We start from the raw sequence: 57671 nt of genomic DNA, 5'->3' as shown, positions 1-57671 counted from the left end.
CTAATTTTGCTTATAAATATGTTGAGTTTACTCAAAATATAGATCATGATAAAATTAGTAAAGCTATTCAAAGTGCTGATGAATTAGTTCTAAAAAAAGATTATAGTACAGCCATTAGTGCTTATCAACAAATTTTACGAGTTTATTTATTTAATAATTCTCGAGATAGTGTGGTAGATAAACTTTATAAAACTATTATATTGCAATTAGAAAATTCAAAAAATAAAACTCTTGTAGCTAATAATATTATACAAGATAAAACTCCTATAAATATTCCAAAAAATGTAAACGAAAAAATAAAAAAAGTATTAAACAATATGGAATTTATTACTCCTGAATATAAAATAATATATATGCGAAATCCAGATGGATATGTGTTAAATATTGTAGATGAAAATCATGTCTTAATTATTTTAACTGCAGGTAAACGAGTTTTTCAGAATCAGCAATTAAAAGTTTACAGGGTTTCTGGTCAAGATATTTTTAAAATGGATAAAGTTGGTTTTATAAATGTTTTAAAATTAGGTGGAGATATTATTCAAACATCTAATTTTAACTCTGATCTTAGAATAGGAGATTTAATATATATATAAATGTATTAAGAAGAAATAAATAATACCGATATATATTTATATTTTAAACTGAATTAGGAAGAATCTATGAAAAATATTTTATTATTGTATTTATTAATATTATCTCCTTATGTTTTTGCTCAAGATATTACAGCTCAAGAGATCAATGAACAAGATGTAGTTCTAGATGATGAATATGAGTATGATAGCGAGTATGATGGTGAATATGTATATACTGATAATCCTGATCAAACACTCCAATCAGCTTTAGATACAGCAACAACAAGAGTTGCTGAAGCTATTAAAGTTGCAAGTGATATGTTATCACAAGTGCAAGGAGCTATTACAAAAAAAGAAGAACTAACTAAAAATGGAATAATTTCTGGTGTCATTGTTATGCCGATGGCTTCTATAGAAGAAGAAAATTTTATTATTGAATTAAAAAATAAAATTGATACTGGGCAAAATATTGAAGATTCTGATATTAATGGAAATACACCAATGATGGTTGCTGCTAGTAAAGGTTATGCTAATGCTGTAAATTTTACTATTAGTAATGGAGCTGATGTTAATAATAGAGGTCGTTTAGGTCAAACAGCACTGATTAATGCTATCAGAAAAAAAGATTTATTAATTATTAGATTACTGTTGGATAATCAAGCAAATATTAACACTTTTGATGCTGATAAAAGAACAGCGTTAATGGTTGCTGGTGAAATAGGAGATTTAGGAATCTTCTCGTATTTAGTTGATAAAGGCGCTTTAGCTGCTTTAAGAGATATTCATGGTAAAACAGTATTAAATTATGTTATTGAAAATGGTCATATAAATATTGTTCAATACCTTATAGAAAATAAATTTGATATTAATTCTATAGATAAAAATGGTAGAACACCTATTATTCATGCTTTAAGAAATAATAATATTGATATTGCACTATTTCTTATTGAAAAGGGAGCAAATATATCATACAAAGATAGTGCATTAATGTCACCATTAATTTATGCATCACGCTTAGGTAGTACAAAACTAATTGATGCTCTCTTATTAAGAGGTGCTGAAATTAATGATAAAGATGATAATGGAAGAACACCACTTATGTATGCTGTTAACTCTAAAAATATAAATATTGTTAAAACGCTAATACAAAAAGGTGCAGATCTTAATACACAAGATAAAACTGGTTGGACAGCGTTAATGTTTGCTGCTAGTGAGGGACTTTTAGATATTGTTAAAGACCTTATTAAAGCTGGTGCTGGTTTAAATATTCAAAATATCTATGGGCAAACAGCTCTTATTCGTTCTATTATTTGGGGACAAGTAACTATAGCTAAATATTTAATAGGAAAAGGAGCATTGACTTCTATTACTGATAATTCTGAAAAAAATGCAGCAATGTGGGCTGGAGAAAGAGGTAATGAAGAGTTATTGAATTATCTTATTCAAGAAGCGAATCCTTCAGTAGTAAAATAATATTATTATAAATATAAAAAAAGAAGAAGTTTTAACTTCTTCTTTTTTTATATTTATAATAATATTATAGAAATAAAGATTCTATAGCATGAGCACCTTTAAATAAAGCTGCTTCATCAAAACAACGAGCAGTAAGTTGTAATCCTATTGGTAATTGTTGAGATTTTGATAATCCTATAGGGATAGAAATAGCCGGAGTTCCTACTAAATTTGCAGATATAGTGAAAATATCGTTAAGATACATAGATACAGGATCATGGATTTTTTCATTAATTTTGAAAGCAGGTGTAGGTGTTGTCGGCCCTAATAATAAATCAACACTATCAAAAGCTTTAGTGTATTCTTCTATTAATACACTACGTACTTGTTGTGCTTTTAAAAAAAATGAATCATAAGACTCTGAAGATAGAATAAATGTTCCTAGTATAATACGACGTTTTACTTCAGATCCAAAACCTTCTGTACGACTTTTAATATATGTTTCTGATAGTATATTAGCCATTTCTCTATTACCGTATCTAATACCATCAAAACGTTCAAGATTTGCTGAAGCTTCTGCTGGAGCAATAATATAATAAATTGCAGGTGCATGTTTTATATAAGGGATAGAAACTTCAGATAAAATAGCACCTTGTTTTTCTAATTCTTTAGCAGTTTGTAAAACTTGTTCTTTAATTTCATTATCTAAGGCATCTACAAAAAATTCTTTTGGTAAACCTATTTTTAATCCTTTGATGTCTTTAGAATTATTAATAATTTCAATTGGATTTTTTGAAGAAGTACTATCTTTTGGATCGTAACCTGCCATAGCTTGATATAGCATGGTAGCATCAGTAACACATTTAGCAATAGGGCCAATTTGATCTAAAGAAGAAGCAAATGCTGTTGCTCCATAACGAGATATACGACCATAAGTAGGTTTGAAACCAACACAACCACAAAATGCTGCTGGCTGACGTATAGAACCACCTGTATCTGTACCCAAAGTAATAGGAGCAAGATTACCTGCGATGGCTGCAGCTGAACCACCCGAAGAGCCACCAGGACTAAATTCTCTATTATGGGGATTTTTTACAGCACCATAATAAGAAGTTTCATTGGACGACCCCATAGCAAACTCATCCATATTTAATTTACCTAAATGAGGCATTCCTTCATTTCTAATTAATTTTTGGATAACAGTTGCATCGTAAGAAGATATATAACCTGTTAATATTTTAGACGCACAAGTCATAGGTATATCTTTTACATTAATTAAATCTTTGACACCTAAAGGTATTCCAGTCAATGAGGTATGAGTATGACTTTGAATTTTTTTATCAGCTTTTTTGGCACCTTCTAATGCAAGTTCTGGAGTAACAGTAATATATGCGTTTGTAGGAATAATATTTTTGTTATCTTGTTGAATATTATCTAAATATGCTTGCGTTAATTCTAGAGATGAAATTTCTTTTGATGATAACATAGTAGATAGTTCATAAATTTTTTTTGTAACAAGAGACATAGATTACTCCTTATTTTTGGATTGATAAAAATGTTATAATATATAATGATTATTAAAATTGTAAACGATAAATAGAAAAATTCATACGACTTTCTTTAAAGTTTTTCTGACTAAAAGAAGGAATGATAGGATATTGTTTAATATATACGGTATCATAAATCATCACGCCAATAGGAATTAAAATAATTGCTGAAATAATATAATTCCATTCACCTGAGGTAAAACCAAGATTATCTCGTCCGAGATCAGAATTATAATTATCTAAAGTAATATTTAAAATGTTAATAAAATTAATAATATTTTGCATAATAAACATTGTTATAGGAATAGATAAAAAAAACACAATATCAGCACGACGAAATGGGTTTTCTTGAGGATAAAGAGTAGAATAGTTATCGACAATATAACGTGTAGGTAATTCGTATTGTGGAATAGATGTATAAGATATATTTGTAACTTCTGCTGTAGAAATAGTTTGAGTATATCCTATATTACCTATTAAGAAGAAAAAATATATCAATAAAGTAATATATTGCATTAAGTATTATAAATTATTTATCAAAAAAAATCAAAATATTGTATACTTATAAATCAAATAAATTTAATAGAGTTAAAGATATCATATGATTTATTGACATAATAAAAAAAATGTTGTATAATTATTATTATATGCTCGAATGGCGGAACTGGTAGACGCAGTAGACTCAAAATCTACCGCCTTTGGTGTGTGGGTTCAAGTCCCACTTCGAGTAATGAGTAGAATCTCAAAAAAAAAGCAAATATAGATATATATCTATATTTGCTTTTTTTTTATAATTATTCTAGTATTTCATCTTTATTTTTAATTCTAATAAAAAAGACACCTCTATAACAGAGGTGTCTTTTTTTATTTGTTTATGATACAAATTGATTTAGTTTTAGTTTAGTAAGAATGAGATTTGACAGTATCAAGTACTTCGCCTTCATTATTTCCACCTAAACTTTGAGTGAAAAATACATAATGTTTTACTCTACGAGCAACTTTTGAATCGTATTTCGCATTACCTTCAACCCAAGATTTACCAGCTTCAAAGCCGCCGTTCATAATATTAATAGTCCAACCATAACCTGGCTCACCTAGGCCTGGAGCTTCTGTTAATTTAGCAACACCTGCAATATATCTACCATCGTTTCTATTAAGAATCATAGTATCTTGTTGAGATGGTTTTGCACCTTGAGGTGTTAACCAGAATGAAACAGATGTTAAGAATGCTAAAGTACCACCAGAAATTCTTTGTCCTTTAATCCAACCAGTAGGTATAACCCCACCTGTCATGATTAAATTAGGATTTTCTAAAAGAACTTTAGAAGTACCAAAGAACATAGCTGACATTAGTCCGTAGTTATAGTTCCATGATAATTGGAAAGCACCTCTACCATGATAAGATTGTCCAGCTACTGGTGGGAACACTTTATTGTTATTATCTTGATAATGACTAGATGTAGAACCAGCATAAGCTACTTCTTCATTAAAATAAAGAGACCATGCTAATAAACCAGGTAATTCTGTTGTGATATAATCTGGAAAAGTAGCTCCTGGAAACTTACTTTTGTCAAATGGTGTTCCAGGTGCTGAAGACCAAGAACCACTAGTTTCATGAGATGCATGAGCTAAGAATCCTGCAATTCCTCTAGCTTTGTCATTGTTAGATCCTTCTGCACCAAATGCAGCAAAATCTACAGTTTTTAATTTATGAGGTCTGTTAAGTAACCATTCATTACCAGAAGCAAAATAATCACCACTTTGAGAAATTAAACGTACTTTTCTAGTTGGTTTGTGAAGAACATAATTTCTTTCAAAAGATGTTTCTTTTAAAGTACTAGCGTCTAATGCAACTTGTATTAAATATGCATAATCTCCAACAATATTTAAAGCATCAATAAAATTGTCAAAAGAATAATAATCATCAGAATTTAATCCAGTATTATTTTTCCATTCTTCAGAACCAATTCTTCTTGGAAAAAGAAGATTCCATCGTTCAGCATTAATTTTTGATGTAAACATTGCAACAGCAGTTTTACCATCAGAAGCGAAGATATCAGATGAATTAAGAGAATTTTTATTAAATGCCTCTTGTAATTCTCTAGGTAATTCTTCCCATGACCATTCTTGAATATAACCATTTTGTTGAACAAATTCATAACCAGGATTTGTTGTAACAGGAGGAGTTACTTCAGGATCAGTAGGATCAGTAGGAGGAGTAGGATCTGGAGTAGGATCTGGTTTTACAGTAGGAGGTGTTGCTCCACCGTTTTCTAAGATTTCTACAAATCTTCCTTCTGAAATTTCTTCCCATGGAGAATCCCAAGCATTTGCATAAGGTGTTGTAGGAGTATGATTTTGATTCCACCATTTAGAACGGAAAAATCTAACAGGAGATCCACTAATAATAGCAAGATCATTTTCTAAATAAATAGCTTTATCAGACCATACAAATGAATTTAAAGTTTCATTAGTAGGAGGTGTTGTTACAGGAGGAGTTACTTCAGGATCAGTAGGAGGTGTTACAGGAGGGGTCACTTCAGGATCAGTAGGAGGTGTTACAGCACCTTGCTGTTGCTTTAAAATTTCTAAAGCTTGTTTTTCAGTTAATGATACCCAAGGTCCCCAATTAAGAGTTCCATCAGCACTTGTATAATTATTTTTATACAAATCAAGATCAGGATTGTTATCCTGATTCCACCACATAGATTGATAATATTCACCATTTTTTGAAACTAAATCATTACCATGGTATGTTTTACCTTCAGTCCATGAATTAATATCACCAAGAGATGGTTCTGTTTGACCAACACTTCTAACACCAAGTCTTCTTTGTTGGTCTTTAAAGTCTCCAAAAGATGACTTTGCCCATGCACCCATAGGATTCTTAGCATCAGATTGACTATCTTTTGGAGATATACCTTTAGCTGCAGTAGTAGATTTAAAAACAGATCTACCTTGTGCAACATAACTACCTGCTTGATACAATGTATTTGCATCCCATGTTTTAATATCTGTACTAGTGCTACCTTTTTCAGCAACAGTACATGCTATTAAACTGGAAGCAACTACAAGAGCCACCCCTAGTTTTGCCCAATTTTTGTGGTTTGTTTTTTTCATACAAAACCTCCATGAATTTTTACATAATATTAAATATATTTTTTTGCTAAATGATTTTTATATAAATTGATATAATATCTATAAAAGTATATTAATACGAATATACTTTTATAAATGATAACTTAGACTAGGATTATTTAATACTGTATCATCTAGAGGTCCATAAGTTTGGTATTCATCTAATGTTTTGTCATAAGAGACAGCTATCATTTGTAATTTATTGGAACTTTTTTTCACAAGAAAATATTCTGTATATAGCACACTTTCTCCTCTCCAAATTCCTGAACCACCAACTTTTAGACTTTCCCAAATTTTTTCTGTGGAAGTTGTTAGTTCATATATAGTATCAAAACCTTTATTTTTTATTTTAGTTGTAATATCTTGTGTTGTAAAAGTTGTATAATTAGGTTCTGTTAATTTAAAATTATTTACAATAACCAAATCACCTTCTAAAGAAATTTTATTTACAATTTCGTTATTATAACGGGAATAAGTAATAGGACCATCACCGGCAGTATTTTCATTTGGAAATATTCCGTTATAGGTTTGAACAGCAACTTTTATAAAACTATTAGCTGATAAAAGTAATTGAGTTTGTTTTTGAGCACCCTGATCTATTTCTGTTTTTTTCCATGAAGTAGTTGTACTACTTATAGAGTAATTAACTTGCTTAAAAGCATCGTTAAATCCTTCTTTGAAAGGATTTTTCTCCGAAGGTGGTAAGATAGAACAAGAGCTAGTTATTAGTAAAATACTAATAACTGTAATTTGAAAGATATATTTCATAATAATATCTCCTTTATAATTTATAAATAATAATAGCTATGTCTAATAATAATTCAGTAATAAATATAATTCTATATTATATATACTTAAAAGTCAATAGTTATTGTACAATAATATAATGATCATTTTTATTTAAATGTTAACAAATTATATATAAATTAATTTTAATAAATAAAATACTTAACAATACAATATGATTTTAAATTATAGATCTTTTTTAATTCTAGACTATACTAATTTTTATTAAAAAAATACCTACTAACAAATATATCTATATATTATTTCTCTGTGTTAACAAATGTTCTTTTTTATTAAAACAAAAATCATATAGTTACAGTAACCCTATAGATCAATAATATCTATAATTAGTATATAATACTTTTATAGTTTTGTAATATTATCCTCTATATTAGCAAAATTAGCAAAATACGAACCAAAATAAGATTAAATTACTCTAATTGATAAATTTTTTCTAATATTTTATACAATAGAGGACGATATTTCAATAATAATATTTATTATTATTGAAATATTACTAAAATTATGTTATAATCAATAATATTATCTTATTGGGGCAGTGGCTATGAAAAAATATTTATTACTAGTAATAGTACTATTAAATACTAATATATTATATGCTCAAAAAATAACTCAACGATGGGGTGTTTCTTCTGCATGGTTAGTTCAAAATGCACCTTTTAGAGAGTTTTCTTCTTTTCAATTAAATAGAATTTGGTATGCTCAAGGTATTGATACATGGGATATAGGAGAGGCTGCTTCAGGAATTGCAGTGGGTTTTTCTTATGATATTACGGCTAAAAATGGCTTGATGTTTCGTATGCAAGGAATTATAGAAAGTACAGGTTGGATTTCCGGTGTATTTGATATTGGTACAGGGATTAGAATTCCTATGTCTCTAAAAAATTCTTTTTTTAGCATAGAGGCTTATTTTTCGGTTAATCAAACAGGTGGAACATTACATAGAATTGGATTGGCTGAAAAAACTATTCCCGATTCTATCGATTTTTATATGGGTTTATTTGGATTCAAGACGAGAGTGGCTTTTGAATTTCCTATTGGTCAGAAATTTTTTATTACACCATATGTTTCTTATGCTGTATATCCATGGCAGAAATCTTCTACAAAAGCAGATCTTATTTTAAATGGATTTAGTAAAGGCTCTTTGATAGATTCTTTACAAATAGGTTTTGAATTTGGTTCTAAATTTTAAAATAATCATAGATATAAATTTATAAAAGATATATATAAGGAATTGATTTATGAAAAAAATTATATTATTTGTTTTAATTATTACAACAAGTTTTTGTTCTACTATTCCACAAACACCTTTTGATCTTATGTTATCTCAAAAATCTATCTTGTCTATGGAAGAAATGAACAAAGCGTATCCCTATTGGAATTTAAAATTTGATAGTTTTGTAGTATATGATGATAAACCTTATAATCCTGGTGATCCTGATTTACCTCCCAATCTTCTTCCTATACCTGATTTAGTATATATTCGAGCAAAAAAAATCGATGTCTTAGAAAAAAAACTAATGCTTCAAAAAATGGATCTTATTCGATTTGCAGTTAATACTCCTGAATTTGCTTCTAACCTTATGAAAGGTGTTTTCAAATCTGCTAGAAACGCAAGTGGTTCTTTTGGAACAATCAAAAAAGATGATGTTTATGATAATAAACGTATTCTTGAAATACTGCAGAAAAGGATTGCTCCTTTTTCTATTCATAAAAAGGTATTAAATTATAATGCTGCTGCTGTTGCTGTTGTAGGGCCTTCCGTTTATGTTTTGGATGATAATGATCCTGTAAATAAAAGACATTCTTGGGTCGCTTTTCCTAATAGAGAATATTGGGGAACAGGTGGGTATCTTAATCAACCACATTACATAGCTGGAGTTTTGTTTCATGAATTATTACATAATGCTGGATTTACTCATGGGACTACTGAACAAAAATATGATACAGTTTGTTCTGTGATGAGGGTTTTTAGAAATACTATTGGTACATCAGCATGGCAAAAAAAATATAAAAAACAATTACAATCTTTTAGATACTATGAATTGCATCATGCTGGTATGTTAGCTTTGGACACGTTTCCTGTTCCAAAATCTATTCGTTCTGATATTGAATATTATAGTGATGAAGAAGAGATTGTATGTATTATTAATCCAGATGGGACATATAAAATGGTGAAAATGAGGAATGGTCGTATTATATAAATTTGTAAGAAATATTACTAATATCAAATTATTTCTATAGTATATAATAAAAAAAAATAAACTTATTATAAAAAGCTTATAGATTTATTCTATGAGCTTTTTTATTTTATAGGTATATAGTTGTTTATTTTTCAAATAACTTCTGTTATACTATATGCAATGGGAAAATTTTTTCATATAAAATAGGAGGAATTATGAATATTCGAGAAGATTTAATAAAAGAATATAAGATTTTAAAATCTCATATTATTCAGACAGTTAAAGAAAGTGTTGCTTATCCAAGTATTTTGAATGAATCAGAAGATAATACCAATACTTCGCATCCTTTTGGTATTGAAATAGAAAAATGTTTGGACCATATGCTTGGTACTTGTAAACAGCTGGGATTTAAGACATTTAAAGACCCTAAAGGATATTATGGCTATGCAGAAATCGGTGAAGGTAAAGAATTAATGGGGATTTTAGGTCATTTAGATGTTGTTCCTGTAGATGATATTGAGAAATGGGATAGCGATCCTTTTACTTTGGTAGAGAAAGATGGTGATCTTATTGCTCGAGGTACTTCTGATGACAAAGGCCCTACCATTGTCGCATTATATGCCGCTAAAGCTCTGATGAATTTGGGTTATACTTTTAATAAAAGAATTCGTTTTATTTTTGGTACAGATGAGGAAAGTCTTTGGCGTTGTATTACTCGCTATTGTGAAATAGAAGAAATTCCTAGTATAGGATTTACACCTGATTCTAAATTCCCTGTTATTTATGCTGAAAAAGGACTTTGGCAAGTTGTACTAACTGGTAAGGGTGAAGATATAAATATCAATGGTGGAGGAGCTTTTAATTCAGTTCCCAATTCTATTGAATACAAAGATATAAAACAAGAAGAGCTTATTGCTTCTCTGAAACGCAATAATTTTGAATATGAATTGATTGATAAGGGTATAAAAATACTAGGTAAAACAGCTCATGCTCAAGATACTGAAAAGGGTATTAATCCTATTCAACGATTGCTCTTTTGTCTCAAAGAAATAGGAATGAGTACACCAACTATTGAATTTATTACGAGTAAATTTGCTTTATCGCCTTTTGCAGAACCGATTTTTGGAGTACTTAAAGATGAAGTTTCTGGAGAATTAAAATGTAATCTTGCTCGTATAGAAGTTGATAAAAATCAATCAAAATTATATTTTGATCTGAGAATACCGGTGACTTTTGAGATGAATGAAATTATTTCTAAATTCAATGAAGTAGCTAACAATAATGGATTTGAATCAATACAACATGACAGATTAAATTCTCTTTATGTATCTAAAGATGATTATCTTGTAAAAACTTTATGTGAGATTTATGGAGAAGAAACAAATTTTGATACAACCCCACTAGCAATGGGCGGTGCTACATATTCTCGTGCTATGAAAAATTTTGTTACTTATGGAATGGTATTTCCAGATAGTCCTAAAACGGCTCATTTAGCAAACGAACATATTACCATAAAAGACATTGATAGAGCTTTTATAATTTATGGAAGAGCTATTCACAAATTATCACAATAGGAAGTTTTTATGACAAAATTTAAATTCAAAACGCCTCATGTATTTACTGTTATTTTGTTTCTTACACTGATAACAGCAATATTGACATGGTTTGTACCAGCTGGTCAATATGAATATACTTTGAATACAGAAGTAGGTAGAGAAGTTCCTATTCCAGGAACTTATAATAGAATAGAACAACAACCACAAGGTTTGTGGGATGTATTGCAAGCTCCTATTAAAGGTTTTTATGACTCTAAAGATATTGCTTTATTTATTTTTATAATAGGTGGATTTCTTGCTCTTATCTTACATACAGGTGCATTGGATGCAGGGATTAATACGACTATCAAACACTACAAAGGTAAAGAATTGTTGATTATTCCTATTTTAATGTTTATTATGGCATTAGGCGGAACTACTTTTGGATTAGCAGAAGAAACATTATCTTTTTATCCTCTGTTAATTCCTGTAATGTTAGTTTTAGGGTTTGATACACTAACAGCTGTAGCTATACTGTTGGTAGGATCTAATGTTGGCGTTTTGAACTCAACGGTAAATCCTTTTGCAACAGGAGTTGCTTCTGGTATTGCTGGAATATCTATTGGAGATGGTCTGTTTTTACGCTTGGGAACATTAATGGTACAATTATCATTACTTTGTATTATTATTATAAATTATGCAAAAAAAATTAAAAAAAATCCTAGCCTTTCTTTGGTTGCAACAATGAAAGAAGAAAATGAGAAATTTTTCTTAAATCAAGATGATAATAAAGTAGGCCTTGAATTTACCACTCGTCGTAAAATAATTCTCGTTGTTTTTGGATTAACATTTTTTATAATGTCTTTGGGTGTTATACCCTGGGGAAGTAAATTTGGTATTACAATATTTGATGAATTAGCTCTTGCTATTCGTGGTATTCCTTTTATAGGAATGGTTCTTGGTAATTTACCAGCATTAGGTACTTGGTGGTTTGGTGAAATTTCAACATTGTTTATTATTTCTACGATTATTTGTGGAAAAATTAATGGAATGCACGAAAAAGAACTTATCACTGTGTTTCTCAATGGAGTCAAAGATATGGTTCCTGTCGCTTTAATTGTTGGTCTCTCCCGTGGTTTAACTATTGTAATGGATACTGGTGGAATGACAGCAACACTATTATCTTGGGGCGAAATAGGATTAACAAATCTTAATCAAGGATTTTTTATTATTGGTGCTTATATTTTCTTTATACCACTTGGATTTTTAGTGCCTTCTACTTCAGGACTTGCAACACTTACTATGCCTATTTTCACCCCTTTAGCGGAATTAGCTAATGTCCCTCCAAGTTTGATAGTTACAGCTTTTCAATCAGCATCAGGAATGGCTAACTTGATCACACCAACTTCTTCTGTAGTTATAGGAGGATTAACATTAGCAAGAGTTGATTATTCTATTTGGTTGAAGTTCTGTGGTAAAATATGGCTTGTATTATTTGTTACGACTTGTATGCAATTATTAATAGGGCTCTATATCTAAATTATTAATAATATCCAATCAAAAAACCACCTTCGTTATAGAGGTGGTTTTTTAATTGGATATAAATGATATTATTTAAGCATGTGCTTGTATCATTTGAAATCCTATACTGATAGCTAATAATCCTATTATACTAAAAACAGATAATCTATGATATTAATTGGTTAGATTCTTTCTTATAGAAGTATCTACGCTGTTGATATTATAGACAAATTAATACATAATAAAGGAAAAATACTATGAAAAAAATTATAAGCTTATCATTACTTATTTTGGCTCTAAACGCTTGTTCAGTAAAAAAATCAGATTCAACTTCTTTTGATGGTACCTATAGATCTAATGACGGTAATACTACATTTATAATAAAAGATGGACACTCTACAGTCACTGCAGATATAAGTATTTCCTATATTAGAGGGAATACTTCAGGAGCTATGTTTAAATTAACTGAAAACAAGACTATTACCTATGCAAAGCTTAAATTAGAAAATAATATACTCTACAGTGGAGAGCAAAAATCTACTGAGGCAGAGGCTGATAAAGAAGCTCCAATAATAGAAATTGCAAAAAAAATATCTTAAATAATTAATCTCTAATAAAAATTATACAAATATTGTATTAGGAGAAATGCTATGAAAAAATTATTACTAGTATTCTTACTTATTTTTACCTTCAATTCTTGTTCTACAAAAGACGAGAATTTCAATTCGAATGGTCTCGGAATAAGAGCTTTCGATGGAAAATATCAATCTGGTTCTTTTAGTAAAAATACTTGGGAAATGATATCGATCAGAAATGGTAAATTTACAACTTCCAAAGCATCGACAATCAACTACGAATATATCAGTGGCACAGCGAATAGTGCTATATTTAGTATAATGACTACAACAGGTATCACTTATGGCAAATTTAGACTCCTTGATGGTAGACTATTAAAAAATTCTCCTGATACAGATAACGGATCTATCGATATTGTATCTAACTACCCAGATAGTAGTCTAAACACAGAAGTCGCCTCTATCTTCAATGTTAAATCATTGGATGGAAGTTATTTGAAAAATGGAATACATCCTAATGATAACAATAAAATAGTTATTAACAATGGTTCATTTTCTGAAGGTTCTACTCAATATAAATTAGTTGCCTTTAGTACTACTGATGGTGTTGGTGTTTTTCAAGTAGGTTCACAATATACCAAAGTACAACTACAATCTGCTAATCCATACCCATATCTTAAGCGTGGTAGTAATCTCCATAATTCTATAGAATTAGCTGGAGTAGACTTAAACTTCACTTTGCCTGAATTAGTATCTATCACTATCTGGGATGCAAGCGATGACACGGGGAAGGGGAATAAATATATTATAAAAAATGGGATGATACGGATCAATTTTGACCTTGGTCAAGAGTATACTATGTTTTTTATCAAGGATCTTGGTAAAAAGGCTATAATGCAAAAAAGGATTCTAATAGAACTAGCACCAGTAATACTGTCTCATACAATGAGAAATGAGGATAGGGGTGAATTACAATGAATCATATCACCGTTAACTCTCTAGATATAGCTATTAGAGACCTCAATGATCCAACTACCGTGTATACCTTATTTTGGGTTAGACAGTAATCAATGTTTTTAACAATAAACCCCAAGATTTATCAAATACGATGAATCTTGGGGTTCTTTTTTAAATTAAGAGACTATAGTTTCATAAGGAGAAATATCTTGTTAGAGAGTTTGACAAATAGAAATCGACCATTTAAATTTATAAGAATCTCTGATTTGAAATTCTTATAAATTTAAATAAAAATTCATTTACTTCAGATGTCTTGTAAAATAAGGACTTTATTTGTAAATTTTAGGTAATAGTATAGGACTATTGTTGGTTATTGATAAGATAAATCCTGATACTTTTTTTTGAAAACAATTTCATATTTTGTCTCCCCCTATTAAAGATTTATTAGGAATTATTATAAAATAAATATATAGTAAAGTCAATGTATTTTTATTGTAGAAGATGATTTACAAGAGGACAATTGGCATCATTTCGTAATTCAGAAAAAGTTCCTGTTCTAATAGTATCTGGACTGAGTAGCACAATATGATCAGCAATTTGTAGATCAGAAACATTATGCGTAACTAAAATGGTAGTTACTTGAGCTCTGTTTAGAATATCTTGAAGTTCTTTTTGAATTTTATTTCGTAAAAAAGCATCTAAATTAGAAAAAGGCTCATCTAGTAAAAGTAGTTTGGGCATAGGTGCCAACGCACGACCTAAAGCAACTCGTTGTTGTTGTCCACCCGATAAGTATTGCGGATAAGTATCTCGAAATGGAGTTAATTCTATGAGTTTAAGTATGTCATGACAGCGTTCTATTTTTTGTTCTTTAGTCATTTTTTTGATAGCATCTAATCCGAAAGAAATATTTTCGTATACTGTCATGTGTGGGAAAAGCATATAATTTTGAAATACCATACCTATATTTCTATATTCTGTGGGAATATTAGTAAAATTATCTTTGAGTATCTTATCATTTAAAATAATTTGCCCTGATTGAGGAGTTTCTAAACCAACAATAAGTCTTAATAAAGTGCTTTTACCAGCACCACTAGCCCCCATAATAGCAGTGATTGCTTTGTCATTCAAACTGAAAGAGAGATTGTTAATGGTATTTGTTTTGGCAGTTGGATAACGAAAAGAAATATTCTCTAATTGTAATTTCATAATTTTTTTCCTTTATTTGAATAATAACTGTATCTAAAAAGCCCCCAAGTAACGAACCCTATAATAAAAATTAAAACTAAGGCTGAGGGGGTAGATTCTGTAAACATTTCATTAACTACATAATTATGCGTACTGGTAGATAAGGTTTCAAAATTAAAAGGACTTAAGAACAAGGTTAGTGGAAGTTCTTTGAAAAGATCTATCATAATAATCGTTGAGCCAATTAATATAGAGGGTAAAATAAGAGGTAATTCTATTTTGAAGAATGTCTGAAATTTTGTATATCCTAATGTTTGAGATATTTGTTGATACTCAAATCCTATTTTTTTGAAAGCACTAAAAGATACATTATAACTGAGAATCATAAAACGAGTCACATAGGCAAAAATTACTAGAACAAATAGATTTTGTAATTTTGTAGCAGTACCCACAGGGAATATATTCCAAGATTCTAATTGAAAATAAGTATTTAAAATAGCTACTGCAATAATAATACTAGGTAGCGCATACTGTAAAGAAAATAATTCTGTATAAATAGAGGTCTTACGACGATTTTGATATGCTAGAAATAAACCCAACACCAATAAGATAAGCGTTGAGATAAGAATCAAGAATATTGTTTGAAACATTACAGCTAGTGTATTCCATATAGGATATTTTATAAAGGCAAAGTAACTATAGTATCCTAAAATTAATACAGGAAGCACATAAGAAATGATAAAAATAATACTACAAAATCCTGTAGCCAAAAAAGCATATTTTCCTTTGAGAGGAAAAGGGCTAGGTTCATGATTGGATACAAAAGAAAGAGAATTTTTTGAACTATATTTTTTTGAAAGTATTAAAAAAAGAAAAATAACAGGCACCAAATAACCTGATAACTTAGATGCAAGAGCTATATCATTTAGGCTAAACCATGCTTTGAAAATACTAGCACTGAAGGTTTGTATACCCAGATAAGAAGTAACACCGAAATCATTGATAATTTCCATCATAATCATTGTTACTCCACTAATAATAGGGAATTTAGCTAAAGGCATAATAATATGAATTAATATTGTGAAAGGAGAAGCTCCTAAGGTGCGAGCAACTTCTATAAGTTCTGCCATATGTTTTCTAAAGAAAGATAATAATATAATAAAAAGATAAGGAAATAAAAACAGGGTAAAGATAAAAACACCACCCCAAAAACTAAAAAGATCAAAAGATAGGAAATGATTGATATGAAAAATGTTTCTCATATTAGAATTGATAATACCTGAATAATCAAAAATTTTATCATAAATATAAGCTCCAAAATAAGTAGGAATAGTTAGAGGGAGTATAAGTAAAAATTTGAAATTATTACTAAAGGGAAATTTGTAAAAACTTACTAAAATACTAGCACATAAAGCAATCAAAAAGCTAAATAATGCTACAAATAATAGTAACAAAATAGTAGTTATGGTATGATCTATGATAAATAAATTAACAATATGTTCAAAATTTTTGCTAGAAGGTGTGAAAATACTTAAAAATAAAGGAAGAATAGGATAAAATAATATTCCTACTAATAATAAAGACAAAATTTTGGGTATAACTTGTTTGATAAAATATATTTTTGGATTGTAAGACATTATTTCCACTATTAAAAATTATATTTGTAAGAGTGGAAATATTAAGATCACCACCCTTACAAATATAGAATTGATTTATTTATAATAATCGATTGAAAATTATTTCCAACCTGCTTCATCAATTAAGATTGCTGCTCGCTCATAATAGGAACCCCATGCATCAAGCTCAACATTATCCATTTTTGGACTATCTGACCATTTTAGGAATATATCAGTAGGAGCAACATTAGGATTTACTGGATATTCAAAATTTTCTAAAGTGATTTTATTTTGAGCATAGTCACTAGTTACAAATTCTAATAATTTGATAGCATTTGCTTTGTTTTTTGCATTTTTAATAACACCAAAACCACTAATATTAAAATGAGTATCTTGTGGATAGATAAGATCTACTGATTTAGCTGCATTTTGAACTTCTGGATCAACAGAAGTGTACATAAGTCCCATATAGTAAGTATTTATAATAGCTAAAGAACCTTTTTTTGCATAAATATCAGCAACTTGTTTTCTATCATTTCCTTCAGGAGTACGAGCAAAGTTTGCTACAAATCTTTTAAGAAATTCTTTAGTTCTTGTTTCACCCCACTGTGCTAAAAGAGAAGCAATTAGTGAGATATTGTAAGCATTACTACCGCTACGTACTAATATTTTACCTTTGTAGATTTCATTAGTTAAATCAGCATAGGTAGAAGGCCGAGCTCCTGTCCAATTAGTGTCTATAGCAATAATTCTCAGGCGTAGGCTCATACCATACCAAAAATTATCTTTATCTCTGTATTTTGGAGAAGTCTGTGCCAATAAAGTATCTGTTTTTATAGCTTCTAATAATCCTTTTTCTTTTGCTCTATAAAGACGAGGGTAGTCAGCTGTAAAAAAAACATCTGCTTGAGGAGCTTTTTTCTCTTGTTCAAGTCGAGTAAGTAGAGCATCGGGATCAGATTTGATAATATTAACTTTGATGCCTGTTTGTTTAGTAAATGCATCAAATATTTCCCCATCAACAGTATAGTGACGAGTAGAATATACATTAACTACATTTTTGTTTGATCCAACACATGATATTAATGTAATAGTTGTAATAATAAATAATATTATTTTATTTTTCTTCATACACATAGAATTTTTCCTTATAAATATTATATCTCTCGAGATGATATTTATATTATAGAAAATTCTTCTAGCCTATAGCAATCAATTTTGATATAAAAAATAATTAAATAATCAAAAAATCTTTAATTAAATATTTTGAGCTTTTTTATTTTGTTGTTGTGATAATAAGAATATAAGAGTCAGTGCTGTTACTGTCGTTCCAACTAAAATCGCAATAATAAATCCTATAGGATTATTAACAACTGGTAAAACAATAGGTCCACCGTGAGGAGCATAATCCCCAACTTTCCAAAGTCCCGCTAGCATTCCCCCAACCATACTTCCAGTCATGAGTGCAGGAATAACACGAATTGGATTTGCAACTGCAAAAGGTATTGCCCCTTCTGTTATACCTATCATTCCCATAATTAAAGCTGCATTACCAGCCTCTCTTTCTTGTTTATCAAATAATACAGGACGAATTTGAGTTGCAAGCCAAATTCCTAGTGGTGGAATACAAACAGCAACGGCTACCATTCCCATGATTTCAGGAACTCCAGATTGAATCATAGAGACACCAAATAAAAATGCTACTTTATTAACAGGGCCACCCATATCAAAAGCAATCATAGCACCAATAATAGCCCCTAATAAGACAGCACTACCTTGCATATTTTGTAAAAATAGAGTCATACTATCCATGAATCCTTTTATAGGACTACCAATAATATAAAGTGTCGCAACAGTCAAACCTGTACCAACTAAAGGTATTATAAAAATGGGCATAATAGCCATGAGATTTTGAGGTAGCTTTATTTTTACTAATTTACTGACAAAAAATCCAGCTAAGAAACCAGCAAGAATACCACCTAAAAATCCAGCTCCTAGTTGAGCAGCTAATGCTCCACCAACCATTCCTGGGATTAATCCTGGTTTATCAGCAATACTCATCGCAATAAAACCTGCTAATATAGGAATCATTAACCCAAATGCTAAACCACCAACTTGTTCCATTTTTTGGAGTAAAGGATTTGTAATATTAACTCCTGTACCTACTTCAACTCCAGACATAGCAATAGCAAGGGCAATATAAACACCGCCAACAACAACTACTGGAATAATAGCACTAACACCACCCATTAAATAACGGTAAAAAGGTGTTTTATCTTCTGAAGAGGAAGAAGATGAGCCTGAGCTTGATTCTAATAGAATACCTTTTTGTTGTAAGGCATCTTGTAAGAGTTCTTTACTATTAGTAATAGGTTTTTTGACACTGCATTCAATAATAATTTTTCCTACAAAACGAGATTTATCTATAGCTTTATCACATGCTAAAATAACAGTTTTTGCTGATTCTATATCTGCTTTAGTTAGTTTGTTTTCGATACCTATAGATCCTTGTGTTTCTACTTTGATAGAGATATTCAATTCTTGAGCCATATCCCGTAATTTTTGAGCAGCAACATAGGTATGAGCGACACCTATAGGACATGCTGTGACAGCAACAATTTGAGGTAGTTCATTAGAAGTATTAATATTGTCTGATGTTTCAAATTTAGTAAGAATATTAATAAATTCTTCTGTAGAGCTAGTGCTATTTAATTTTTCTATAAATCCTTTTTTAAGAAGAAGTACGGACAACTTACTTAAAATTTCTATATGTTCATCATTAGCTTCTTTTGGGATAGCAAGTAAAAAAGCTACAGAAATAGGATTTTGACCTTCTGTATTTTTCCATTTATTTTTTAAGGTTGTTATAACTATACTAACTTTTGAGATAGCACTACTTTTTGCATGAGGGATAGCAATTCCTTCCTCAAAATCTGTACTGGACAAACTTTCTCTATTAAGAACATCTTTATAAAATTGTTTACTATCAGTACACAATCCTTTTTGTACAAGTATTTCAGAAGCATACTGAACAAAGGCTTTTTTATTGTTAAATAATTGATCTAAAAAAATTAAATCTGATGATATCAAATTATGTAGTGAATGTTTCATCTTATACTCCTTTATTATATTATAATATACTGTATTATAATATAATATAAACTCATGTCAATAAATTTTTTATCATACATTCTAATTGTATTTGATTTATATTGGAATATGTTATTAAGTGAATAAAATAACTATATATATGACTATGACAAAATATTGACAGAATTATATTTTATAAGATATAATATAAAACAATTATTATGAAATAATAATATATATAAATAAGGAAAATTTTATGAAAAAAATAATAGTATTAGTCATGCTTATGATTCTAGTATCTTGTCAAAAAAATAATAATACAAAACATCTTAAAATAGGAGTAAATGCAGAATATGCACCATATGAATATTTAGAAGGAAATGAGTTTGTTGGATTTAATGTAGAATTGGTAAAATATCTCTTAGAAGAAGCTGGATATACTTATAAATTTGAAAATATGACTTTTGATGGTTTGATAGCAGCCCTTCAAGCTAAAAAAGTAGACATATTAATTGGAATTTCGCCAACAATAGATCGTCAAAAAGTTGTAGATTTTACAGATAATTATAGTAGAGATATTCAAGTAATAATTAAATTATCTAATAATGTATCTAAATTAGATATTAACAATTTACAAAATAGAAAAATAGGCGTACTATTGGGATCTATTCAAGAAACAATATTAAATACTATACCTCAAGTAGTGCCAGTATTATATAATAATTATACAGGTGCTATTTTAGATCTTAAAAGCCAAAAAATTGATGGAGTTATATTATCTTCTATTGCTGCAAAATTACAAATGGAACAAAATCCAGATTTAGCTATATTAGGTATTGTAGAGAATGAGATAAATGAAGGTTATGCAATTTCTATGAATAAAGGACAAGAGACACTTAAAAAAGAATTGAATGAGGCTTTACAAGTATTAGAATCTGAAGGTATTATTCAACAATTAAAAGAAAAGTATAATATATAATAAAATTACCCCGATTTTGATGATATATGTATCTTATTATTAATTTCAATATTGATACAGAGTTAATTCAGGGAATTTGTTGAGCTGAAAATGATCCCAACTAGCAGTTAGAAAAAACTGATAAAAAATTATAAATTTTAATACAGAAAGCCTCTCTTATAATTAAGTAAGAGAGGCTTTCTGTATTTTATTATAGGATCTTGTATTTTTAATAGGTGCTTTCGTTGTTAATAGCTGTGTTTTTTATAAGTTCTATACCAGAACTAGTACCCAAACGCATTATACCCATATTAATATAATCTTGAGCTATTTGGGTATTACTAATTCCTCCAGCAGCTTTAATCAAAATTTTTCCTTGAACTTCTTCAAGCATGAGAGTTAAATCTTCTTTGGTAGCGCCATTACTATTAAATCCTGTAGATGTTTTTATATATTCGGCACCAGAATTAATAACAATAGAACACATTTTACGCTTTTCATCATCAGTAAGGAGGCAAGTCTCGATAATTACTTTAAGAATATGTGATCCTATTGCTTGTTTTATTTGTGTGATTTCTTGTTGGATAAGATCGTATTTTTTGTCTTTGAGAAATCCAATATTAATAACCATATCAATTTCTGTAGCCCCATCTTTGACACATTGTTTAGCTTCAAAAATTTTTGATTCTGTACTCATAGCACCAAGAGGAAATCCAATAACAGCGGCAATGTGTATATTAGTGTTTTTTAGCAATTTTTGTGCTAAAGAAACATAAGAGCCATTAATACAAATTGCATAGAATTGATTTTCTATAGCCTCTGTGCATAATTGTTGAATTTGTTTTTCTGTTGTATTAGCTTTGAGGATGGTGTGATCTATATATTTGTTAATGAACATATTAAACTCCTTCATTAATTATTATAATAATAAATTATCATAAATAGTAATAATACTGTTGTAAAAAAGCACAAGAAATTATCCTGTGCTTTTTTGTGATTAGTCATATAGTTGATTATGCTAATTTATTAGCTATCCAATCTTTACCTTCTACCATACGAGTTACAAGCATTGATGCTATTGTATCACCAGTAGCATTAATCATAGTAGCAGGAGGATCAATTAAATATCCAAGAGTCGCAATAATAGGAAAAGCTTCGGGTGGGAATCCATACATAGAAACAATAAAGATCTCTCCTATTAGTCCCCCACCAGGAACACCAGACATCACAATTCCCCCAGCAAGTGCTAACAACAAAGCTGTTGCAAATGTTTCTACTCCTGTAAAAGGAATACCATAGATACCAAATAGAAATGATATTTTTAATACAGTACCAATAACAGTTCCGTCCATGTGGGCAGTAGCACCAATAGGTAATACAATATCTCTAATTTCTTTTGGAACACCTATTTTTTCACATGCTTCAAGATTGACAGGAATTGTAGCAATACTACTTTGTGTTGCTAAAGCTGTGATAGCTGGTGATACAATATATTGTAATCTACGAACTCCTTCTTTGCCTCCAGCAATAAAAGCATAAATAGGGAACGCAAAGATAAAATAGGCAATACATAAAGGATAATAGATGAGCATTGCTCTTGTATAAGAACCTATCAAATCTTGTCCATATTGGCCGATTAATGCAGCAAAATAAGCTCCAAGACCTATGGGTGCATAATACATTAATAAACCTATCATTTTTAAAAACACTTCTGATAAGGAATCTAATGCTTTAGCAATAGGTTTGCCTTTGTCACCAGCTAGATTAATACTCAAACCAAATAATAATGCAAAAATAATTAAAGGAAGAAGATGACTTTTGGATAGTAATAAAGGAAAATCATTTACAGTGAATGTATTGACGATTTGAGAACCTGTTTCAAATGGTTTTTGTAATTCGACAGAAGCTGTTTCTAATTGAACCCCAAGAGCTGGTGGAAAAACAGAAACAACGATTAGTATTAACACTGCTGCTACCAAACCTGTAGAAATAAAAACTATAAATAGACTTCTAAGAATATGCCCAAGTTTTTTGAGATTACTCATACTAGAAATAGAACTACTAATAGTTACAAATACTAAAGGTACAACAATAGTGAACATCCCATTAATAAATATATCGCCGAAAGGTTTGAATATCTTGGCATTTGTACCCATCTTGACACCAAGAATACTACCAATAACAATGGAGCTTAACAGTATAATAGGGAAGTGATAAGCTTCCCAAATTTTTTTAAAATTCATTGTAGATTTCATAAACAACTCCTTATTTATTAAGGATAGTATAGTATAGATAATTTTTTTTAACAAGTTTTTTGTATAAGTAATAAGAATACATCTATGTATAATTAAGAGTATCTATTATTATACATAATTAATATTTGAATATCGATTAATTTTGATGAGGCGTTCTTTGGTTTTTATAGTTTAATATTATAGATAGATAGTTGACAATTATCAAAGGGTAGGCTATTATTATTAATAATAAATATTATAGGAATAATATATGCAAGAAAAAATTTTATCTATCGTTATGCCTTGTTATAATGAAGAAGATGTTATTATCCATACTTTAGAGACTATTGTCAAAAAAATAACAGAATATCAAATTAATAATTATGAAATAATTATTGTTGATGATGGTTCAAAAGATAAATCTTTATCAATATTACAAGAATATGCGGAACAAAATTTATGTGTTAAAATAGTATCATTAGCTTCTAATAAAGGACAGCAGAGTGCTATATATGCAGGTCTTTGTTATTCATCAGGTGATGCAGTAATACTAATGGATATAGATTTACAAGATCCTCCAGAATGTATTCCTCAAATGATTGAATTATGGAATGAAGGTTATCATGTAGTTTATGGAAAGAGATTAAAAAGAGATGGAGAAACTATCCTAAAGCGTTTTACTGCATATTTATTTTATCGTATTTTAAATAAACTTTCTTATACAAATATCCCAAAAGATGTAGGTGATTTTCGTTTGATGGATAGAGCTATTGTTGATATAGTTATTAATATGAAAGAACACAATCGTTTTAATAGGGCTATTGTTTCTTGGTTAGGATTTAAGCAAATTGAATTAGAATTTGACCGACCAGAGAGATTTGCTGGAGAAACAAAATTTGGCTGGAAAGAAATGCTTAACTTGGCTAAAGATGGACTATTTTCATTTAGTTATGCTCCTATTCAGATCATACAAGGCTTAGGTGTTTTTTCTGTTGCTATATCAATAATCTTAGTGATTTATGCCTTAACTTCTCGAATTTTAGGTTATTCTACTCCTGGTTGGACATCATTAATGGTAGTGATGGTATTTTTTTCAGGAGCTATTTTATTTGCTTTGGGATTAATAGGAGAATATATAGCTAGAATTCATACAGAAGTTCTTCAACGCCCTTTATTTATAGCAGCCAAGACATATAATTTAAAAGGAAAATTACTTCCCAAACATGTAGCATCTTTTATGAATGAAAAAAATATAGATCTTCAATAAGTATAAGGGTACTCGTGAAATTCATACAAAAATCTATTGTATAGATATATTAAAATGATTTATAAAATAGCTCAATATGATTTTTATATAAAATATTGTATGCTGACAAGTAAGATTGTAGGATAATGGTAATACGCATATACAAATAATAATCAAAAACAACCTCTCAATTAGAGGTTGTTTTTGATTTGATTCTAAAGAGATTTGTAGAAAAGCTTGAAAAAAATCAAAAAATTAGCTATAATAGTTATATTAAATTTATGTTAAAATGATAAAGAGGAAAATATTATGATTCGTACTCGTTTTGCTCCATCACCTACAGGTCACCTACATGTTGGTAATGTTCGTTCAGCTTTTTTTGCTTGGCTTTTTGCTCGTAGTCAACAAGGTAAATTTATCATTCGTATTGAAGATACAGATCAAGAACGCTCCAAACTAGAATATATAGATTTATTACTTAATGATATGGAGTGGTTAGGTTTAGATTGGGATGAAGGTCCTAGAGTAGGTGGGGATTATGGTCCTTATCTTCAAACAGAGCGTGGTGATACTTATGCAATTTATACTCAAAAACTTCTCGAAACAGGTAACGCTTTTAAATGTTATTGTTCTGCAGAAGAATTAACAGTAGAGCGTGATCTAGCTGAGTCAGAATCTCGACCACCTCATTACAATGGGCGTTGTCGTTCACTAACAGAAGAACAGAAAAAATCTTTTGAAGCACAAGGAATAATCCCTGTAATTAGGTTCAGAGCTTATGAAGAAGATACTTTATTGAATGATATGATCAAGGGTGAGATTGTATTTCCAAAAGGGATGGTTGGTGATTTTGTTATTGTTCGTGCTAATGGTATACCTGTATACAATTATGCTGTTGTGATAGATGATCTCACTATGAAAATCACTCATGTGCTTCGTGCTGATGAGCATCTTTCTAACACTGTTCGTCAACAAATGATTTATAAAGCACTAAAGGAACCAGAACCAAAATTTGGACATATGGCACTTGTTTTGGGAGAAGATAGACAAAAACTTTCTAAGCGTCATGGAGCAACTAGTATTGATGAATTTCGTCGTTTAGGATATTTACCAGAGGCTCTTTGTAATGCTTTGGTATTATTAGGATGGTCTAGTCCTACTGCAGAAGAAATAATGCCTGTTAGTCAAATGATAAAACAGTTTGATATTAATAGAGTATCGGCATCTCCAAGTGTATTTGATTTTAAACGCTTAAATTGGATTTCAAAACATTATATTGCTGATGCTGATTTAGATCGTGTTGTAGATTTATGTATTCCTTATTTATTAACAAAGTCTTACGACCTAAGTGATAAAGCTTATCTCAAATCTGTTATAGAAATTGTTCGTGGTAATTGTAGTTATTTATCAGAAATTACTAATTTTGTTGATTATTTCTTTGTAGAAAATTATACAATAGATACAGAAATACAAGAATTATTAGCAACAGAAGAAGCACAGCAAGTAGTCGCGTCTTTCAAAAAAGCATTAGAGGCAGAAACAAGAATTATAGACAAAGATGTTTATAAAGATCTTACAAATAGTGTAAAAGAGCAGACAGGATTTAGTGGTAAAAAATTATTTATGCCTATTCGTGGTATTCTTACAGGTAAAGCTCATGGACCTGAAATGTTTTTAATATTACCAGTTTTGGGTAAAAATAGATCAATGGAACGATTATCTTGTTAGTATAATTAGGAGGCAATTATGTTTGATATTTTAGCATGTATATTGTTATTCGGAATCGTAGTGGTATTGTTTCAAATTGGTAAAATGATGTTTTATCATTTGCAACTTATACAAAAATTTATGATGACTAGAAATTTTTCTTTAAAAATAATTATAGAATATATTACTCAAAAATTAAAGCAATTCCTACGATTCTTACGAAAATTGTTTTCTTCTAAAAGAGGGAAAAAATTAACAGTAGACTCGCGAGAATTAATAGATATAACCCATCAATTAGAAATTATTAATTTAGAGGTTTAATTCATGGGAATATTATATGAAAGATCTCTAGCTTTACAACAATTATTTCAACAAGATAGGAGGTATCTTTGATCTTGATAGAGATATTCATAAATTAGAAATACTTAAAAAATCAATAGAAGATCCTTCTGTATGGGATGATCATCAGAAAATAACAAAACTTAATTCAGATATTTCTCATTTAGACAAATATTTAGCCCCTTGGTTGTTCTTGGAAAATACTATTAATGATCTAGTAGAATATGTTGCCTTAGCCGAAGAAGAAAATGACGAAAAGGAACTAGCTCTATTGACTAAAGAATATGACAAGCAATGTCGTACGCTAGATGAATTAGAAATTTGTATCCTATTGAATGGAGAAATGGATCATTGTAATGCTTATCTTAATCTTCATCCAGGGGCAGGTGGTACAGAATCTCAAGATTGGGCTGAAATGTTATTAAGAATGTACCAACGATGGGCACAAAAAAAAGGATTTGAAACAGAAATTATTTCCTTAGAAGTAGGTGATGGTGCAGGTATTAAAGATGCAACCTTACTTATTAAAGGTACTTATGCTTTTGGATATCTTACCGCTGAAAATGGTATTCATCGATTAGTTCGTTTGTCTCCTTTTAATGCTCAAAATAAAAGACAAACCTCATTTTGTGGAATTAGTGTATCTCCAGAAATTGATAATACTATAGAGATCATTATGGATGACAAAGACTTGCGTATTGATACTTTTAGAGCTAGTGGAGCGGGAGGACAACATGTCAATAAGGTATCCTCAGCTGTTCGTATCACTCATATACCTACAGGATTAGCCGTAAGTTGTCAAAGCGAACGCTCTCAAATAAATAATAAAGATTCTGCAATGAAGATGCTAAAATCAAAATTATATGAATTAGAAAAACAAAAAAAAGACCAAGAATCATTAGAAAAATCACTAGAAAAAAAATCTGTAGAATGGGGTAACCAAATCAGATCCTATACATTTCAACCTTCAACTATTGTAAAAGATCATCGAACAGGGGTTGAAAAGGGAAATGCACAAGCGGTTATGGACGGTGAAATAGATGAATTTATTATTGCTTGGTTAAAAACTTTTAAAACACATCACAAATAATATACAAGAGGTAGGAATGAAAGCATTTATTGTAGCAGCAGGATATGGAACAAGAAATCTTCCAGCCACCAAAACATTAGCGAAAGAATTATTTCCTATTTTCGATAGAACAGTAATGGATTTTATTTTAGATGAATGTGAAGAAGCTGGTATTACAGATTTGGTAATTCTGATTAATAGAAGAAAAAAAGCTCTCGAAGATTATTTTGATAGAGATCCTGAATTAGAAGCATTACTTACTAAAGCTGGTAAAAAAGAAGAATTAGCATTAATAAAAAGAGCGACTAAATTCAATGTTATTTTTATTCGTCAACAAGAGATGAAAGGAACAGGACATGCTATATTATCCGCTAAATCATTACTTCAAGATGCACCGTTTATCGCATTTTTCCCAGATGATATAATTCTTGGAGAAATTGGAGGAGCAAAACAACTGTTAGAAGTATATAATCAAACCAAATGTTCTGTTTTAGCAGCGCGAGAAGAATTAGAAAATATCTCAGCTTATGGAGTAATTGAATACAAAGAACAGAACAATCTATCTTATGTAACTCGTATTGTAGAAAAGCCAAAAACTGGAGAGATTGATTCTAATTTGGTATCTGTAGGACGCTTTATCTATACACCTGAATTTTTAGAAGCATTAGAAGAAGATTACAAATCACATACAACTGGGGAATTTTATCCTATGGGTGCTATGATGAGTATAGCTCAAAAGGGAAAATTATTTGTAAAAAAATTAGAAGGTAAAGTTTTGGATACAGGTAATCACAAAGCTTATTTAAAGACTTTTTTAGAATATGCTGATTCAACTCCTGAAGGGAATCAAATTATTAATCAATTTATTGAAAATAGAAAATAATGTTTACTATTAGAAATGCTAATCAAACAGACGAATCAGCTATATTAGCTTTAGGAAATAATTTTGAATTAACTCCTTATATGATAGATAAAAAATTTAGGAATCTAACAGATGTGAAGGTTCCTTTATTAGTAAATACTCAATTTTCTAATTCAAAAATAAAAATTTTAGTAGCTTGTATCAATCATAAGGTAGTAGGATTTATTTCTTTTATCGTAGAAAAAGAACTTTCAAATTATATTTCTACAACAGAAGAACAATATATTTCTATTTTATTTTTATCAGTAGATGAAAAATATAGAAAACAAGGAATAGCAACAAGATTATTAAAATATTGTTTTGAAAAATGGCGAGAACAAGATATTACGATTGTTAGAGTAGGAACTGATTGTGGCAATACAAATGCTTTGTCATTGTATCAAAAACAAGGTTTTAATACTATTCTGAACTGGAATATTTATCGTATTTATAAAGACGATAATAAACCTTTTAGCCAACTATTGAATTTTGAACAAGTAGATCTTCATCTCAAAAATTTTCCTATAAATATTTTGTTAAAAAGAGCTATTCCTTGGTTTTATGATCCTAAAATATCACATAATAGATTACATAGATTTTTGATTGAAAAAATTATGTTACAAATTCAAAATAATGATCTTCAATGGATAAAGCGTAAGGTAAATAATTCAATATTATCTTTGACTATAAAAAGGGATAAAGCAAGAGAAGAGTATTATAAAATTAAAGGTAGTTTGTGGACAATAAATGATTTGTTTGAAAGTGAGAATAGAGGACAATTTTTACCAGAATTTATTAATACGACGATTCGTAGTCTTCCAAATTTTGCTATGGTAGAATCTTGGGTATGTGCACATGATTATGAAACACAAAAAATATTGTTAAAAACGGGGATGAAATTTGTATATGGTGGAATTTCGTTAAGAAGAGAATTGTAATAATATTATTTTATTCCTATAAAAGATAAAATTCTCTCTGTTTCTCCATTATTTCTATAAGAATAAAACTTTTTCTCTCCCTCATTATCTTTAGAGCAATGAGTGCAATAATCACTAGGTCGTATATTGTCTCGTGTAATACCAAGTGCTAAGAGATCATTAATAAGGATATTTTCCATAGGGAGATATCCTTTTTCTGTAGAACAAGAAATATCAAATTCTTTTAAAATGTTAGAACCTACCTCATAACACATATGACAGATATGAGGACCTATTTGTACTTGAAGGTCTGTAAGAGAAATATTTAATTCTTGTGACATTTTTTGTATACTTTTAATAGTAATTTTTTTTTTCAATCCCATACGACCACTATGAACAATACCGATCTTAGTATTTATCGGATCATATAAAAATACAGGGATACAATCAGCTGTAGTAACAGCAATAAGTTGTTTAGGATGATCTGTGATCAAAGCATCAGCATTAAGTGATAAATTATCAGTATTAATATTTAAGGTAAGATCTGTATGAATAAGTTTGGCTGTAGTGAGAGAATTCATAAAATATAAATCTATTAATTTTTGATGAAAAGCTGGGATTTGATTGGGTATTATTAATTTGTTAGAACAATCGCCAAATTTACGAGTAGTGGTTCCAGCAATAATATTAATGAATTCTTTGAAATATTCTACTATCATATTAACTCTCTATATTTTTATAAGATTAAAAAGAATATGATATCATATATTATCTAAAATAGCTATTTTATTATTAATAATTACTTAGAGATATTTGGTATAATTGACTTTTATTTAAAATTGAGTTATGATATGTAAATATTTTATTTTTTAAGCCACTTGGAGGCTATATTATGAACAATCAAAAATTTTCCTTTTTTAATAATCGTGTAGTTTTTATTATTTCTATAGGATTAGCCTTTTTTACAGGTGTTTTTGTAAATAATCTTAGACAAGATAAAGTGAATGGTAATTTATTTGGGCAGGATGCGGTAATAGATGAAAACTATTTTCGTTATTATGATATGTTTAGACAAGCATATCAAATTCTTCAAAATGAATATGTAGATATTAATAAAGTAGATTCCAAAACATTGCTTTCTGGAGCTATTAGAGGGATGTTATTTTCTACAGAAGACCCCTACACAGATTTTTTATCACCAGAAATTGCAGAAGAATTTGCAACAACTCTTAATGCTACCTTTTATGGAGTAGGGATAAGAATTGAGATGCGTCATAATTGGCTTACTGTTGTAGCACCTATTAAAGGAACTCCAGCAGCAGAGGCTGACTTACAAGCGGGTGATCAAATTGTTGAAATTGATGGAGAAAGTACTAAAGGGTTAACTTCTTTAGAAGCTGTGAGTAAAATTAGAGGAAAATTAGGGACTTCAGTAAAATTTACTATTGTAAGACCTGGAATTTTACAATCTTTTCAAGTAGTATTAAAACGAGCTAAAATTGATATTGATACTGTAGAATATGCTGTTATTCCTTATGAAAATAAAAAAATTGCTTATATTAAAATTATTGAATTTGGAATTCCTACAGAAAAAGAGTTCGAAAAAATATTAAAAAAAGCTCTTAGTGAAACTCCAGACAGTATGATTCTTGATGTAAGAAACAATCCTGGTGGTTTGTTATCTGGGGTATCAAAAATAGCAGATATGCTGTTAGAAGAAGGACTAATTGTATATACAAGAGGTAGAATTCTTACTGAAAATTTTGAATTTAAAGCAACTCCAAGAAATACGCTAGTGAGTAAAAATATACCTATTACAATATTAGGGAATCAAGGTTCTGCATCTGCATCTGAAATTTTGATAGGAGCTCTAAAAGATACAGGAAGAGCAGTATTTGTAGGTAAAACAACCTTTGGTAAAGGTTGTGTACAAAAAACATATCCTCTTTCAGATGGTTCTTTACTAAAGTATACTATTGCAAAATATTATTCTCCTTCTGGTAATACTATTGCTAAAATAGGAATCAAACCAGATATTGAGGTAGGTTTGTGGTATGATACTTTGACAGATGCTCAAAAAACAAGTGTTATTCAAATTCAAATGACAAATTATATTGCAGATTTTTTACAAGATAATAAACAAAATGTAACAGAAGAAAAAATCAATCAATTATATGAAAAATTAATCAAAGATGGATACAATATTACTAGAGAAGTGTTAGGATTTGTTGTGTTACAACGCCAACAGGCAACTTCTGATACACTCTATAATCTTAAATTAGATGCTCAATTAGTAAAAGCATTAGAAGTTGCTATAGATAAAAGAATAGTAACAAATTATCAATATTTCCATACTGCTAAAACTTTTGAAGAATTAAAAGTTTTAGAAGATAAGGCACTAGAAGAACTAAAAGAACAAGCTAAAACAAATAAATAATACTAACGAGGAAGATATGTCGTGGTTTAACATAAAGAATAAAAACAACACTAACAAAACTGATAAAAATAGCAATGTATACAAATGTAAAGAATGTTTATCTTCTGTTCCTATGGATGAATATATAATTAATAATAAAGTATGCTCAGCATGTGATAATCACGATAGATTAACTGGAATAGAAAGAATGGGGCTTCTTTTGGATGAGAAATCTTTTGTTGAAACAAATGCTGATCTTTTGTCAAAAGATTTTTTAGACTTTTTTGATGGAGAAGTCTTTTATGAAAATAAATTAAAAATAACACGACAACAAAAAAATATTAATGATGCTGTTAGAACTGGAAAAGGTACTATTAATGGGATTTCTGTTAATATTGCTTGTATGGATTTTGGATTTATGGGTGGTAGTATGGGTTCTGTTGTAGGTGAAAAAATTACAAGAACTATAGAACAAGCAACTAAAGACAAATCTCCTATGATTATTGTTTGTGCTTCTGGTGGAGCTAGAATGCAAGAAGGTATTGTTTCTTTAATGCAAATGGCTAAAACTTCTGCAGCTTTACAAAGACATAGTGAAATGGGGTATTTGTATGTTTCGGTTCTTACTCATCCTACTACGGGTGGAGTATCAGCTTCTTTTGCTATGTTGGGTGATTTTATTGTTGCTGAACCAAAAGCTTTAATTGGATTTGCCGGCCCTCGTGTTATTTCTCAAACAATCAAACAAAAATTACCAGAAGGATTTCAACGAGCTGAATTTGTACAAGAACATGGATTTATAGATATTATTAGTCATAGAAAAGATTTGAAAAACACATTATCTAAATTAATCTATTACACGAGTTAAATTATGAGTATTATAAAAGGTAGTGAAAATATACAAATTTTATCCGGACTAGTTGCTAACAATCTTCGAAAATCTTATGGAAAACGTCTTGTTGTAAAAGGTATTTCTATACATGTTCAACCTGGAGAAGTTGTTGGGCTTTTAGGACCAAATGGAGCTGGAAAAACGACTACTTTTAGTATGCTTGTTGGTCTTTTAAGACCTAATGATGGTGAAGTGTTGTTGGATGGTGATAATATTACGCATCTTCGTATGTATCAACGGGCAAGGCGTGGAGTTGGATATCTACCTCAAGAATTATCAATTTTTCGTAAACTGAGTGTAGAAGATAATATTAGATCTGTTCTTGAAATTCGTGGATTAAATAAAGATGAAATAAATACGACAGTTGAATCATTATTGACAGATTTAGGACTGCATAAAATTAGAAAACAATTGGGTTATACTTTGTCTGGAGGTGAAAAGCGTAGAACAGAAGTTGCTCGTATTTTGGCTATTCAGCCACGATTTTTATTAATGGATGAACCATTTACAGGTATTGATCCAATAGCGATAGCTGATATTCAACGCTTAGTTTTGGAATTAAGAAGTAAGTGGGGTTTAGGAATTCTTATAACAGATCATAATGTGCGTGAGACATTGAAAATTGTTGATAGGACTTATATTTGTTATGATGGTCAAATTCTTGTTAGTGGTACAGCTCAAGATCTAGTAGAGAACGAAGAGGCTCGACGCACCTATCTTGGTAGTGACTTCACAATTTAAAATAAAATAGATAGATTTCTTATAAAATATCTATCTATTTTTATTTAGGAGATAAATATGATTACAACGATTACATTAAATCCAGCAGTGGATTATCATATTAGTATAGATGTATTAACTCAAGGAGAAAGTTTATCGTCTAGCTGCTCTGAATATTTTGCTGGTGGCAAAGGTATTAATGTTTCAAATGTCTTAAAAAATCTTAAAAAAGAAACAAATGCTGTTGCTTTTTTAGGAGGATTTACAGGAGATTATATCAAATCACTTACCAAAGATATCTTGATTCCTATCCCTATTCAAGATACGACTAGGATAAATACAAAATTAAAAACATTAAAAACAGAAACAGAAATTCATGGAGTAGCACCTAATATTTCTCTTGAAGAATTTGCTCAACTTAAACAAAAACTGCAATCTATGAATATGGATTATCTTGTATTGTCTGGATCATTACCTAAAAATTTACCTATAGACAGCTATTTACAAATAATTAACACGGTAGCACCAACAACTCAAATTGTTCTTGATACAAGAGGGCAAGCATTAAAAGAAGCCATTAATAGTCCAAATCTCTTTTTATTAAAACCAAATAAAGCAGAGTTAAGTGAATTTTTTAATTGTAAAATTGATACAAATCAAGATGCACTTGTGTATGCTAAAAAAATGTATCAAGAATATGATATTAAATTTTTAATTATTTCTTTGGGAAGCGAAGGAGCTTATTTTTTGTATCAAGATCAAGTTTATTTTTCAAAAGGATTAGAAGGTAAATTAATCAGTAGTGTGGGTGCTGGAGATTCTATGATAGCAGGATTTATTTCAAAATATATAGATACTCAAGATGCAATAGAATCTTTTAAATATTCTATTGCATGTGGTAGTGGAACAGCATTTTCTCATGATTTATGTACCTTAGAAACAGCTAATGAATTATATAACAATGTTATCGTAAAATTAATATAAAGTTTATATAACAGGAGCTAATTATGAATAAAGTTACAAAATTATTACAAACTGGAAATATTTTATTAGATTTGGAGTTATCTACTAAGGATGATATTTTAAAGCATATTGCAACACATTTTGTACAGCAAGGATACGCAAGTTCTATAGAACAATTATTATTAGCTCTAAATAAAAGAGAAAAGATAGATCCTACTATTATTGACACTTATGTAGCTATGCCTCATGCGAAATTAAAAGATATTAATCAAGCTAGTATATTAATTTTACGTTTGAAAACACCTGTAGTATGGAATCTTGAAACTAAAGAAAAAGTATCTTTAATTATTATGTTGGGACTTCCAGAACATAATAATAATCTTCATATTGAAGTTATTTCTGAAATTAGTCAAATCTTATTAGAAGAGAGTGGAATTCAAAAATTATTAGCTTTCGAAACTCCTCAAGAAATTATAAATTTTTTAGATAAAGGTGTTTTTTCTATAGATGATCAGACAAATTATAATACTTCTGCAATCGTTGATATTGTTGCAATAACAGCATGTCCTACAGGAATAGCTCATACTTATATGGCAGCAGATGCTTTGAAAAAAGCAGCAAAAGAACAAAATATTACTATTAGAGTAGAAACTAATGGATCAGATGGGCCTAAAGATATTTTGACTGAACAAGAAATTTCTCAAGCAAAAGCAGTTATTGTTGCATCTGATAGAGAATTAGATTTGTCTAGATTTAATGGTAAAAAAATGCTTGCAACAAGTGCTGGAAGAGGAGTAAGAGAATCATCTAAATTAATCAAAGAAGCATTATCGCCTTCTTTGCCTGTATATTTTTCATCAAATCAAGATAATCAAAATAGCGTGAGTACTAATAAAGGTATTTATGGTCAATTAATGACAGGGGTTTCTTATATGTTACCTTTTGTTGTTGGTGGCGGTATTTTAATAGCCTTAGGATTTATGTTTGGTATCACTTCTGCTGATCCGAATGCTGTTGATTATAATCCTATTGCAGCCTTTCTAAATACTTTAGGTGGAAAAGGAGCTTTTGCTTTGATGATACCTGTATTAGCTGGTTATATAGGATTTGGTATAGCTGAAAGACCTGCTTTAATGCCTGCAATGGTTGGTGGTTCATTAGCTGCTAGTAGTGGTGGTGGATTTTTAGGAGGATTACTAGCTGGATTTTTAGGTGGTTATTCTATTATTATTTTGAAAAAAGTTTTTGCTAAATTACCTAAATCATTAGAAGGAATTAAACCTGTATTATTGTATCCTGTCTTTGGATTATTACTAATGGGCTTAGGTTTATTTCCATTATTAAAAAACATAGCTGGATTAAATAATGCTATAGAAGCATTTTTGAATTCAATGAATAATACCAATTTGATTTTACTAGGAGCAATACTAGGAGGTATGATGGCAGTAGATATGGGTGGGCCTGTAAATAAAGCTGCATTCACTTTTGGTATTGCTGCAATTTCTGCGGGTAATAATTATCCTCATGCAGCAGTTATGGCTGGAGGAATGGTGCCACCACTTGCATTAGCTTTGGTTACAACAATTTTCAAAAATAAGTTTAGTAAAACAGAAAGAGAAGCTGGAATGACTTGTTATGTATTAGGTGCAAGTTTTATTACAGAAGGAGTAATACCGTTTGCTGCTAGTTATCCTTTGATAATTATTCCAGCTTGTGTGATAGGTTCTACCGTAGCAGGAGCTTTATCAATGTTTTTTGGATGTCAATTACCAGCCCCTCATGGTGGTATTTTTGTATTTCCATTAATTACTAATGTTGGTTATTATATCTTATCAATTCTAATAGGAACACTAATTACAACAGGAATCATAGGAACATTTAAAAAAGTAAATCAATAAGATATATTAATATTAAAAAAACAGCTCTATTTATCAGAGCTGTTTTTTTTTGATATTAATATTATATTTTAGAAGGTTTATAATAGAGGAAGGTATCTGGTAATAGGATCTACTAGATTTGTAGGTGCAGGTCCAAATCCAATAGCTGTGAGAGTTGCTTGGCCTCCAAATTCTGTTTTACCAGCATCTTTGATAATAGCACTGGCTAAACCTGTTGCTTGTATTTTTTCCCAAAGGTCTAAAAGTTCTTCTTCAGAATGAACCCCTACTGCAATTTTTGTTTGTCCGTGGGTAAACCATTGTTCTACATGATGTTTAGTATCAGGTCGAGAAAGACCATCAAAAACAGCACTCACAGAAGCATGAGCTCCTTGAGCTATTAATTTACCTTTACGAATACCATTAATATTTGGAAATTTGGTACGAATTATAAGAATTTGTTTCATAAAATTACTCCGTATAAGAAAAACCGTCCTAAAGGACGGTTTCTAGCGGGAGAAGGGATTTGAACCCTCGACCCTCGCCTTGGCAAGGCGATGCTCTACCCCTGAGCTACTCCCGCGATTGTTTGTTTTTCTTGCGAAAGGTGGGACTCGAACCCACACACCTTTTGGGCACTAGATCCTAAATCTAGCGTGTCTACCAATTTCACCACTCTCGCTAATGAATACTTAAAATAAGTAGTAGAATAGTATTTCACCTCACGCCCAGTAGGATTCGAACCTACGACCTACGGATTCGAAGTCCGTTGCTCTATCCAGCTGAGCTATGGGCGCAAAAAATGGGTGATTATTAAGATTGAACCCATAGAATTATTTTCTATGGGTTCAAAAATGGGTGAGTAATGGGATTCGAACCCACGGCCCCCGGAACCACAATCCAGTGCTCTAACCAACTGAGCTATACCCACCATATCGTGCCTGACAGGATTCGAACCTGTGGCCAACGGCTTAGAAGGTCGATGCTCTATCCAGCTGAGCTACAGGCACATTACATTTTTACTTCGGGGTAGTAAGATTCGAACTTACGGCCCCCTGTTCCCAAAACAGGTGCGCTAACCGAGCTGCGCTATACCCCGTAAAATAGTAATATATTATATAACGAAAAATAAATAATGTCAATACTTTTTTGAAAAATAAATATATTTATTTTTAGTCTTAATTTATATATTTATTTTTAATCTATATATTTTAGATTCCATATTATGTGGACCACCTATTATAGGTGCTCGTGGAACAAGTTGACCACCAATTAATATTAATTCATCTTTAAGACCAATAAGCTGTGCACCATATAATGGTGTTGAAGGATTTATTTCAAATCCTTTATCTGATTTAAACCAATTCATACCTTTATCTGATGAATAAAAAAGAGATCGTGTTGTTGAATCTAATAAATAAATAATACCATTATACTCTGTTCCTGCTAGAGGACCTTCAAGATTTGAAGTTTGAACAGGTGGTGCCCCACCCAAAGTTGTGGATGATGTACTAGGTGTTCCTCCAATATGTCTCTGAATCCAATTAGTTCCATTATTTTCACTGATCCATACATCATTTGTAGGGCTTGGAATACCACTAGTATCCATTGCGATACCACCTACAAGAACTAATGTTTTTCCTATAGAAAACACTCTTGAATGCACTCTACTTGTCCATTCAGCTTTACTTGTTAGTGGACGCCATGAAATAGAATTAAGAGTTGAAGCTATACTTATATCATTAGTATAGGTACCATAAATTATAGGAGATCCTATTACAGCAATAGGATCTAGTGAATAGGTTCCCCCCATGATAAATAAAGTATTATTATGAGTCACCATAGATTGATGATATCTATTTCTTAATCCAGTCCCTTGTACAAGGGTTGTACTCCAAACATTGTTAATATTATTATTAAAAGAAAATTTATCATTACCAACAGCTCCAGCACCATATACCCAAAATATTTCTTTAGTATATTTTGGTGATTTTTTGCTTGTTGCACCTACCATTTGTTGAAAATCTCGATCTGGTAAATGATTTAGTGTAAGCGTAGTATCTTGATATATAGGAGTTCCACTAGTAATATTTTTAATAGTATATATAGAATTATAAACATCTTGTAATTTTCTTGTCCCTATTAAATACTGAGGAATACTACTAGGGGTAGCACCACTATTAGTATATCCACCAACTAAATGGATAGTTGATGTTGCTGTATCTACAAATGCTTGGAAACTAGATCGCCCTGCAATAGTAGCTCCTGTATTATCAACCCCTAATATTGGATTTGATATCTCAGGAAGAGATGAAAAATTTATAGATTGTGGTACTAAAGTCTGATAATTTTTTAATGAAACTTTTACAATAGGATTATTAAATCCATCTATAGTATTAGCTATTAATACAGTACTAATACCACTTTTTTCAGTAATATTTAAAAATTTTTCAGAATAAGTTTGAACTTCATCATGACGAAAATCTATAAGTTTAAAAATTCCATTTTGTAAAGTAGGTCCAAGTAAATAATCTTCTTCAATATAAAAAAAATTATAATTTCTTGTAATACGTACAGAATCTTCTGTACCATTAAAAAACCAATGAGAAGTATTAAGAGGATTATACCTTGTTGTACTTTGAGATATAAACTCAGTAAATGTTTTATTTAAAAAAGGTGTTAAGGAACTATCTAAAACACGAATAGTGTTAAAAAATCCATATTCCCAAGCTATAATCTCATTAAGTTCATTTTCTAATTTTGCTATCTCTAAATTTAAATTTACGGGATTAACAATTTTTTCAATTATTTGTAATCTTGGAAATTCATTATTTAAATCAAATTTAATTCCTATTAAAACAACATCTGATCCTTTAGTATATTGATAAATAGTTGAAATATCAGATACATTTTTAACGAATGTTAAATTGAATGTTTCTAGATCAAGAGATCCATCATTTTTTTTAGTAGTTTTCAACAATTTAGCATGGTTTACTTGATGTTCAGGAGTCAATTCATTGATACTAATAAATAAATTATTATCTGGCTTAAATATACCTGCTACAGATGTTTTAACAATAGGACTGATAGCACTAAGAGTGTATAAAGCTGGACTTTGTATAACTTTTCCTAAATCAACATCTTTTATATCTGTAGAGTTTTCCAAATTTTTTGCAGCATTTCTTGCTAAAGATCTAGATTTTTGAATTACAATTCCTAGGGCTGTTCCTTGAGAGTTTTTTTTTAAATAGACTCCAATATACTGACCATCATAACTACCCCAACCATCAAGTTTGTATGTAATTACATTTTCTCTATACGATTCTCCTTGGAGGAGTTTGTAATAACTATTTATAGCTTCATTGTTATTTTTGATTAAAACATGTTGTTCTTTAGAAAAGAATATATAAGATAATCCACTTCTTTTTTCAAATAATAATCCATTAACAGGATCTAGAGCAGTAGGATCAACAGCGCCTGCGAGCTCAGGTAGTATAGAACAGTTTGAAGTTAAAAATATTGATAATAATATAATAAGTTTTTTCATGAAGCACTCCTGAATATTTAAATAGTGAAATATATAATAAAAAATATAAATAAACTATTTTTAAATTAGTACATAATGTATCGATTTTGTTTTCAAAAAAGATTAGTATTTTAAAGATTAATTACACAAATAATTAGAGTGTATGAGATGTAATTAGTCTAACAATGACTGATAGACTTAATATTATAATAGATATTGTTAGATATTTCAAGTATAAAAACTAAATCAACTTATCTTTTTAATAAGGGACTGATATTTTATTAATATAGGTGCTACAATATTTGTTAAAAAATCTACTGTTTGCTTTGTAGCGTAACCTGTAAAATTATTTGCATTTAATGTTTCTGTAATTTCTTCTAAAGTTAGAGGAAATTTATCATCAGTACTCAATCGGGTAATAAGATCGTTATCCAACGCTTCGTATTTTACTTTATCAGATGATTTCATTGAATGCCCACGAATAATTTCATGTAACTCTTGTCTATCTCCACCTTTTTTAACGGCTTTCATTAACAAAGCTTCTGTAGCAATAAAAGGAAGTTCTTCGTTAATATGTTTTTCAATTATCTTAGGATAAATAGTCAATCGACTAGATATTTTTTCACAAAGTATTAATACAGCATCCGTTGCTAAAAATAATTGAGGCATCGTAACTCTTTTATTTGCAGAATCATCCAATGTTCGCTCAAACCATTGTGTAGAAGCAACTAATGAAGGAGAACTACTTAAAGAAATAATAAATTTAGATAGAGAAGAAATACGCTCTGACAAGATAGGATTTCTTTTGTAAGCCATGGCACTAGAGCCTATTTGCTTGTCTTCAAAAATTTCTTCCATTTCTTTTAATGATTGAAGTAAGCGAATATCATTTGTAAATTTATGTGCTGATTGTGCTATTTGATTTAGAAGATCTGCAATTTTAGAATCGATTTTTCTATCATAAGTTTGACCACTAACAGGAATACTTTTTGTAAATCCTAATTTTTTGACTATTAAAGAATCAAGTTGTTTAAATTTTTCATAATTACCATCAAACAGATCAAAAAAACCACTACCTGTTCCTACAGCACCTTTGATACCTCGTAAAGTAAGATTGTCATAGATATAATCCAAATCTTGTAAATCCATAACAAAACTTTGTATCCAAAGAGTTGCTCGTTTACCAACTGTGGTTAGTTGAGCTGCTTGAAAATGTGTAAAACCTAGTGTAGGGATATCTTTGTATTTTAATGCTAGAATTGATAAGGCATCTATTGTTTGAACAAGACCAATACGGATAATCTCTAAACCTTTTTTGATTTGAATAAGATCAGTATTATCTGTAACAAATGCAGAGGTTGCTCCAAGGTGAATAATACCTTTAGCACTAGGTGCAACATCTCCATAAGCTTTGATATGTGACATTACATCATGATGTAACTCTTGCTCGTATTTTTTGATATTTTTATAATCAATATTAGTTAAGTTATCTTTTAAATCTTGTATTTGTTTTGGAGTAATAGAAAGCCCAAGTTCCATTTGAGATTCAGCCAGAGCTATCCACAATCGTCTCCAAGTAATATATTTATTATCATTGGAAAAGTTAGCAAGCATACTTTCAGAACTATAGCGTTCTGACCAAGGTGCATTATAAAATTCTGACATATAATCCTTCTTTCATTATGTATTATCTAATAATAAATTGATCTCTATCAGCACCTGTAGAGATGAACGATATACGACAATTAACTAATTCTTCTATTTTTAAGATGTATTTTTGGGCAGATATTGGTAAAGTATCAAATGATTTACAGTTGGATATATCTTCTGTCCATCCTGGCATTTTTTGATAAATAGGTTTGGCAGATAGATTATCTTCTATAGAAGAAGGAATATAATCTATTTTTTGATTATTAATTTCATAAGCTACACAAATAAGAATTTCTGTCAATCCACTTAAAATATCTATTTTCGTAAGAGCTATGTCTGAGAGTCCATTAATAGATACGGCATGATTTACAACCACAGTATCAAGCCATCCACAACGACGAGGTCGTCCTGTAGTAGCTCCGTATTCTCCACCTTGTTCTCTGAACCATTCCCCTTGTTCGTCTTGAAGCTCTGATACAAAAGGACCTTCTCCAACACGAGTTGCATAAGCTTTGCATACCCCTATATTTTTATTTATATGTTTGAAAGCAATACCAGAACCAACACAAGCACCATTAGTAGTAGGCGATGATGAGGTAACATAAGGATAATGACCGTGATCTATATCTAACATCATTGCTTGAGCTCCTTCGAGAAGTATTTTTTTATTTTGTTTCAAAGCAAGTTGTAATACTTGTTCAGCATCAATAATGCGTTTTTTTAATTTTTCAGCCATAATCATATAAGAATCAAAGATTTCTTCAAAAGATAAAGCGTCTTTATTGAAGACTTTAGTTAATAATTGATTTTTGATATTTAATGTATTTTTTAATTTTCGTGCAAAATTATCTTTGTTAAGAAGATCCTCTACACGAAGACCAATACGCTCGAATTTGTCGCTATAACAAGGCCCAATACCGCGCTTAGTTGTTCCTATTTTGTCATCACCTTTTAATGTTTCCCATAATCCATCTAGTATAATATGATAGGGCATAATAAGATGTGCTCTACCACTAATTAATACATGATCTGTATTAAAATTTCTATTTTCTAATTCTTCAATTTCTTCTAAAAAAATAGCAGGATCAATAACTACCCCTGTACCAAGGATACAAATACTATGAGAATGGAGTACACCAGATGGTAATAAATGAAGTACAAATTTTTCTCCGCCAACATGAACAGTATGACCAGCATTGTTACCACCACCAAATCGAACAACATAATCAACATCTTTGCCAAGACTATCAATTACTTTTCCTTTTCCTTCATCACCCCATTGGGTACCAACAAGTATATTTACAGGCATAGAATTCCTCTTTAGTTTTGCAAAAAAAAAGACAAGGATTTCACAATTCTTGCCTTTTACAAATTATTTCTTTTAATTATACAATATTATTAGAAAAAAACAAGAGTTTTAAAAATTATTTTTATATTTATATTTATTTGATAAATCAATATTAAGATATTTATATATGATAATATAATGATTTTCAATCAAAAAAGCAAAGATATTAACTATCTTTGCTTTTTGTAATCTATTTTATTTTTAATATATTATATTTTGGTATCGTTTGATTTTGGTTGTGATAGAAATCTATCAGTCTCTCGGATAGAGTTAGATACCATAGCAAAAGAACTTACCCCTGTACTAACAACTAATGATAATAATACTAATAATCTGGTCATAATCTATCTCCATATTTTATATAACTATTCAACGCGTTTGAATAATTATATTATAACTTTATAATATAATAAGTCGTATACTTTATTTATGGATTCGAAATATTATAAAATACTTTCTATATAGGATATAATACAAGTGCTTAAAATTAAGAAATCTAGCAAGATTTTTATCTTTACTGGATAATAAAAAGTAATTTCCCTTGTCTTTTAAATTTTTCTAAATTATTGAGTTATCTTCGGATCATTCTTTTTTCTTTTTAAAAAAAACTATATGATGCATGTAGATATAGATCTTCTTTGTTTTGTAAGATCATTGTTTTAATCTATTATCGTGGATAACTTTATATAAAATTTTATAGCTTTGTATAATACTACGATTGGATATTAAATAGTAATATTACATACGCTGGATTTTATAATTTTAAGTAAGACAAAACTTTTGCTAACTTTAATAAATATATTTTTGAATGATACGCTAATTACTCAACGATTGTATGTTATATAGAAAATATTAACGATATAATAGATATGATTATTGTAGTTGTATTTCTAAGTATTTTTCATATTATACTAAATAATACAAATTCTTGTATTTTAAAAGTAATATTGACATAGGATTTTTTATCGTCTATAATTTTGATAACTATTATAATTTTGAGTTATATCAAGGGGATGTAAATGAAATCACAAACTAGAGGATTCTTTGAATCTCGAGTAGGATTTATTCTTGCTTGTATTGGTTCTGCTGTGGGTATAGGTAATGTGTGGTTATTTCCTTGGCGTGTAGGAGAATTTGGTGGTGCTATATTTTTGTTATTATATTTTTTCTTCATGATCTCATTAGGAATAGTTGGCTTGATCGGTGAATTTACCTTAGGTCGTATGTATAGTACAGGACCTGTAGGAGCTTTCGAGAAAGCTCTTCAAACAAAAAATATATCTTGGGGAGCTTGGGTAGGTTCAATTCCTATGTTAGGTGCTCTTGGTATTGCTACGGGTTATGCTGTGGTCGTTGGTTGGATTTTAAGATTTTTATGGGGATCTATAGATGGATCTTTAATGAATGCTCAAGTGGGGGATTATTTTGGAGCAATAGTTGGTGATTTTGGAAGTCTTTTATGGCATACAAGTGCAATTATTGGTACTGTAATAATTTTGTTAGCAGGGGTAAACAAAGGTATTGAAAAAGCTAATAAAATTATGATGCCTTTGTTTTATATTTTGTTTATCTTACTCTTATTAAGAGTTTTCACTTTACCTAATATCAAAGAAGGTATGGATTATTTGCTTATTCCAAAATGGGAAATGTTACGAAATCCCAAAGTTTGGTCAATAGCATTGGGTCAAGCTTTATTTTCTTTGTCCTTAGCGGGTAGTGGGATGGTAGTATATGGCTCTTATCTCAAAAAAGATGTGAATATTGTGGATGTAGCGATACAAACAGCTATGTATAGTTCTATAGGAGCTTTATTGTGTGCTTTTGTTGTAATTCTGTCTGTATTTTCTTTTGGTTTGGATCCTACTGCTGGACCACCTTTAGTTTTTATTACACTACCATTAGTCTTTCAGCAAATGCCTTTTGGACAAATTTTTGCAATATTGTTTTTTTTATCCGTATTTTTTGCGTCTATAACATCTCTAATTAATTTGATGGAATGCCCCATAGAAGCCTTACAAAATCGCTTCAAAACAAATCGTACTATAGCTGTGTTAATCGTAGGTGCTTTTATGTTAGGAATAGGGGTATTTTTAGAAAATGCTAATAATGTGGGTGCTTGGATGGATGTTATATCTATTTATATTGTACCTTTAGGAGCAGCTTTGTCTGGTATTATAATTTATTGGGTAGTCGATGAGTATCATTGTAAACGAGAAATATCTCAGGGAAATACTCGAAAATTACCTATATGGTTTCATCCATTAGCAAAATATTTTTTTGTTGGAACGATGATTTTTGTTCTTATTCTTAGTATTTTTTTCAAAGCCATATAATCATTAACATATTAACAAAAATAAAAGCCTTCCTACAAATTGGAGGGCTTTTTGGTTTCAAAGACGATTTTTATTTTTCTGTGAAATCAAACGATGCATGACACTAAATGTATTAATTATTGTACTACAAAGAATTATATATACAATAAATATTATTAAATTTATTTAAATGATACTAAGGTAGAATTCTATAGTACTGATTTCTAAATAGTTATTTTATATATTTTAGTCCTTCTTTTTTAGATAAATTGCTGAGATCTTTGTGTTGGTCGATAAATTCTTTAATCCACAATGGATTTGTTTTACTATACTCTCGTAGTATCCACCCTATAGCTTTTTGGATAAAAAATTCAGAAGAATTTTTGTTGAAAATAATAATTTCTGTTAGTAATGAAGTATCAAGATTTTGTTTATGTTTGAGTTGTAAAATAATGGCAGATCTTTTTTGCCAAATAGAATTTGTATTGTTCCAAGTCAGAGATACCTCTCTTAGATATTCTGGATGTTGTATAATCCATAATGAAAATGGTTTTTGTAAAGCATCAATAGAATCCCACCAAGGGTATAAATCTATTAATAAGTATAATTGTTGGAAATCAAGATAAGAAAATTTATGAATGTGTATTGTTAATAAATCTATAGCAATATAGTGAAACTCTCTTTTATTTTCATAAAATAATTGATATAGAATCTCAATTATTTCTGAGGTAAATAGGGAAAGAGAAGTTTGTAAAAATGGTTTAGTAATTTGACGAAGTTTGGGTTTTGGAATACCATAAAAAGAAAATTTATTTTTCATATATTGGCTTTGTTTGTGAGCTATTGAGGGATTGTAATTTTTCTTTAGTATTTGTTTTAGGGTATCAATCATAAGTGTTATAACTAGGACTTTGTATCATAAAATTATTTTTCCAATCCATAAATATTCATTTTATGTCTAAGCGTATTACGATTTATTCCTAGAAATTGAGATGTTTTTAGTCTGTTGTCTTTATTTTTTTTGAGAGCTGCCGCTATAAGTTCTTTTTCTATACTACTAATTGCTAAGTTGTAAATATGCCCTACAGGTGCCAACATTTTACGCTCAGCCCATTGAGAGAGAGTTTCATCGTAGTGAGAAATACTATCTTGGGCTACAGAAAATTCTAAAATTTTGTTTACAAAATTAATATCAGTATTGGCATTTTCTGTAAAATGATAAATTTTATCTGCAATAAATGTTATATTTTTTTGTATATTAGGAATAATTATTCTTGTATAAGGAATTTTTTGATTGTTTTCTGTTTTGAGAATTTGAATTTGTAATTCTTTGAATAAAGATGGGATTATTTTGATTTCTTCTGCCATTTGATCTTCTTGAAAGAGAATTTCACCTGTATTTTTAATAATACAGGTACTATAGGCTTTTAATTCTTTTGTTAAAATTTGAAAAATTTCTTCTACTGAGGTAACAGTAGAAGTATTAATAATATTTTCTAAAAGACGATTATTTTTTTCTGCAAGTTGTGTCTCTATATAATGGGAAATAATAAATCCAGTGTGACTACAAATCATTTGTATTAATTCTAGATGCTTTTCTGTAAATGCATTAGTGTCCGTATGATCCAAAACAATAACACCAAGAACACTTCCTCTAACAGTAATAGGTAGTGCCATTTCAGAGCGAACTTTAGAATTAATTGCTATATATTTGGGATCTAGTATGATATCATTAATTATTTTAGGGATACCCTCTTCAATCACTGTGCCTGCAATACCATCACCAACATTCATGTTAGTCAAATTAATACTATCTTGATTAACACCTTGTTCGGCATAAAAAAATAACTGACTAGAATGCTGATGTTTGAACATTATAGAACCACTAGTAGCATTTGTAATCATGATACATTCTTTTAATACTGTATTTAGAATAGGCTTTATATCAAGAGATTTTTGCATAGAAGATGTTAAATAAAAAACTTGTTTTAGCTCTTTAATGTAAGTTTCTAAATAATTAGGATTCTGAGACATATATTACTTCCATGATAATGTGTTGTTTTTTCTAGATAAAATTATTATAATATATTATACAACATATTTAAGTATAATACAAAATTATTTATGATAATATATTTATATGAAAAGTTGATTTTTTAGAATAAGTATTTTATAATAGAATTTATTTATCATCTAGCAGGTTTTATAATTTAGTGAATAAAAAAAATAGCCACTCTTTTGCTGAATTGCAGAACTCTAATAAACAAATTTATATCAAAAAAAGTCTCAAATATAAAATACTTTTTGTAGTTGTTCCATTATTTTTGATTGCTTTTGTTTTTTTAGGTATTACAATTTATTTTACAACTAATAAAAGTGTTACAAATATTGCAAAAGAGTTTATTGGATACAAATTAAAAGAAACTGTCCAATTTTCACAAGAACAAGGATTTGTGTTTAATTCGGAAAATATTACAGAACAGATCAATAATAATTCTATTATACTAAAGTATGCACAAAAATTTACAGATGAATTATTTATTATAATTCCATACAACTACCCAGAAATCACAACACCAGTGTACAAATTTACTTTGAATGAAACTATCACTAAAAATCAAATTGATAATTATTATCGTTTAGTAAAAGAACAAGAAGATCGAAGAGAGCTTGATATAGAGTCTTATAACAGCTGGTTAGATATACAAACAAAAGATAATATAGAACTTGTAGGATTATTCATCCCTAATACAGAGTTACAAAGTTGGTTTATATTACTTGTTGATAAAAATATTTTTTATAATCCAGTAAAAGAAATGATGTATTATTTATTTATCATACTGGCTATCAGTCTGATTGTGTTAATTATAATTATATTATTTTTTGTAAATTTTATAACTCACCCGTTAACAAATTGTGTACAGACGATACAATCTATAACAAATAGTATGGATTTTAGTAAAAGAGTTAGAATTTTATATCCTGATGAAATAGGAGTTCTTGGTCAATACTTTAATAATATGGTACAAGAATTAGAAAAATCATATAATCAAATAAAAAATTACGCCTATCAAACAGTACTGGCTAAACAAAAAGAAGAAAAAATTCGTTTTATTTTCCAAAAATATGTACCAAGTGATGTAATAGATTATGTTCTTAATAGATCTTCAGATAGTATGCTTATAGGTGTAAAACAAAATGTATCTGTATTGTTTTCTGATATTAGAGATTTTACAACAATTTCTGAGCAGTTAGATCCTGAAGAGTTAGTATTGTCTTTAAATATATATTTTACAGATATGGTAGCTCAAATTATAGAACAGAAAGGTATTGTTGATAAATTCATAGGAGATGCTATTATGGCTCTATTTGGAGCTCCGGTAGTTTCCAAATACTCTGCTGATCATGCTTTGAATGCAGCTTTAAAGATGATACAAGCTTTAGAGTATTTCAATCAAAAACAAACAAAAATTGGTAAAATCACTTTTCAAGTAGGAATAGGGATAAATACAGGAGAAGCAATCGTTGGTAATATTGGATCTGAACAGAAATTGGATTATACTGTTATTGGTGATACGGTGAATTTAGGAGCAAGGCTTGAAGGATTAACAAAATCTTATCAAGTACCAATTTTAATAAGTGAATTTACTAAAAATGCAGTAATACATAAAAATAGGTATTCATTTATTAATGTGGATACTGTTAAGGTAAAAGGAAAAGATCAATCTGTTGTAATTTATACTCCAAAACTCAAAAGCACCCTTACTCAAGATGAAGAGATATTTTATACACAATATCATATAGCACAAGAGTTCTACTATGCAGGTCATTTTGAAAAATCTTATGAAAAATTTTCATTATTAAAAGAACAGCCATATATATCCTATTTAATTACTTTATATGTACAAAGATGTGAATATTTAATACAGAATCCACCTACTAATTGGGATGGTGTAGAAACTTGGAAAATAAAATAATTAATAAAATTATTATAAAGAGAATTATTATGAAGAAAAAAAAGTCCAAATTTTCTTGGACAGAAAATTTATTGTGCGATCATCATGTATTTAATGATGGTAGTGAATTATATAAATGGTCTCAAATAAATATAAATAGTAATATAGCTGAATTTTTGTTGATTGATACTCCCTATCCTTTGTTAAAAAGCTTAGGGGGAGTGTCTATTGAAGTAGGTGAAGTAAATTTACTTCCAATAAGTTTGGATGAAATTATAGAATTATTTAATAATTTTATTGAAATACTAGATAATAAAACTATTTTTTATAATGTTATTCAAAATATAGAATTTTTACAGATTTGGTTAGAAAAAAGAGGTTTAAAAATTTCCTGTGCAGAATATTGTGATGGTTATATTTATAATAATGAATTAGTGAATTATTATAAAGATGATTTAGGGATACGAACACTTCAATTCAAGTATAAAGATGGTATAGGCAGTACTTTTATATTATATAAATTGGCTTTTTTCAAAACAATTGATAAATTTTTTATGTTTCAAATTCAAATTTACTAAATTGCATAATAATTTATTTATTTTATTTATTATAAATGCTTGAATTTTTTTTAGAAGTAAGTTAATATATATAATATAAAAAGATAACCAAAATATGGAGGAATTACATGAGTACATTAAAAGTGACATACGTTGCAATAGGGGAAGCAGTTGCGGCTAAATTAGGCTTACCAAAAAGTAAAGGTGCTGAATTAGGGCGTGTTTTCGTTTCTGAAGTTGTAGCTTCTTTACAAGAAGGAACAACAGTAGAATTAACAGGATTAGCAACATTATCAGTTGAAATGTCTAAAGCTCGAACAGGACATAATCCTAAAACAAGAGAACCAATCCAAATTCCTGCAAAAAAACGTGTGAAAGCATCTATTTCTGGAAAACTTAAAAAAAGTTTATAAAATTATAAAAAACCTTCTTAATTATATGTAAGAAGGTTTTTTTTATAATTTTATTAAATACAAATTATTAGTGTAATCTTGTCAATATTCTATATATCTGAAACAAGATATAAAGTTATTGAAAAAATAATTATAGGTGTTTATTATTAAATTTTTGAATAATTTTTTATAAATTGTAGGTATTTATTATTTTAATGAAAAATCCTTGAATTTTTTTGAAAAATAATATTATAATATAGGTGTATTGTATATTATAATATTGAGGCAAAAATGACTAATTATCAAGTGACTGCACGGAAGTGGAGACCACAGGATTTTTCACAAGTTGTTGGGCAGGAACATGTTACAAAAGCTCTGACTAATGCTATTAATAGTGGTAAAGTTCCTCATGCTTATTTGTTTTCGGGCCCTAGAGGAGTTGGTAAGACAAGTACAGCTCGTATCTTATCAAAATTATTAAATTGTATTCATAGTCCTAATATTTGTGGAGAATGTGTTGCTTGTAAAGAAATTACTTTGGGACAAGCCCTGGATGTTAGAGAAATTGACGGTGCTTCAAATAGAGGTATTGAACAAATTCGTGAAATTCGTGATAATGCTATGTACACTCCTCTATCATTAAAATATAAAATATTTATTATAGATGAAGTACATATGCTTACCAAAGAAGCCTCTAATGCTTTGCTTAAAATTTTGGAAGAACCACCGAAACATATAATTTTTATGCTTGCTACTACGGAGTCAAACAAAGTTCTTCCGACTATTCGTTCACGCTGTCAACATTATTTATTGAAAAGAATTTCTTTAGAAATATTAATGGAAAGATTGGCTTTTATATTGGATACAGAATCTTATACCTACGAAAGAGAAGCTTTGGAAGAAATTGCTAATGCTGGTGATGGATCTATGCGGGATTCTCAAACTATTTTAGATCAGGTTATTTTGTATTCTCAAGGAAATATTACTCTTACTGCTACACGAGAAATTCTTGGTATACCTGATACTATTTATTTTGAGAAAATCATTCAAGCATTTAGTACTCAAGATATCGTAACAGTTTTGGAACAAGCTAATATATATCTTATGGAAATTGGTGATGGGATGTCTTTCGCAGAAAATTTTACTAAATTCTTAAGAAAAGCATTATTAGTGAAAAAATTACCACCAAACCATTCTTTATTAGATCTTAGTCAAGAAAAATATAATCTTTTAGTAGAAGTGTTCGATAAATTAAAAGATTCAGATGTACTTATATTATTAAATTTATCTTTAGAATTGTGTGATAATATAAGAAAAGAAACATCAGAGCGTTTTTGGATAGAAAGCACACTTTTCAAGATGTTTGATTATCAAAATCGTATTTCGTTGTCTGAATTACGCCTTGAAATTTTTAAAGTATTAGGAAGAGGTGGAGATTCTAATAAACAAATTTTAACTCAAAAATATGTACTAGCTAATGAATCTGCTATTTCTGAAAAAGAACAAGACTCACCACCTTCTAAAAAAATAATTGCAGGCAATTTTGGTACTCAATTTGAAGAACACAAACAAACCCTTAAAAGTCATCCTGTTCAAATAGAACAAGTTATTAAAAAAGTTGATCCTGAAGAAACATCAATTATCAATAATATAGAAAATTTAGAAAGTAAAGAACAAGCTATACAACAAAAGGAAATTACTACAGAAAATTCTTTAGAAGATACCATTAAAAATTTATTTGAAATACCATAAGGAGTTATATATGGGACCTTTTGACAATGTCAAAAACATGATGAAAATGCGTGAAGAAATGAATTCATACAAAAAACAACTCGAAGAAATTCGTATAAAGACAACCTCAAAAAAAGATTATGTAAAAGTAACACTTGATGGTGAAAAAACACTAAAACATCTTGAATTTTCAGATGAAGCAATGAAGCTATCTAAAGAAGATCTTGCTAAATATGTTAAAGAAGCTATAAAAGCTGGATCTAAAGAATTAGATGGATGGCAAAAAAAGAATTTTAAAAATTCTCCAATGGCTCAAATGTTTCAAGGAAAATAATTTTAGTAGAGGACTTCGTGTTACCTGAATCAATAATAAAACTTTCTAAAATTTTAACGAGAATACCCAGTATAGGACCAAAGAGTGCTGAGAAATTAGCAATTTGGTTTTCTGGTTATGGTATAGATTATGCAAAAGATCTAGGAAATATATTAATAGAATTACACAATATTGTTGGAATATGTTCAGAATGTGGATATTTTTCTAACGGACAAGGCAAAATTTGTCAATATTGTTTAGATACAACGAGAGATGAGTCTATTTTATGTTTAGTTGAACAAAATATAGATATTATCAACATTGAAGAATCAAAAGCATTTAAAGGACGATATTTTGTATTAGGTGGAGTTATTTCTCCCTTAGAAGGCGTTACTATTTCAGATCTACCTTTTGAAAAATTGAAAAAAAATATTATCTCAAAAAATATACAAGAAATTATTATAGCTTTAGGTGCTACAACAGAAGCAGATGTAACAACAATGTATTTAAAAGAATTTTTACAAGAAATATCTGTGAAGATTACTGTTTTAGGACGAGGAATCGCTGTAGGAACACAGATTCATTATACTGGTAAAAAAAGTCTTGTAGAAGCATTTAGAATAAGAGAAAATTTAGGTCAATAATAATTATAAAACAAAATTTTTTCAATTTTATAAGTATTGTTACTATATTATACTTATAATGATGGCTTATTATAACATAATAAATAAAGTCATATCAATCAAAAAATATATATATTAATCTTGGAGGCTATTAATGGCTACTAAAATGATGACAATGGATGGGAACGGAGCTGCTGCTCATGTTGCTTATTCGTTTAGTGAATTTGCAGGAATTTTTCCTATATCACCTTCTTCACCAATGGCTGAATCTTGTGATATTTGGTCAGTTCAAGGTAAAGAAAATATTTTTGGGGATACTATGAAAGTTTCTCAATTACAATCTGAAGCAGGAGCTGCGGGTGCTGTTCATGGAGCATTACAAGGTGGTGCTTTAGCAGTAACATTTACAGCTTCTCAAGGATTATTATTGATGATTCCTAATATGTACAAAATGGCTGGGGAATTATTACCAGTCGTTTTTCATGTATCAGCAAGAACTGTAGCAACACATGCTTTATCAATTTATGGAGATCATAGTGATGTAATGGCTTGTCGTCAAACTGGTTGGGCAATGCTTGCGTCAAATAGTGTTCAAGAAGCTCATGATTATGCTATCGTAGCACATGTAATGACTGTTAAATCTCGTGTTCCTTTTGTTCATTTCTTTGAAGGGTATAGAACATCTCATGAAATCCAAAAGATTAATGTTTTAGAAAATGAAGATTATGTAAAATTAGTAGATTTAAAAAAAGTACAAGAATTTCGTGATAGAGCATTAAGTTGTAACAAACCTGTTACTCGTGGTACTGCTCAAACTCCTGATATTTATTTCCAAGCTTTTGAAGCTAGAAATCCTTATTATGATAATCTTGTAGATTCTGTTCAAGAAACAATGGATCAAGTTTCTAAAGTTACAGGTAGAAAATTATCTGTTGTTGAGTATTTTGGTGATGAAAATGCAGAAAGAGTAGTAGTACTTATGGGATCAGCTGCTAAAATAGCAGCAACTACAGCAAAAGTACTCAATGACAAAGGTGAGAAAGTAGGGGTAGTAGCGTTACATTTGTATAGACCTTTCCCAACAAAACATATTCTTGCATCTATACCTAAAACAGTAAAAGCTATTGCTGTTCTTGATCGTTGTAAAGAATTAGGATCAGCTGGAGAGCCATTGTATTTAGATATATGTGAAGCATATTCTGGTGCAAAAAATGCACCAATTATTGTTGGAGGTCGTTATGGACTTTCTTCAAAAGATGTAACGCCTGGTCAAATAGTTGCTGTATTTAAAAATATTGCGATTAGTGAACCAAAAAATGATTTTACTGTAGGTATTGTGGATGATGTAACATTCAAATCTTTGCCAGCTACAGATGAAATTGATATTGTTGCACAAGATATCAAAGAATGTAAATTTTATGGTATTGGTTCTGATGGTACTGTAGGAGCAAATAAAAATTCTATCGGTATTATCGGTGATAGTACCGATCTTAATATTCAAGCTTATTTTGATTATGATTCTAAAAAAAGTGGTGGTTTTACCATCTCTCATTTAAGATTTGGTAAATCTTTAATTGAATTACCTTATCTTGTACAAAACCCTCATTTTGTAAGTTGTTCTTTACCGTCTTATGTTTATAAATATAATATGCTCAAAGGTCTTCGTAAAGGTGGTACTTTCTTACTTAATACTTCATGGACTATAGAAGAAGCTCAAGAAAAATTACCTAATTATATGAAGCGTTATATGGCTGAAAATGATATTAATTTTTATATCATTAATGCAAATACATTAGCTAGAGAAATTGGTATGCGTCAATCAAATACTATTTTACAAGCAGCATTCTTTAAACTTTCAAATATTATTCCTTATGAAAAAGCTGTTGAATTAATGAAAGCAAAAGCTAAAAAATCTTATGGACGCAAAGGCGATGCTGTTGTAGAAATGAATTATAAAGCTATTGATAGTGGTGCAGAAAAATTACAACAAGTACCAATCAAATCAGAATGGAAATCTGTTGAAGGTGATTTTGAATTATCAATTAATCAAGATGCTCCAGCTTTTGTAAGGGATATTGCAGTCCCTGTCAATCAATTAGAAGGAAATTCACTTCCTGTAAGTGCTTTTATCGGAATAAGTATCGATGGAACAATGATTTCTGGTACTACACAGTATGAAAAGCGTTATATTTCTGATATTGTTCCTGAATGGATTGAAGATAATTGTATTCAATGTAATCAATGTGCATTTGTATGTCCCCATGCTGTTATTCGTCCTTTCTTAATTGATAGTGGAGAAGTTGCTTCCATGCCTAATATGGCAACATTGCCTACAACAGGTGCAACAGATTTACAATATAAAATCTCTATTTCTGTTGCAGATTGTACGGGTTGTTCTGCTTGTGTCGATATTTGTCCTGGTAAAGGTGGTAAAAAAGCTCTTGCTATGGAAGATATTGCAACACAAAAAGAAGAACAACTTAATTATGATTGGTTATTTGCTAACTGTAAACCTAAAAATCCATTTGGTAAGAAAAATGCTAAAGCTGTTCAGTTTGAACAACCTCTATTTGAATTCCATGCAGCTTGTCCTGGTTGTGGCGAAACACCGTATATTAAATTAGTAACACAACTATTTGGTGATCGTATGATGATCGCTAATACAACAGGTTGTACTTCTATCTATGGTGGCTCAACCCCTTCAACACCATATACCCCTAATAAAGAAGGGAATGGACCATCTTGGGCAAATTCATTATTTGAAGATAATGCTGAATTTGGTTATGGAATGCATCAAGCTCGTCAAGTCTTAAGAGTTAGATTAGAAAAAATTGTTACACAAGCAATTAATGAAAAAGTATTAAATAATATTGCTCCATTACAAGAATGGTTAGATCATAAAGATGATGCCGATTTATCAAGAGATCTAAATAATAGAATTGTAGAATCTTTAAAAACAGAAAATTCTCCTCTTGCTGAAAAAATTAAGGATTTACAAGATTATTTCATCAAGCCTTCTACTTGGTTATTTGGTGGTGATGGTTGGGCTTATGATATTGGATTTGGTGGATTAGATCATGTATTAGCTTCTCATGAAAATATCAATGTTTTAGTTTTAGATACAGAAGTCTATTCTAATACTGGTGGACAATCATCCAAAGCAACATCTTTAGGTGCTCAAGCACTTTTTGCTCATGCTGGTAAATCAACAGGTAAAAAGAATCTTGGTTTAATGATGACTACCTATGGTCATATATATGTTGCTCAAATTGCTATGGGTTCTAATAAAGCTCATGCTCTTAAAGTAATGCAAGAGGCTGAAGCCTATCCAGGACCATCTTTAATTATTGCGTATTCACCATGTATTGCTTGGGGATTAAAAGGTGGATTGACGAATGCTCAATCTGAAGAGAAATTGGCAGTGGATTCAGGTTATTACCATTTATGGAGATATAATCCTGAACTTACTTTAGCAGGTAAGAATCCTTTTGTTCTTGATTCTAAAGAACCTAATTTCGAACTATTCCAACAATTTATTGGACATGAAATTCGTTTTAATGCTTTAGGACGATCATTCCCTGAACGTGCTAAAATTCTTTTTGAACAAGCTGAAAAACAAGCTAAAAATATGTACAAACATTACAAACGTTTAGCAAATATGGATTATTCAGATAATTCTAATTAATTTTATCTAACAAAAAAACCTTCTAAGTATAGCTTAGAAGGTTTTTTTAATATTATATAAAAAAACTAGATTGTTTTATATTTTTGAGTTATAATATTATTAGTTTTTATTTTTATAAATTAGGAGACAAAATGTTTAAAAGGAAGTTATTTTTTGGGATTAGTACTGTTGTATGTCTTCTATTATTTATTTTTAGTATTATAATATTAACTCAACAAACTGGTTTAATAGCGTTCGCTCGTCAAAAATTTTATGATCAAAAAATAATTAAACAACAACAACTTTTACAAAATAATTTAGCACCTTTAAAGGAAAATATTTTAGAGTTTTCAAAATTTTCTTTTATGGCAGAAGTTTTTACTAAAAAACAACTTGATATAGATGATTTTCCTAATTATATGGCTACAGGTGTTAGAGCTGTTAGAATAACAGATGACAAAGGTATTGTAATTTATACTTCTACAAATATTTCTGAAATTAATAAAAATATTTCTTCAACAATTATGAAATGGAGTAATAATACAGTAAATAATATTCAATTCTTTTTCTTAGATAGAGATACTTTTATAGGTATAACACAATATCGAAATCCATATCTTAACGATAGTACAGGCTATATTATTGTAGAATTTACATCATCAATATTATTTAAAAATTTAAATATTCCTTATTATTATGTAAGAATAATAGAAGATAATCCACCAATATTAATATTAGCTGATACTCAAAATATTAATATTGAATTAGCATCTACCTTAGCTATTAAATATGGTTCATTTCAAAATAGTTTACCAAAGAAAAATGGATCTATATTTGATATTCCTAATGGAAATCGTGTGATTTATTATATAGGAGATAGATTTTATCTCCCTCCTTTTATTATTATTTTTCTTATATTTCTATTTATATTAGCGTTATACTTTATTAGACAATTATATAAATTAGAAGAACCAATGAAATCTGAAGATAATCAAGATTATAGTAATAAAATTACTCAATTAATACAAGATATTGAGCAATGTAATAATTATGATATTACTACAGCTGATTCTCTAATAAATAAAGCTTCAAAATTTGGATATATAGAAGAAGAAGTTGAAGACGATCTAGAAGAGTTAGTGATAGAAGAAGAAGTTGAAGACGATCTAGAAGAGTTAG

Annotated in this window: 46 protein-coding genes and 7 tRNA genes (1 of these 53 running past the window's edge); 30 read left to right on the top strand and 23 right to left on the bottom strand. The window is 29.5% G+C overall.

Annotated features, from left to right (window positions below; all coding sequences use genetic code 11):
- Together KFW21_04325 and KFW21_04320 are read left to right on the top strand one after the other, a co-directional pair.
- On the top strand, positions 1-593 hold the 3' end of the coding sequence (locus KFW21_04325; protein ID MDK2818655.1) for a hypothetical protein. The gene continues 1153 nt to the left of window position 1, outside the view; 593 of the gene's 1746 nt are visible here — the last part of the coding sequence; the start codon falls outside the window, past its left edge; its stop codon occupies positions 591-593.
- A 66-nt stretch (positions 594-659) separates the two neighbouring features.
- Complete coding sequence (locus KFW21_04320) at positions 660-2045, top strand: ankyrin repeat domain-containing protein (protein ID MDK2818654.1); 1386 nt, start codon at positions 660-662, stop codon at positions 2043-2045.
- A gap of 64 nt (positions 2046-2109) precedes the next feature.
- Here the strand turns inward: KFW21_04320 and gatA are convergent, their stop codons facing one another.
- Positions 2110-3549, bottom strand: coding sequence for an Asp-tRNA(Asn)/Glu-tRNA(Gln) amidotransferase subunit GatA (gene gatA, locus KFW21_04315; protein ID MDK2818653.1), 1440 nt, complete (start codon positions 3547-3549; stop codon positions 2110-2112).
- 52 nt (positions 3550-3601) lie between these two features.
- On the bottom strand, positions 3602-4087 hold the full coding sequence (locus tag KFW21_04310; protein MDK2818652.1) for a hypothetical protein: 486 nt from the start codon (positions 4085-4087) through the stop codon (positions 3602-3604).
- A gap of 133 nt (positions 4088-4220) precedes the next feature.
- On the opposite strand from KFW21_04310, the gene KFW21_04305 reads away from it, so the two are divergent.
- Positions 4221-4301: transfer RNA gene (locus tag KFW21_04305), tRNA-Leu, on the top strand.
- 170 nt (positions 4302-4471) lie between these two features.
- On the opposite strand, the gene KFW21_04300 is transcribed toward KFW21_04305, so the two are convergent.
- Both KFW21_04300 and KFW21_04295 read right to left on the bottom strand, forming a co-directional pair.
- Positions 4472-6691, bottom strand: coding sequence for a hypothetical protein (locus KFW21_04300; protein MDK2818651.1), 2220 nt, complete (start codon positions 6689-6691; stop codon positions 4472-4474).
- A 108-nt stretch (positions 6692-6799) separates the two neighbouring features.
- A complete protein-coding gene (locus KFW21_04295) occupies positions 6800-7477 on the bottom strand; it encodes a hypothetical protein (GenBank protein MDK2818650.1) in 678 nt (225 codons plus the stop codon).
- Between the two features lie 583 nt (positions 7478-8060).
- On the opposite strand from KFW21_04295, the gene KFW21_04290 reads away from it, so the two are divergent.
- The 6 genes from KFW21_04290 to KFW21_04265 all read left to right on the top strand — a co-directional run bounded on the left by KFW21_04290 (position 8061) and on the right by KFW21_04265 (position 14308).
- On the top strand, positions 8061-8708 hold the full coding sequence (locus KFW21_04290) for a hypothetical protein (protein ID MDK2818649.1): 648 nt from the start codon (positions 8061-8063) through the stop codon (positions 8706-8708).
- 49 nt (positions 8709-8757) lie between these two features.
- Complete coding sequence (locus KFW21_04285) at positions 8758-9720, top strand: hypothetical protein (protein ID MDK2818648.1); 963 nt, start codon at positions 8758-8760, stop codon at positions 9718-9720.
- A gap of 194 nt (positions 9721-9914) precedes the next feature.
- The gene (locus tag KFW21_04280; protein ID MDK2818647.1) at positions 9915-11273 is read left to right on the top strand and encodes a Sapep family Mn(2+)-dependent dipeptidase; all 1359 of its coding nucleotides are present in this window, start codon (positions 9915-9917) and stop codon (positions 11271-11273) included.
- Between the two features lie 9 nt (positions 11274-11282).
- Positions 11283-12773 carry a YfcC family protein gene (locus tag KFW21_04275; GenBank protein MDK2818646.1) on the top strand — a complete coding sequence of 497 codons (1491 nt, stop codon included), beginning with the start codon at positions 11283-11285 and terminating at the stop codon, positions 12771-12773.
- A 239-nt stretch (positions 12774-13012) separates the two neighbouring features.
- Entirely contained in the window at positions 13013-13354 is a 342-nt protein-coding gene (locus KFW21_04270) for a hypothetical protein (protein ID MDK2818645.1), read from the top strand.
- Positions 13355-13405: 51 nt separating this feature from the next.
- Positions 13406-14308 (top strand): hypothetical protein, encoded by a 903-nt coding sequence (locus KFW21_04265; protein ID MDK2818644.1) that lies wholly within the window; start codon positions 13406-13408, stop codon positions 14306-14308.
- 468 nt (positions 14309-14776) lie between these two features.
- Here KFW21_04265 and KFW21_04260 read toward each other — a convergent pair whose 3' ends face one another.
- From KFW21_04260 to KFW21_04245, 4 genes are all read right to left on the bottom strand, one after another.
- Positions 14777-15496, bottom strand: coding sequence for an ABC transporter ATP-binding protein (locus tag KFW21_04260; protein MDK2818643.1), 720 nt, complete (start codon positions 15494-15496; stop codon positions 14777-14779).
- Positions 15493-17112, bottom strand: coding sequence for an iron ABC transporter permease (locus KFW21_04255; GenBank protein MDK2818642.1), 1620 nt, complete (start codon positions 17110-17112; stop codon positions 15493-15495). The genes KFW21_04260 and KFW21_04255 overlap by 4 nt, the downstream gene beginning before the upstream one ends.
- A gap of 99 nt (positions 17113-17211) precedes the next feature.
- A complete protein-coding gene (locus KFW21_04250) occupies positions 17212-18222 on the bottom strand; it encodes an extracellular solute-binding protein (protein ID MDK2818641.1) in 1011 nt (336 codons plus the stop codon).
- Positions 18223-18348: 126 nt separating this feature from the next.
- Positions 18349-20202, bottom strand: a complete 1854-nt coding sequence (locus tag KFW21_04245; protein MDK2818640.1) for a fructose-specific PTS transporter subunit EIIC — start codon at positions 20200-20202, stop codon at positions 18349-18351.
- A 235-nt stretch (positions 20203-20437) separates the two neighbouring features.
- Between KFW21_04245 and KFW21_04240 the strand changes: the two genes are divergently transcribed.
- Entirely contained in the window at positions 20438-21160 is a 723-nt protein-coding gene (locus tag KFW21_04240; GenBank protein MDK2818639.1) for an amino acid ABC transporter substrate-binding protein, read from the top strand.
- A gap of 208 nt (positions 21161-21368) precedes the next feature.
- Here the strand turns inward: KFW21_04240 and deoC are convergent, their stop codons facing one another.
- On the bottom strand, positions 21369-22037 hold the full coding sequence (gene deoC / locus KFW21_04235; protein ID MDK2818638.1) for a deoxyribose-phosphate aldolase: 669 nt from the start codon (positions 22035-22037) through the stop codon (positions 21369-21371).
- Between the two features lie 115 nt (positions 22038-22152).
- Complete coding sequence (locus tag KFW21_04230; protein MDK2818637.1) at positions 22153-23382, bottom strand: dicarboxylate/amino acid:cation symporter; 1230 nt, start codon at positions 23380-23382, stop codon at positions 22153-22155.
- 262 nt (positions 23383-23644) lie between these two features.
- Here KFW21_04230 and KFW21_04225 point away from each other — a divergent pair, with 262 nt between their 5' ends.
- The 6 genes from KFW21_04225 (at position 23645) to KFW21_04200 (ending at position 29573) form a co-directional block, all read left to right on the top strand.
- A complete protein-coding gene (locus KFW21_04225) occupies positions 23645-24640 on the top strand; it encodes a glycosyltransferase family 2 protein (GenBank protein MDK2818636.1) in 996 nt (331 codons plus the stop codon).
- 285 nt (positions 24641-24925) lie between these two features.
- On the top strand, positions 24926-26347 hold the full coding sequence (locus KFW21_04220) for a glutamate--tRNA ligase (protein MDK2818635.1): 1422 nt from the start codon (positions 24926-24928) through the stop codon (positions 26345-26347).
- A gap of 18 nt (positions 26348-26365) precedes the next feature.
- Entirely contained in the window at positions 26366-26647 is a 282-nt protein-coding gene (locus KFW21_04215) for a hypothetical protein (protein MDK2818634.1), read from the top strand.
- Positions 26648-26702: 55 nt separating this feature from the next.
- Positions 26703-27755, top strand: coding sequence for a peptide chain release factor 2 (gene prfB / locus KFW21_04210; GenBank protein MDK2818633.1), 1053 nt, complete (start codon positions 26703-26705; stop codon positions 27753-27755).
- A gap of 16 nt (positions 27756-27771) precedes the next feature.
- Complete coding sequence (locus KFW21_04205; protein ID MDK2818632.1) at positions 27772-28617, top strand: UTP--glucose-1-phosphate uridylyltransferase; 846 nt, start codon at positions 27772-27774, stop codon at positions 28615-28617.
- Positions 28617-29573 carry a GNAT family N-acetyltransferase gene (locus KFW21_04200; protein MDK2818631.1) on the top strand — a complete coding sequence of 319 codons (957 nt, stop codon included), beginning with the start codon at positions 28617-28619 and terminating at the stop codon, positions 29571-29573. The genes KFW21_04205 and KFW21_04200 overlap by 1 nt, the downstream gene beginning before the upstream one ends.
- 5 nt (positions 29574-29578) lie before the next feature.
- Here the strand turns inward: KFW21_04200 and KFW21_04195 are convergent, their stop codons facing one another.
- Entirely contained in the window at positions 29579-30271 is a 693-nt protein-coding gene (locus tag KFW21_04195) for a polyphenol oxidase family protein (GenBank protein MDK2818630.1), read from the bottom strand.
- Positions 30272-30444: 173 nt separating this feature from the next.
- Between KFW21_04195 and KFW21_04190 the strand changes: the two genes are divergently transcribed.
- Genes KFW21_04190 through KFW21_04170 form a run of 5 tightly spaced genes read left to right on the top strand, consistent with a single transcriptional unit; the run spans position 30445 to position 36441 of the window.
- Positions 30445-31989, top strand: a complete 1545-nt coding sequence (locus KFW21_04190) for a S41 family peptidase (GenBank protein MDK2818629.1) — start codon at positions 30445-30447, stop codon at positions 31987-31989.
- Positions 31990-32005: 16 nt separating this feature from the next.
- Positions 32006-32836 carry an acetyl-CoA carboxylase carboxyltransferase subunit beta gene (locus tag KFW21_04185; GenBank protein ID MDK2818628.1) on the top strand — a complete coding sequence of 277 codons (831 nt, stop codon included), beginning with the start codon at positions 32006-32008 and terminating at the stop codon, positions 32834-32836.
- Between the two features lie 3 nt (positions 32837-32839).
- Complete coding sequence (gene lptB, locus KFW21_04180) at positions 32840-33601, top strand: LPS export ABC transporter ATP-binding protein (protein ID MDK2818627.1); 762 nt, start codon at positions 32840-32842, stop codon at positions 33599-33601.
- 57 nt (positions 33602-33658) lie between these two features.
- Positions 33659-34564 carry a 1-phosphofructokinase family hexose kinase gene (locus tag KFW21_04175; protein ID MDK2818626.1) on the top strand — a complete coding sequence of 302 codons (906 nt, stop codon included), beginning with the start codon at positions 33659-33661 and terminating at the stop codon, positions 34562-34564.
- Between the two features lie 23 nt (positions 34565-34587).
- Positions 34588-36441, top strand: a complete 1854-nt coding sequence (locus tag KFW21_04170) for a fructose-specific PTS transporter subunit EIIC (GenBank protein MDK2818625.1) — start codon at positions 34588-34590, stop codon at positions 36439-36441.
- A gap of 77 nt (positions 36442-36518) precedes the next feature.
- Here the strand turns inward: KFW21_04170 and pth2 are convergent, their stop codons facing one another.
- From pth2 to KFW21_04120, 10 genes are all read right to left on the bottom strand, one after another.
- The gene (gene pth2, locus KFW21_04165) at positions 36519-36887 is read right to left on the bottom strand and encodes an aminoacyl-tRNA hydrolase (GenBank protein ID MDK2818624.1); all 369 of its coding nucleotides are present in this window, start codon (positions 36885-36887) and stop codon (positions 36519-36521) included.
- A 44-nt stretch (positions 36888-36931) separates the two neighbouring features.
- Positions 36932-37003: transfer RNA gene (locus KFW21_04160), tRNA-Gly, on the bottom strand.
- Between the two features lie 16 nt (positions 37004-37019).
- Positions 37020-37102: transfer RNA gene (locus KFW21_04155), tRNA-Leu, on the bottom strand.
- Between the two features lie 41 nt (positions 37103-37143).
- Positions 37144-37217, bottom strand: a tRNA-Arg gene (locus tag KFW21_04150).
- Positions 37218-37277: 60 nt separating this feature from the next.
- A tRNA-His gene (locus tag KFW21_04145) sits at positions 37278-37351 on the bottom strand.
- A gap of 5 nt (positions 37352-37356) precedes the next feature.
- Positions 37357-37430, bottom strand: a tRNA-Arg gene (locus KFW21_04140).
- A 14-nt stretch (positions 37431-37444) separates the two neighbouring features.
- Positions 37445-37519 (bottom strand) — tRNA-Pro (locus tag KFW21_04135).
- 84 nt (positions 37520-37603) lie between these two features.
- Complete coding sequence (locus KFW21_04130) at positions 37604-39967, bottom strand: hypothetical protein (GenBank protein MDK2818623.1); 2364 nt, start codon at positions 39965-39967, stop codon at positions 37604-37606.
- 225 nt (positions 39968-40192) lie between these two features.
- Positions 40193-41611, bottom strand: a complete 1419-nt coding sequence (locus tag KFW21_04125; GenBank protein MDK2818622.1) for an adenylosuccinate lyase — start codon at positions 41609-41611, stop codon at positions 40193-40195.
- A gap of 22 nt (positions 41612-41633) precedes the next feature.
- Positions 41634-42905: an adenylosuccinate synthase gene (locus tag KFW21_04120; GenBank protein MDK2818621.1), complete on the bottom strand. Its 1272-nt coding sequence runs from the start codon at positions 42903-42905 to the stop codon at positions 41634-41636.
- Between the two features lie 1058 nt (positions 42906-43963).
- On the opposite strand from KFW21_04120, the gene KFW21_04115 reads away from it, so the two are divergent.
- Complete coding sequence (locus KFW21_04115) at positions 43964-45277, top strand: sodium-dependent transporter (protein ID MDK2818620.1); 1314 nt, start codon at positions 43964-43966, stop codon at positions 45275-45277.
- A 211-nt stretch (positions 45278-45488) separates the two neighbouring features.
- On the opposite strand, the gene KFW21_04110 is transcribed toward KFW21_04115, so the two are convergent.
- Together KFW21_04110 and KFW21_04105 are read right to left on the bottom strand one after the other, a co-directional pair.
- Positions 45489-46148: a DNA alkylation repair protein gene (locus KFW21_04110; GenBank protein MDK2818619.1), complete on the bottom strand. Its 660-nt coding sequence runs from the start codon at positions 46146-46148 to the stop codon at positions 45489-45491.
- A 32-nt stretch (positions 46149-46180) separates the two neighbouring features.
- On the bottom strand, positions 46181-47290 hold the full coding sequence (locus KFW21_04105; protein MDK2818618.1) for a GAF domain-containing protein: 1110 nt from the start codon (positions 47288-47290) through the stop codon (positions 46181-46183).
- A gap of 179 nt (positions 47291-47469) precedes the next feature.
- Here KFW21_04105 and KFW21_04100 point away from each other — a divergent pair, with 179 nt between their 5' ends.
- The 8 genes from KFW21_04100 to KFW21_04065 form a co-directional block, all read left to right on the top strand.
- Positions 47470-49233, top strand: coding sequence for an adenylate/guanylate cyclase domain-containing protein (locus KFW21_04100; protein MDK2818617.1), 1764 nt, complete (start codon positions 47470-47472; stop codon positions 49231-49233).
- A 29-nt stretch (positions 49234-49262) separates the two neighbouring features.
- A complete protein-coding gene (locus KFW21_04095; GenBank protein MDK2818616.1) occupies positions 49263-49790 on the top strand; it encodes a hypothetical protein in 528 nt (175 codons plus the stop codon).
- A gap of 107 nt (positions 49791-49897) precedes the next feature.
- Positions 49898-50182, top strand: a complete 285-nt coding sequence (locus KFW21_04090; protein ID MDK2818615.1) for an HU family DNA-binding protein — start codon at positions 49898-49900, stop codon at positions 50180-50182.
- Between the two features lie 270 nt (positions 50183-50452).
- The gene (gene dnaX / locus KFW21_04085) at positions 50453-51913 is read left to right on the top strand and encodes a DNA polymerase III subunit gamma/tau (protein MDK2818614.1); all 1461 of its coding nucleotides are present in this window, start codon (positions 50453-50455) and stop codon (positions 51911-51913) included.
- A 10-nt stretch (positions 51914-51923) separates the two neighbouring features.
- Entirely contained in the window at positions 51924-52226 is a 303-nt protein-coding gene (locus KFW21_04080; GenBank protein MDK2818613.1) for a YbaB/EbfC family nucleoid-associated protein, read from the top strand.
- Positions 52227-52243: 17 nt separating this feature from the next.
- Positions 52244-52849 (top strand): recombination mediator RecR, encoded by a 606-nt coding sequence (recR, locus tag KFW21_04075; protein ID MDK2818612.1) that lies wholly within the window; start codon positions 52244-52246, stop codon positions 52847-52849.
- 133 nt (positions 52850-52982) lie between these two features.
- The gene (gene nifJ, locus KFW21_04070; protein MDK2818611.1) at positions 52983-56513 is read left to right on the top strand and encodes a pyruvate:ferredoxin (flavodoxin) oxidoreductase; all 3531 of its coding nucleotides are present in this window, start codon (positions 52983-52985) and stop codon (positions 56511-56513) included.
- A gap of 131 nt (positions 56514-56644) precedes the next feature.
- On the top strand, positions 56645-57671 hold a 1027-nt coding region (locus KFW21_04065; protein MDK2818610.1), incomplete at its 3' end, for a hypothetical protein.

The sequence above is a fragment of the Spirochaetota bacterium genome (assembly GCA_030154445.1).
GTDB lineage: Bacteria > Spirochaetota > Brevinematia > Brevinematales > Brevinemataceae > Brevinema_A.
Note: the sequence above shows the minus strand (reverse complement) of the source record. Positions and strands in the feature narration are given on the sequence as shown.

Coding starts and splice junctions, on each gene's coding strand:
- KFW21_04320 (MDK2818654.1), top strand. CDS start 660: ATGAAAAATATTTTATTATTGTATTTATTAATATTATCTCCTTATGTT.
- gatA (MDK2818653.1), bottom strand. CDS start 3,549: ATGTCTCTTGTTACAAAAAAAATTTATGAACTATCTACTATGTTATCA.
- KFW21_04310 (MDK2818652.1), bottom strand. CDS start 4,087: ATGCAATATATTACTTTATTGATATATTTTTTCTTCTTAATAGGTAAT.
- KFW21_04300 (MDK2818651.1), bottom strand. CDS start 6,691: ATGAAAAAAACAAACCACAAAAATTGGGCAAAACTAGGGGTGGCTCTT.
- KFW21_04295 (MDK2818650.1), bottom strand. CDS start 7,477: ATGAAATATATCTTTCAAATTACAGTTATTAGTATTTTACTAATAACT.
- KFW21_04290 (MDK2818649.1), top strand. CDS start 8,061: ATGAAAAAATATTTATTACTAGTAATAGTACTATTAAATACTAATATA.
- KFW21_04285 (MDK2818648.1), top strand. CDS start 8,758: ATGAAAAAAATTATATTATTTGTTTTAATTATTACAACAAGTTTTTGT.
- KFW21_04280 (MDK2818647.1), top strand. CDS start 9,915: ATGAATATTCGAGAAGATTTAATAAAAGAATATAAGATTTTAAAATCT.
- KFW21_04275 (MDK2818646.1), top strand. CDS start 11,283: ATGACAAAATTTAAATTCAAAACGCCTCATGTATTTACTGTTATTTTG.
- KFW21_04270 (MDK2818645.1), top strand. CDS start 13,013: ATGAAAAAAATTATAAGCTTATCATTACTTATTTTGGCTCTAAACGCT.
- KFW21_04265 (MDK2818644.1), top strand. CDS start 13,406: ATGAAAAAATTATTACTAGTATTCTTACTTATTTTTACCTTCAATTCT.
- KFW21_04260 (MDK2818643.1), bottom strand. CDS start 15,496: ATGAAATTACAATTAGAGAATATTTCTTTTCGTTATCCAACTGCCAAA.
- KFW21_04255 (MDK2818642.1), bottom strand. CDS start 17,112: ATGTCTTACAATCCAAAAATATATTTTATCAAACAAGTTATACCCAAA.
- KFW21_04250 (MDK2818641.1), bottom strand. CDS start 18,222: ATGAAGAAAAATAAAATAATATTATTTATTATTACAACTATTACATTA.
- KFW21_04245 (MDK2818640.1), bottom strand. CDS start 20,202: ATGAAACATTCACTACATAATTTGATATCATCAGATTTAATTTTTTTA.
- KFW21_04240 (MDK2818639.1), top strand. CDS start 20,438: ATGAAAAAAATAATAGTATTAGTCATGCTTATGATTCTAGTATCTTGT.
- deoC (MDK2818638.1), bottom strand. CDS start 22,037: ATGTTCATTAACAAATATATAGATCACACCATCCTCAAAGCTAATACA.
- KFW21_04230 (MDK2818637.1), bottom strand. CDS start 23,382: ATGAATTTTAAAAAAATTTGGGAAGCTTATCACTTCCCTATTATACTG.
- KFW21_04225 (MDK2818636.1), top strand. CDS start 23,645: ATGCAAGAAAAAATTTTATCTATCGTTATGCCTTGTTATAATGAAGAA.
- KFW21_04215 (MDK2818634.1), top strand. CDS start 26,366: ATGTTTGATATTTTAGCATGTATATTGTTATTCGGAATCGTAGTGGTA.
- KFW21_04205 (MDK2818632.1), top strand. CDS start 27,772: ATGAAAGCATTTATTGTAGCAGCAGGATATGGAACAAGAAATCTTCCA.
- KFW21_04200 (MDK2818631.1), top strand. CDS start 28,617: ATGTTTACTATTAGAAATGCTAATCAAACAGACGAATCAGCTATATTA.
- KFW21_04195 (MDK2818630.1), bottom strand. CDS start 30,271: ATGATAGTAGAATATTTCAAAGAATTCATTAATATTATTGCTGGAACC.
- KFW21_04190 (MDK2818629.1), top strand. CDS start 30,445: ATGAACAATCAAAAATTTTCCTTTTTTAATAATCGTGTAGTTTTTATT.
- KFW21_04185 (MDK2818628.1), top strand. CDS start 32,006: ATGTCGTGGTTTAACATAAAGAATAAAAACAACACTAACAAAACTGAT.
- lptB (MDK2818627.1), top strand. CDS start 32,840: ATGAGTATTATAAAAGGTAGTGAAAATATACAAATTTTATCCGGACTA.
- KFW21_04175 (MDK2818626.1), top strand. CDS start 33,659: ATGATTACAACGATTACATTAAATCCAGCAGTGGATTATCATATTAGT.
- KFW21_04170 (MDK2818625.1), top strand. CDS start 34,588: ATGAATAAAGTTACAAAATTATTACAAACTGGAAATATTTTATTAGAT.
- pth2 (MDK2818624.1), bottom strand. CDS start 36,887: ATGAAACAAATTCTTATAATTCGTACCAAATTTCCAAATATTAATGGT.
- KFW21_04130 (MDK2818623.1), bottom strand. CDS start 39,967: ATGAAAAAACTTATTATATTATTATCAATATTTTTAACTTCAAACTGT.
- KFW21_04125 (MDK2818622.1), bottom strand. CDS start 41,611: ATGTCAGAATTTTATAATGCACCTTGGTCAGAACGCTATAGTTCTGAA.
- KFW21_04120 (MDK2818621.1), bottom strand. CDS start 42,905: ATGCCTGTAAATATACTTGTTGGTACCCAATGGGGTGATGAAGGAAAA.
- KFW21_04115 (MDK2818620.1), top strand. CDS start 43,964: ATGAAATCACAAACTAGAGGATTCTTTGAATCTCGAGTAGGATTTATT.
- KFW21_04110 (MDK2818619.1), bottom strand. CDS start 46,148: ATGATTGATACCCTAAAACAAATACTAAAGAAAAATTACAATCCCTCA.
- KFW21_04105 (MDK2818618.1), bottom strand. CDS start 47,290: ATGTCTCAGAATCCTAATTATTTAGAAACTTACATTAAAGAGCTAAAA.
- KFW21_04095 (MDK2818616.1), top strand. CDS start 49,263: ATGAAGAAAAAAAAGTCCAAATTTTCTTGGACAGAAAATTTATTGTGC.
- KFW21_04090 (MDK2818615.1), top strand. CDS start 49,898: ATGAGTACATTAAAAGTGACATACGTTGCAATAGGGGAAGCAGTTGCG.
- dnaX (MDK2818614.1), top strand. CDS start 50,453: ATGACTAATTATCAAGTGACTGCACGGAAGTGGAGACCACAGGATTTT.
- KFW21_04080 (MDK2818613.1), top strand. CDS start 51,924: ATGGGACCTTTTGACAATGTCAAAAACATGATGAAAATGCGTGAAGAA.
- nifJ (MDK2818611.1), top strand. CDS start 52,983: ATGGCTACTAAAATGATGACAATGGATGGGAACGGAGCTGCTGCTCAT.